Consider the following 57,671-nt stretch of genomic DNA (forward strand, 5'->3'; position numbering starts at 1 on the left):
TAATGGATTTTCATTTGTATCATCACTAACAGTAATCATTACTGGAAGACTGTCTTTTGTATAGTTTCCATTTTTAGCTGTAACTTTAACTGATAATTCATCTAATGCAACTAAGGCGTCAGTTGCAATTGTAAAGTCACCGTTACTATCAACCACAGCTGTTTTTATTGTTCCATCAGGCATTGTTACTGATGCTTCAAACGTTGTACCATCTGGAATTGGTGTTTCCAAATCAACATGACCACTTACACTTGTATCGCCTGATTTAGCAAGATTTACGCTAGGGGTAGCCACATTATAATTCTCTAATGGATCTTCTTGATCCATCGGGAAATTCAATGTAACTGCTGATCCTTCACTATTTATCGCAGCCAGAATATCCGCCGAAATAAGTGCATTACTAATTGCAGCTGCTCTTATTGTTTGTTGTGCCACACCTGGATGGCTAACAGTTACATTCAACGTACCTGTCATTGATCCCAATAAGTTAGCATTTAAGGCACTATTCAGCACATCAGATGTTCCCGCTGCAATTCCATCTATAACAACGAACAGAGCTTCACTGGCGCCTTTAACAGTATCTAATGCTGGCTTAATAAGTGGATTACTTGAATCAAGCGCAGCTATAGCATCTCTTAATGCATGGAATAAAGATGCATAAGCTTGATGAACATAATTACCAAATCCTTGCGTGAAATCTACCGAAATATATTTGCCATCAGGTGAGACAGTTCCTTGAACAGTTTGTGTATATTGTCCAAGATCTTGTAGCTCATTTAATTGGTTAAATGCGGCTAATACAGAAGGTATTGGTAATACAGCATTTAATCCCGTAAGTGCCGTTCCTAAAGTTGAAAAAAGGGCGCTAACTCCTGGAAGTTGTCCGGGAGTTATTGGCAATAAGTCAGCTTGAATATCAACACTCGCGCCACCTACCACTTTACCTTGTAGTTCAGCTGGCAGTGCATAGACTAAGACTTTATCATCAGCTAATCCCACCGTTGCTAATCCTTTACCTTGGAATTGCAATGACAAATCAAAATTTCCATCCCCATTAGGCATCAAATCAGTTCCAGTATTTGATACCAAACTGGTATTTTCTAAAATTGATATATCCGCTAAACCTATTGATGATACTTGAGCTGAACTAGCTTGTTGTGCATGTAATGTAGCAGCAGTCACAACGCCAGTTCCACTGCTTAACAGCAGTAGCGCTCCATTAGCTAGATATAAAGTTTTTACCAACATTTTCTTACTCATAGTAGTGCTCCTTTCTTGTTTATATTTTCACAATAGCATGCTCAGAATGTTTTTGGAAATTAAACACTTATCAATATTATAAGTATTTAATATTTAAAGTAAGTTAATTAAATACAAAAAGAGAAATTCTATCGCAAATAATGTAGAATTGGCATTAATAAAACAAAGGATTTTTCTTATGAATAAATTAAAATTTAATTCCATTTTCACTTTTTATAGTATTTGTCTTGGTCTTTTTGTTGGTGCCATAGCATCTTTATTTTTGGCATTAGTTAATTTTTTTACTCATTTTATCTGGGAAACTATATCTTCTCATATGAATTTTTCTGGATATCCAATTTTAATTGGAATTACCGGTGGTCTATTAATAGGTATCACACAAATGAAATTTGGTAATTATCCCAAGACAATGCACGAAACTTTACGCGAATATAAGCAAAAGGGCTCTGTTGAATATAGAGGCGAAGTGATAAAAAACTTCATTCCCGCCATCATTGTTCTATCTTTCGGTGCAAGTCTTGGTCCTGAAGCAGCATTAATCTCCATTCTAGGTGGACTAATCACTTGGATAGGCGATTCATTTATGGTCAATTTAAAAAATAAAGAAGAACTTCTCGACTTAGGAATCGGTGCCATGTTGGCAACCATTTTCCACGCGCCTTTCATCAGTCTTGGCGAAGCCGTAGAAGAAGGTGTTAGAGATAGAACTTTTAAAAATAAGTCTGTTAAAACACTTCTATACGTTCTAACAACATTCTTCGGTATTGTTGGTTTTAAATTTATTAATAACCTCTTTCCAAAAGAAGCTGTTTTTTCACTTAGAATGCCCAAAATACAATGGTCACTTAATGTCATTCCAGTTTTAATTATTGCTTTTTTAATTGGTATAATTTTCAGTATATTATTCACTTATTCCGAAAAATTAACTGATTTAGTCGCAAAAAAAATCAATAACCCTTTAGTATTAGCTATAGCCGCTGGATTAGCTATTGGTATTATGGGTATGTTTTCTTCTTACTTCTTATTTTCCGGTGAACACGAGATCTTACATTTATCAAAACATGCAACCCAACTATCAGTTGTTTTCTTATTAATATTGGGAATTGGAAAAATAATTTTGACAAATATTTGTTTTTCTTTTGGATGGCGCGGAGGTAAAATTTTCCCAATCATCTTTGCTAGTTCATCAATTGGATTTGCAATCACTAACATCTTCCCATATACTCCCGGACTAGTTGTCGGTGTTGTTGTAGCCACAAGTTGTACGATGATTTTAAAACAACCTTTTGTTATTTTTGGACTACTAATATTCTTATTTCCATTACAGTTTGCACCAATTATTCTTATTACTTGTCTATTAGCTGATGTTGTTAATAAACAAGTGGAAAATAAAAAAAGCTAGCCATTTGGCTAGCTTTTTATTTGTCCGTTAAAACCGATTTATTATTTTCAATCAAATCGTTAAAAAATGCTGATTCCGATGCCATTATGTATGGTGTTAACCAAAGATTACCTATTCCCATAGTTAGGCATGCCAGTAACATCCATCCAATAAATGTTAATTGAAGATAGAATAAACGTCCTTTATATCCGTCCATTATATTTCTACTTTGAGTAATATAATCAATAGCTTTATATTGATTATCATTTCCTTCATCAACTGCTAGTTTATAAAGATTAAAAGCTTGCGAATAACTGAAGGATTTTATTATTCCAGGAATAACAAACAATAATGACCATAAAAATATAAATAAAAATTGCCACAGAGAAATTTTAATAATCATCCAAATGTTATATTTAAAAATATTAAATACTGACATTGGAGCTGAAAATTCTAATTCTGGATTCTTAGTCCAATCAATAAATTTAAATCTAACTCCCATAAATAATAAGCTTAATAGCATTATTAAAATAATATATGCTACGTAAATACTGACAAAACTAAAAGCGAAGCCAATATTTTGAGATTTTGTAATCATTGTTATTATAAATCCAATAATAAATGCAACAATTACAGTAATAAAAATTGCTGAAATTAAATACACTGTTGGTAATAAGCACATAACAATTGCTTTTCCCCAATTATCTTTAAATGTTTCACGTACCTGCGCGCGTAATTCACGTGCTTTTTTCATAAATAGTCCCCCCTAAAATTAATACTTTAATATCTTATCACAACAATTAATTATTAAAATTGACCGCGTTAACTATTCCAACAAAAAAAGCTAACCATCCGGTTAGCTTTTTAATATCTTATAAGAATGCTGTTGTTGAAGCACCAACGACAATCATGATAAGACCTACAATAATGATCGCCCATTCTTTTGCAGTTTTATGTGTTTTCATAACTAAAATTCCTGATACTGTTGCACCAACAATTGATACTTGTGATAGAACGAATCCTGTAGCTAAACCAAGCATAGCTGGTTGAGCTGAAACTAAGTAACCAAGAGCAGCGATAGCAAAGAAGAATCCTGAGAAGATTTGCTTGTATGTAATACTTTGAGCAAATACATTATTATGATTTTTAATTACTTCAACAATTGCCAAAATCAAACCAAATGCGGCCATACCAATAGCTTGTGGTAAGAACATGTGCATTCCATCTGTATGATGTGTATATTGTGGAAGAATTCCGTATAGTGAGTAACCTACTTGAGCAATTAACAAGACACCAATAGCTTTTAGTAATAATTCTTTATTACCAGCTGTAGCTTTTTCTTGATATGTTGTTAAGTATGCACCGATTAAAATAACGATAACGGCAACAGCACCGATTAATCGAGCTGTTGTTGAGCCCCAGTTACCAAGCATAATAACGCCCCAAAGAACGTTTGCTGTAATTTGAAAAGCTGTTGAAATTGGCATAGCTTTAGCTGATCCCAAAGCATTACCGTCTTTATCTTTCATACCAAAAGCAGCAATAGTTAAAACATTTCCGAAGGCCCATGCAGCACCAGAAAATGCTGCCAACCAAAAGTTCATTCCTGTTGGAATGCTTAGGTGTTGAACAAGAACAAGTACAATAGCTACAATTAATGTTCCCCATGTAGCACCGAAAATAGCTTGAACTGGTTTACCACCAAATTTTGAAACTAATGTTGGATAAGCACTCCAACCAATAATTGCTAGTAAAGCAAAAAATAATCCTACAGTATTCATTATGAATCTCCTTAATAATATGTCTGGATATAAATTCAACCAATAGGATAAAAGACCCTACCAATGAATTAAAAAAAACCAACCTAAGTAGTTTATACTAAAACATATCATTAGTAAACGATTTCAAATAAAAAAATTAAAGTTTAGAAGTTAATTCAACATCTGGATATTTATCTTGGAACCATCTTTCTGCAAACTTATTCTCAAACAAGAACAAAGGCTTGTCTTCAATGTCTTTCACCAAGATATTTCTAGAAGATGACATCGAAGGATCTAGTTGATCTGGATTTATCCAGCGTGCTGTTCTTGAGCCAATTGGAGTCATTTCAACTTCACTATTATATTCGTTTTCCATACGGAACTTAAATACTTCAAATTGAAGTTGTCCAACAGCTCCCAAAATATAATCATTCGTTGAATACTTCTTATATAATTGTACGGCTCCTTCTTGAACTAATTGAGTCATCCCTTTATGGAAAGATTTTTGCTTCATGACGTTTTTAGCAGTCACTTCCATGAACATTTCAGGAGTAAATTGTGGTAGATCTTCATAAGCAATCTCGTTTTTACCTGTATAAATAGTATCTCCAATTTGGAAATTACCCGTATCATACAATCCAACAATATCGCCAGCAACAGCACTACTTACTTGTTCACGTTGGTCTGACATAAATTCAGTAGCATTATTAAGTCTCAAATTCTTCTTAGTTCTTTGAAGAGTAACATCTATTCCTTTAGTAAACTCACCAGAACAAACACGAATAAAAGCAATTCTATCACGATGTGCGGGGTTCATATTAGCTTGAATCTTGAATACAAATCCTGAGAATTCCTCGCTATCTGGACTAACTAATGTATCTTCTTTTGTCTTATGTGCAGCTGGTTGAGGTGCTAAATTAACAAATGCATCTAAGAAAGTTTGTACTCCGAAGTTAGTTAACGCCGATCCAAAGAATACAGGTGTCTGTTCTCCAGATAACACCTTGTCCATATCAAAAGCATTCCCTGCTTCACTGATAAGTGCCACTTCATCTTTTGCTTGTTCAAAGTCGTTTTCAGCTTGTAGTGGATTTGTTTGATCATTAAGATCCCCATTATCGTCAAGACTTACGAATCTTTCTTCATTGTCCTTACGGTACAATTCCACTCGACTATTATGAATATCGTATAAACCTTTGAGACCTTTACCCATTCCGATTGGCCAGTTCATTGCACAACCTTCAATATTCAAAAGGTCTTCTAATTCAGCAATCAAGTCTAATGGATCACGTCCATCACGATCAAGTTTGTTCATGAATGTGAAGATGGGGATTCCTCTTTGTTTAACAACTTTAAATAATTTTTTAGTTTGTGGTTCAATACCTTTAGCTGAGTCAATTACCATGACTGCGGCATCAACCGCCATTAATGTACGGTATGTATCTTCAGAAAAATCTTCGTGTCCAGGAGTATCCAAAATGTTAATTCGCTTATCTTGATAATCGAATTGCATTACGGAACTTGTAACTGAGATTCCACGTTTTTTTTCAATTTCCATCCAGTCACTAGTTGCAAACTGTCCAGACTTCTTACCTTTAACAGTTCCTGCCGAGCGAATGACACCACCAAATAACAACAATTGTTCAGTAATTGTTGTTTTACCAGCATCAGGATGAGAGATAATTGCAAACGTTCTACGTTTTGCTACTTGTTCTTTTAGTGTTTCTGGCATTATTGGACTCCTTTTCTAACTAAAATAGTATACCAAGTTTTTACATATTAAAAAAGACGAGATATCTATGTATCTCGTCTTTTGTTTATTTTTTTCATAATTACTTTTGCTTTGTCGAGTGGTAGTTCAACCAAAATATCTTGAACTCGTGAATTCTTAACTTCACCTGAGATAAGTTTAACACCATCTTCTAATAAGCAAGCAACGTGAGCATTATTTGCTGGAATTTCTCCGATTTCTGTTATCAAATAACCAGCAATTGTATCAATATCGTCTTTTTTTAAATTCTCATCGAAAATACGATTGAAATCATCTAAATTAAGTCTGCCTTCTACTTTATAAGTATTAGCATTAATTTTTTGATATAGTTTTGTACTTTCATCATACTCATCATCTATTTCACCGACGATTTCTTCAAGTAAATCTTCAATCGTAGCAATCCCAACAACCCCACCATATTCATCTTGAATAATAGCTAACTGTTGATGGGTATTTTTCATTTTAAATAATAAGTCATTAACATTCGTGGTTTCTGTAACAAAAATTGGCTCTACCATGATGTCAGAAATCGAAATACCTTTGAAACTAGCCTTACGTGCTTTTTTAAGAATATCTTTGATGTGAATCACACCAATAACCTTATCTTTATCTCCGCCATAAACCGGAACGCGTGAGAATGGATGGTCCAAAATGTCATCGATATTTTTATCTTGGTCATCGTTAATATCAATCATGAAAGTATCAGTTCTTGGAACCATAACTTCTCTAACCATCTTGTCATTGAAGCTAATAATTCCTTCTAACATCTCATATTCTTCATCATCGATACTTCCGGTAGTTTTAGATTTCTCTAAAACCGACAACACTTCATTACGTGATACAGTATCGTCTTTTTGAGTAATATCAATTCGTGACAATTTTAATAATAGTTTGGTTGATACTGATAACAAAGCCACTAATGGTTTAAAAATAAAACCAACTACTCGAATAACTGGTGCAGTAAGGTTAACTACTCGTTCTGGGCGTTGCAAAGCAATTTGTTTAGGATAGAGTTCTCCTAACACCAACGTGAAATATGAAAGTACTAAAGTAATAATCAAAATCGACAATTCTTGACTCCAACTATAGTCACCAATAAAATCAGATAGTCGTTTAGATAATGTAACAGCTGCACTAGCCGAAGATAAGAAACCAGCAAATGTAATCGCAACTTGCACTGTTGCTAAATAATTAGTTGAATCATCCAAAATAGCAATGAATCTTTGTGCTTTTTTATCGCCATCTTTAGCGCTAGATTCCAGCTTATTCCTATTTAAAGAAATAATTGCTGTTTCTCCAGCTGCAAAAAAAGCATTAACTATAGTTAGAACAACTATTAATATTATTTGGCTTATCAGGACCGAGTTCCCCGGGTCTTCCATGATTTTGATACACTCTCTTTCAAATTTATTATAATTAATTATATCATTTTTTAACTTTTTATATAGATAGTTAGATAAACACTTACAACTCAACTTATTTGGCTTATTATTAATAAATATAGGTGGTATTTATGACAAAAAGAAAAATTATTACAATCTATTTATTTATGTTCCTAATTCCATACATAATTTGTTTGGCGTTAGTTGGAACATCATTTAATTCATTAGTTATACATTCGAATAGTATTTGGCGCACAATCGTAGGTAGTATTATTGGTGCTTTATTTCTTATGGCAACTAAAGTGATTATCCAAAGATCTATTCAAGTTATTCAATCTAAAACAACACACAAATTTGCTAAAAGTTTGGTTGGCATTTTTGATATCAGTAAAAGTCCTTTTAATCTGTATTTTAACTTCATCTCTGATTTTGCATTAAGTGGTGTTAGCACGTACTTAATCCGTAAGTTATTCACGCCTGAAGTCTATATGGGAAGCTTAATTGGTTATCTAGTAGCTATTCTTGTTATTTCTTTATTAATAGGTTCTAATGTCGGCTTTGAAATTTTACAAAATCGAGAATAAATAAAAAAAGAGAATGACTAAGTCATTCTCTTTTTTTTCTGATTACCATAGCAATCTATTTAGTTAAACATGATTTGATAGCTCGCGGTAACGTTGCATCCAAGTATCTACATAGGCTTGTGAAAATGGTCCTTTACCTTCATTAATCCATTCGATTAAAGTATCAACATTTTTACGCAAAATCTTATCTATTTCCGGTGGATAATTCCAACGGTTACTGTGAAGAGCATATTCATCAACATCTAGAAGTCTTTTCTCTCCGTCAGGAAAAACTTTGATATCCAAATCGTAATCAATATACTTCAAAGCTTCATTATCTAAGACATACGGTGTGGCAAAGTTACAATAATAAGATACTCCGCTTTCTCTAATCATCGTAACTATATTAAACCAATAATGTTTATGAAAATAAACTAAGGCTGGTTCTCTGGTTACCCATTTTCGACCATCTGATTCCGTCACTAGTGTATGGTCATTACAACCAATTATTTCATTTTCACTAGTTTTTAAAACCATTGTTTCTTTCCAAGTTCTATGTAAATGACCGTCATGTTTATAACTTTGGACTGCTATGTAGTCTCCTTCTTTAGGAACTTCCATAACTTTTCCAGCTTTCTAATTCACTATACGAAAAAAATTATACCAAAGGTTACGTTAGTTGACTACCTATTATAATAATATTAAGTGTAATTACTTGACGGAAAATCATTATCATATTAATATTTAAACAATATTTTAAAGGAGACGACTATGCAAAATATACCTAACTTCATAATTCTTAGCGCGTGTTGTTGCTTAGTAACTCTAGATTACTAAGCCTTGTTTCGCATGTCTAATCCAAACTCAAATGAAATAATTCTAGAATTTCAAAAGAGCTGGCCAATTAGTCAGCTCTTTTTTTCTGGAAATTAAAAGGAGAATCTCGATGAGAAAAAAAATATTTCTAGCATTATCTGCATTAATCATGGTAACTATGGTTATCACTGGATGCTCAAGTAATACAAATAATCTAACCAAAGAAAAAGGAACACTTACAATTGGCTTAGAAGGGACTTATGCACCTTACTCTTACCGTGAAGGTTCTAAGCTTAAAGGATTTGAAGTTGACTATGGTAAAGCTGTAGCCAAAAAACTTAATATGAAAGTGAAGTTTGTTCCAACTAAGTGGGATTCACTAATTGCTGGACTTAATACGAATACATTTGACACAGTAATTAATAACGTTTCAATTAATAAAAATAGAGAATCTCATTACCTATTCTCAACACCTTATATCTATTCCAAATCAGTAATTATTGTCCCAGCTGATAGTACTATCAAATCAGCTACCGATCTTAAAGGGGTTAAAGTTGCTGAAGGTACTGGGACTGACAATTATGACAAAGCTGAGAAATTCCAAGCTGATATTATATCTTCTCCTGACTTTTCTTCAACCATGTCAATGTTAGATAACGGACGTATCAAAGCTACTATCAATTCAAAAGAAGCTTTCTTAACTTGGAAAAAATCAAATCCCGAAACGACTTTAAAGTATATCGAAATTCCAGACAGCCAATTAAAAAGCTCAAAAATTGCACCAATGTTTAACAAAAAATCAGCTAAGTTAAGCTCTAAAGTAACCGAGGCTACTAAAGAATTATACAAAGATGGTACAATGAAGAAACTATCTATCAAGTACTTTGGTGAAGATATTACTAAAAAATAAGAAGGACTAAATTTTTATGTGGAATATTATTACTACCTCATTACCACCAATGATTTTGGCAATGATGAAATTTACCATTCCTTTAGCATTAATATCATTTGTCTTAGGAATGATTCTAGCAATTATTACTGCCCTCATTAACTTCTTAAAACCTGAAGGTAATCGTATCTCACGGATCATCTTTGGTATTCTTAGATTCATTTCTAAATTTTATATTTGGTTGTTCCGTTCAACTCCATTGTTAGTCCAATTATTCATCATTTTCTTCGGACTTCCTAGTGTAGGAATTCAATTAGACCCATTTATAGCTGCCGTAATTGGCTTTTCACTCAACACAGGAGCTTATGCATCTGAAATTGTTCGTTCAGCTTTGATGTCAGTCCCACAAGATCAATGGGATGCTGCATATACTTTGGGATTTTCTACTAAAAAAACGCTGCACAAAATTGTGCTACCACAAGCTTTAAGAATAGCTCTTCCACCTCTATCTAATTCATTCATTGGTTTAGTGAAAGACACCTCACTTGCTAGCTCAATTACAATTCTTGAAATGTTTCAAGTTAGTCAACAAATCACGGCTAAGAACTTTGAACCGTTACTAATGTATTCACTTGCTGCTGCGCTATATGCCATCATTTGTACATTACTAACCTTACTTCAACGTCATCTTGAAAAACGTTCATCTCGTTATCTTAAAGGAGGTGCTCAATAATGATTACATTAACTAACTTAAACAAATCATACGGCGAAAAAAAGATTCTTGATAATATCTCACTTACCTTTAATGATCATCAAACAACTGTTATCTTAGGACCTTCTGGCTCTGGGAAATCCACATTATTAAAGTCATTAGATTTACTAGTTAAGCCTGAATCAGGAACAATTACTATTGACGATGTAACTCTTGATTACAGCAAGCCCATAACTAAAGAAGATAGTGTTAACTTGCGCCACAAAACAAGTATGGTATTCCAAAACTGGAATCTATTTCCTAATTTGACTGTTTTAGATAACATCACTATTGCACCAATCGAAAATCTTAAAGTATCAAAAGCTGAAGCGAAAAATCGTGCTTTAGACTTGCTTGAAAAAGTTAATTTGAGTGACTACAAAGATTATTATCCTAGTCAACTCTCCGGTGGACAACAACAACGTATTTCTATCTGCCGCGCCTTAGCAATGCAACCTAGCTTTATTCTTCTCGATGAACCCACAAGTGCGCTGGACCCAGAATTAGAAAATCAGGTCCTAGGACAATTACAGAACTTGAAAGAACTTCAACAATCTATGATATTAGTAACTCATAATATGGAGTTTGCTAAACTGGCTGCTGATAAAATTATTTTTATTGAAGATGGAAAAATTTTATTTGATGGTAGAACTGAAGACTTCTTCAACAAACCAACACCAAGAATTAAGAAATTCTTATCACAAATGAGTCTCACAAAAACAGACTAGCCAATGGCTAGTCTGTTTTTATATTTCGTTTAACTTACTACTAATATCAGCACTATTAAATCCTTTACGCATTAATGCTTGATATATTTTATTTTTGTAATTATCTTTACCACTATAGTGCTTTTTCGCTTTTTCAAACTCTCGTTGTAAATTTTCTTGTTCTTGTTCATCATCTATTTCTAGATCAAGTTTAGAGATTACTTCTTCAATAATCTCTGTGGTATAGCCTTTTTGCATTAAGCCAGTTTTTATTTTTACTACAGCACTTTTAAAGGCCTGACGTTGTGATCTTTTTTCTATTTTGACGGCAGCTTTTTTTGCGTTAATCAACCAATCCTCATACTTAACTTCAAGAATCTTGTCATTAGCTAACTGCTTATTGATACCTTTTTTGAATAGCTTATTTTGAATAACCATTGGTCCATCTAAACTTGTAATTAACTGTGTATTAATGAAACTCTTTGTATATAACTCATCATTTAAATAATTGTCATCTTCGAGTTTCTTAATTATCTCAACAATTATTTCGGAATCAGCTTCTTTATCACGTAAGAAATCATTTATTTCTTTTTTTGTGCGAATCTGATGACTAATATAATCTAAAGCTCGCACATAATATTTGTCGATATTTTCTTTGTCTTTAATTTCTTCTATTTGTTTAGCTGTAAGTTCAGTATCTTTATATAAATGAAAATTTAACAAGATATTTTCACTCACCGCAAAAGCGTACTTATTATCTAGAAAAATATTATATCGACCTTTACGTTTTTGTGCCTGGATTTTTGTTATTTTTGCCAAAGATTTTTCCTCGCGTGATATACTTCAATTACTACATATAATAAATTACTCCAAAGCAAAGGTAAACTATGGAAAAAGAAGAAATAGAATTAAAAATTGGTGATCGTTTCCCATTGACCATCAAAAAAATTGGAATTAACGGTGAGGGTGTTGGATATTTCAAACGTAAAACAACTTTCGTTGCAGGTGCAATTACTGGCGAGGAAATTGTCTGCGAAGTCAAAGATATTCACGATAAATACATTGTGGGGAAACTTCACAAAATCCGTAAGAAAAGCCCTAACAGAAATGACGAATTCAAAGAGCTCGCTGATAAAGTTGGTGGACTTGAACTAGCACATATTAAATATTCTGAACAATTAAAAGTTAAAAAGAATATTCTTGAACAAGCGCTAGAAAGATTCACGCCTGCCGGATGGCATCGTTATATTATTAAAGATACTATCGGTATGCAAACCCCACTTCACTATCGTAATAAAGCTCAATTTCAAGTACGAAAAATTAATGACAAAGTAATTGCCGGTCTTTACCAACATGGTACACATGATGTTGTAGATTTGCCAGAAATGCCAACCCAATCATCAATGACTTTAGTAATAATTAACAAGTTGAAAAGTATTATCGAAGATCTTGATATTCCTATTTATAATCCTGACGAAAAATCAGGAATCATTAAAACACTAGTTGTACGTGAATCAATGAGCTTCAAAAATGCACAATTGACGATTATAACTAATAGTCAAAAATTACCTCGCAAGCGCGAATTAATTGAACGTATTAACCAAGAAATTCCTGAAATTATTTCAATCTCTCAAAACGTTAACAAAGGTGAGACTACTCTTGTATGGGGTGAAGATACCACACTACTCTGGGGTGAAAAATATCTTCAAGAAACTATCAATGGTTTAACTTTTAACCTTTCGCCTCGAGCTTTCTTACAATTAAATATCGAACAAACTAAAAAAATGTATAATATCGCCCTTGATTACTTAGATGCTGACAAAAACAGTGTTTTATACGACGCTTATGCTGGTGTTGGTACTATCGGTTTATCATTGGCTAAAAACGTCAAGATGGTATATGGTTCTGAAATCATTCCAGAAGCTATTGCCGATGCTAAAATCAATGCAGAACAAAATAATATTACCAATGCTGACTATCGAGTTGATACAGCCGTACATATTTATGATGATTTAATTGACGAAGGAGTAGACATCAACACTCTAATAGTTGATCCTCCACGAACTGGTCTAGAAGACGATCTTCTTGATGCAATTGTGGACATGGCACCAGAAAAATTTGTTTATATTTCATGTAATCCTTCGACACTTGCCAAAGACTTACGCGAACTATCAAAAACATATATTGTCGAAGATCTTCAACCAATCGATATGTTCCCACAAACACCACATGTTGAGACCGTTGTTAAATTAAAAAGAAAGTAGGAATTCATCATGAAAATATATTTTGCTAATGGATTATTCTCACAAGCTGATTTTAATTACAATGCGCAACTAGCAGCAACTATTCGTAAAGAAATTCCCAATATAAAAATATATGTACCTCAAGAGAATTTAGGTATTAATGACAAAAATGCCTATGCTGATTCAAAAATGATTGCTCAAGCTGACACCGAAGAACTATTATCTAGTGATTTAGTCATCGCAGTTCTTGATGGAATTACGATTGATGCCGGTGTTGCTTCTGAAATTGGAGTGGCATATGCAAAAGACATCCCTATAATTGGTATGTACACCGATTCTCGTCAACAAGGTGCAAGTAATGATAAGAAATTATCCGCACTATCAGAAATCGCTGAAAATCAATTCCATTATTTAAATCTTTATACTACCGGATTGATAAAACTTAACGGTAATATCGTTAATAATGAAACGGACTTGATTTCAAACATTAAAAAATATGGCAAATAAAAAGACCACTCTTATGAGTGGCCTTTTTTGATGCCGGAAAGGTGATTTTAAATAAACGGATTGGTACTCTGTTTTATCTTAATATGTAACACCTCAAGCCTTGTTCTATATACTGGAGCTTATGCGAAAATAATTGTACTTTTTTGTTTCATAATTTAAAAGGATCTTCAACTACGTTACCTTTGTTGCTATCACCTTTCCTCATCTATAAGATATCATCAAATGCGATAATTCTCAATTTAAATGCTCTTATATATTCTTTCATTTTCCTTAATTTGTTCTAAGAAGAATTTATCGTCAGTTTGATTGCCTACAAAATAATTACCGTCTTTAATTTCCAATTCTTTTTTGAACTCTGTTTCGTATTCATCGACTGTAAGTTGTCGACGATTGTTTAAAGTATCTAGATGTTTTTTCTTTTGTAACTTTTCTTTAAATCCTGGTTGTACCTTACCAGTAAATATTTCTCCCATTGATCCTGAACCATAACTAAATAGCATAACTTTATCATCAGCTTCTACTTGGTCGGAATTTTCCAGATATGAGATAAGTGAGATATAAAGTGAACCAGTATAAAGATTCCCAATGTTTTTTGACAAGATAGTGCTGCTCTCATAACGTTTCATGAAGTCTGCATATTTGTCAGCAGGAATTAATTCTTCAACTGCTTGCAAGGCTTTCTTGCCCATCTTTGTATAAGGGATATGAAATAGAAGTGCTGAAATATCCTCAATACCATTGTTATTTTTTTCAAAATATTGCTTATATAGTTCAGTAAAGAATCTAATATAAACTTCATTTGAATATTTCCCACGAGCAAATGCATATTGTGAGTAGGTAGGACGCCAGAAATCTCCAACATTCTCACTCATAAACACAGAATCATTTTCTAATTTTAAGATACTTGGATTTTTTTTGATTAACATCGCTACTGACCCAGCACCTTGAGTTACCTCACCTGGAGTATCTAATCCATATCGAGCTATATCAGAACTTATTATCAAAGCAGATTTTTCAGGATTTTGTGCCACGAAATTATAAGCCATTTGTAAACCGGCTGTAGTTCCGTAACAAGCTTCTTTAATTTCAAATGCTCTAACAGAGCTTGGTAATCCTAATAAATCACGTACATATAGTGCAGACGCTTTGGATTCATCAACACCACTTTCAGTACCAATAATTAATAACTCAATATCTTTCTTATCAATATCGTTAAGAATTTTGTCTGCAGCCATGGCAGCCATTGTAACTGCATCTTGACTAAGCAATGGCAAAGCCATCTTTTCTTGTCCAATTCCAATCGTAAACTTGTCTGGTTCAATATTTCTTCTTTGAGCTAAGTCAACCAAATCAACATATTGGTTGGGTGAATAATAATCAATCTTATCGATACCTATATTCATTAATTCTTACCTCGTATTTCATTTAACATATTTTTAGCAGTAGCTAAATCGTACTTTTTCAATTTATTTAGTTTTTTTGCAATTAGTTCAATTTCATCGTTTTGAGCTCCTGCAGATATTGCTAAGCTTTTACTTTGTAGATTCATATGTCCAGATTGAATTCCAGAAGTAACTAATGCTCGCATTGCTGATAAATTATTGGCTAGTCCAATACTAGCAACAACTTGAGCTAATTCTTTAGCCGATTCTACATTCAATAATTTTAATGCTACTTGTGAAGAATCTAGACTCGAAATAGCTCCTCCTACTGTCCCTATTGGCATAGGTATTTCTAATTCTCCAACTAGTTGATTGTTTTCAATGTGCCATTTACTCAAAGAAGCATTGTTAAATGATGTAACTGCAGCACTGACCGCACGAGTATCGTTACCAGTAGCTATTAAAGCTGCAAAAACACCATTGAGAATACCTTTATTATTAGTCGAGTCTCGAAATAGTGATTGTTGCGTAAAGTCGCTTAAAGCCGCTATTTTTTTAGCCACAGTTTCACCCTGAATATTCTTAGTAGCTAAATCTTCTAATTTTATCTTAGTAGTTACATTAACGATTTGTTCTGACCCATCATTTGAAAGTACGGCAATTAAATGTGTCATGTTTATTTTTTGATCTAATTTATTAGCTACATATTCACAAATTGAATTAACAATATTAGCACCCATAGCATCCACGGTATCAATATATATCAACAATTCTACAAATCGATCGTACGTATTAATCTGAAAGGCATCCAATCCTCCACCGCGATTAATTAAGCTAGGACGAGCTTCCTGTACAAAATCAGCCAATTCATCTGTGTACATTAAAAGTTCACGTTCTAATTTTTCAACGTCATTAACTTCCCAAACAATTTGGCCCACTACTAATTTTTCAGTTATTGAAGCGACAAAACCTCCGTTTTTATTAGCGCGTTGTGCTCCATTACTTGCGGCAGCGACAACTGAAGGTTCTTCCGTAGCCATAGGTACAACATATTTTTTCCCATTAACTATAATTGGATATACAACTGACATTGGTAAACTTGTTATACCAATTGTATTCTCTGATAAGGCTTTGATTTTATCTACATCCTGATGTTGTAATAACTCTTTATCAGTTGAATCTAAGTAATCTAGTTTTACTAATTCATCAATTCTTTGATTATCTGATAATTCATAGAATTTCTTAGTCATTGAGGCTCCTTATTACGGTAATTTAATACTCAAAGCTATACCCATTCCACCACCAATACATAGGCTGGCAATACCGCGTTTTTTATTTTCATCTTTCAGATTATTAATTAATGTAGTTACAATTCTTGCACCTGAAGCTCCCAATGGGTGTCCTAAAGCTAAGGCTCCACCTTTAATATTTACTTTATCATTACTAATTCCTAAGTTCTCAACTACAGCAACGGATTGCGATGCAAAAGCTTCATTAATTTCAAATAGATCATAATCATTAATATTAGAATCGCTGCGATTAATTAATCCAGAAATAGCATCATAAGGCGCATATCCCATATAATTAGGATCAACTCCACATTCAAAATACTCATCTATTTCTGCTAAATATTCTAATCCATGTTCATCAGCATATTTCTTAGTTGTCAAAATCAAAGCTGAAGCCCCATCATTTAATGGAGAAGAATTACCTGCAGTTACTGTTCCATCTTCTTTAAAAGTAGTCTTTAATGTTGCTAACTTATCAATTGTAGTTCCTGGACGAATGGATTCATCTTCAGTTAACCCATCAATAGGGATTATCTCATTTGAAAAATCAGCTTTACTGGCTTTTTGATGTGAACTATAAGCGAACTGATCTTGTGCTTGTCGACTAATTTGATATTTACTAGCTACGTTTTCTGCAGTGATACCCATCGCCGAATGACTAAAAGCGTCATTTAAACCGTCAGTGAATAAAGAATCTTCATTACTATCATCATGTTCTAATTTACCAGTACGGCGATTGAAATACGGTGCATTACTCATGCTCTCAGTTCCGCCTACAATCACAACTTTAGCATCACCTGCTTGTAATGCAAATTGACCTAAACGGATTGCTTTTAATCCTGATCCACAAACTTGATTAATAGTCATAGCTGTAGAAGATTGATTAAGTCCTGAATTCAACGCAACCTGACGGGCAATGTTCTGCCCATTTCCTGTAGGTAAGACATTACCCATAATAACTTGATTAATATCATTTTTATTAATTTTGTTAGTTTCTAACATTTTTGTTACTAATTTTGTGGCTAAATCCACACTTGAATATTTACTCAAACTACCAAAAAATTTTCCAATTGGAGTTCTTTTTGCATCAACAATTACAATCGAGTCCATTCAGTTCACCTATGCTTTTTTTGATATAATTATCTAATAAGGATACATAATTTTGACACTGGTTACAAGCGATAAGGACGGTATAAGATGCGAGTATTAGACCTATTAGAAATGCTTAGAGATATTTCAAAAAATGAAACCGTTTGGGGATATTTAGATCATAAAATTTATGCATTAGTAAATATTGAAGTTTTTAACGATCAGTTATTTATTGTGCTCGGCGAAAAAAATAATTCTCTTAAGAATTGGGAGTTATTATTTATGCTTAATAAAAAAGAGCGATTCAACTTACCTATTTTTATGAAATTAGACAAAAAAAATCATCAAGTCTTTGGATTAAGACTTGATGATAAAAGAATTATTCTACATTAATTTTCTTTTTCTAATTTTTTACCTAAATCAATAATATATTGTTTCAAACTATCCTTAACTTGAGGATGAGTTAATCCATATTGAATAGTTGTTTCTAAGTAGCCAAACTTATTCCCAACGTCATAACGTTTACCTTTGAATTCATGCGCATAGACGTCTTGTGTTTGATTCAATCGATCAATGGCATCTGTTAGTTGAATCTCATTACCAGCACCACGTTCTTGAGTTTCTAACAATCCAAAAATTTCTGGTGTTAATAGATATCTACCAATGATTGCCAAGTTACTTGGTGCATCTTCTTTAGCTGGTTTTTCAACAAAGCTCTTAACATTGTATAAACCGTCTTTTACTTGACCATCTGGATCAATGACACCGTATGCAGAAACTTCGTCTTCTGGAACTTGCATAACTGCAAGCGTTGAAGCATTTGTTTCTTCATAATCGTTGATTAATTGTTTTGTTAACGGAACTTCGTCTTCCATTAAATCATCACCAAGCATAACTACGAATGGTTCATTACCAACAAAGGTTTTAGCCATACGAACAGCATCACCTAATCCATTAGGATGAACTTGACGTGCATAATAAATATTAACCCCGATATCAGTAGTTTCTTGTACTAATTTCAAAAGTTCGTCTTTATGTTTTGAAGCCAAGTTTTGTTCCAATTCAGGGACAGAATCAAAATGATCTTCAATTGATCGTTTATTCTTACCTGTAATAATTAATATATCTTCAATTCCAGACTTTTTAGCCTCTTCAACGATAAATTGAATAGTTGGCTTATCAACTATTGGTAACATTTCTTTAGCTAAAGCCTTAGTGGCAGGTAAGAATCTAGTACCTAAACCTGCTGCTGGAATTACTGCTTTTTTAACCCTCATTATTTACTCCTTTGGAAACTGTTAAAGTTTCTTTTGCTTACAATAAATTTTCCTTCTAAGCATTCTGAAAACGCTGCATTAATGACCGCACCAAACATAAAAACAACAGCGGTCATATTCATCCATAATAAAAATACTATAAAAGCACCTATTGGTCCATAACTATTCCATGATACCCCAAAATACCGCATGTATAAAGAAAAGAATTGAGTTAATAAAGACAAGCCAACCGTCGATAAAACTGTTCCCAACAGTATCGTTTTAAATTTCACTTGTACATTGGGTAAAAAGTAATATAGGAATCCTAAAACTACAAATAATACAATTAATGCAACTGGCCATTTCCAAGTTAAAAATTCATTTAAGAATTGTTGGTGCAATCCAAAGGTTTTAATCAACCATTCTATAAATATTTGTCCAAAAATCAGAATAATTGCTAATGCAGCAAACATTACAAACGAAAAAAGTGTTATCATCACCGAAACTGTTCGGCGAATACCCCAGTCTAGCCATGTTCGCTGCGTGTATATTGGCTCTCTTCGAATACCATAGATATCATTAATACTCATTTTTAAAGAATTGATCCCACGTGAGCTAGCCCAGATGGTTATAACAACACCAAAAGAAATAAGACTACCACTAGATTGTGATAATAATTGTTTGATTGTTGGTGCTAATAACTCTGCAATCTGTAATGGAAAGATCATATTAATATATTCCATCACCTCACTCACATTTAGGTGTAGAAAAGGCAACATACTCCCCAATAAAATAATCATAGGAAACAATGATAGTAAGATATAATATACAATTACTTTTGCATTATTTATGATGTTCCCTTGGTTTAAAAATTCGATAGTTTTTTCAACAAAAGCACTTATTTTCTTTTTTAATGGCAAATCACTCAAAAAAACTGGTGTTTCACTTGTTTGATTACTCATATTTTTTACCGTATTTTATAAATACTTCTTATCATATTCTGGATCTTCAGATGTCAGTATCTTAGGGCCGTCTTCTGTAATAGCAATAGTGTGCTCAAACTGTGCAGAATTAGTCCCATCAGCTGAAACAAAATATTCCCAATTATTTTCGTCAAATTTAGAATCAATTTCCCATGTTCCTAAATTAACCATCGGTTCAATTGTAATTGTCATACCGGCTTTTAATCTTAATCCTCTGCCAGCTTTACCATAATGTGGTACGTTTGGTTCTTCGTGCATAGTTGGTTGAATTCCATGACCGATTAAATCACGAACACACCCCATGCCATTTTCCACTTCAACAAATTGTTGAATAGCATAACCAATATCACCAATTCTATTACCTATAACGGCTTGTTCAATACCTAAGTATAGAGCTTTTTTAGTAACATCCATTAAGCGTTGATTTTCTTCACTGATAGTGCCAACTGCATAAGTCCAACAAGAATCAGATTCATACCCATTCAAATTAACGACCATATCAACCTTAACAATATCGCCGTCTTGCAGAATAAGCCCTTCTCTAGGTGTCCCATGAGCTACTTCATCATTCACACAAACACACGTTGCATATTTATAACCTTCAAAACCTTTTTCAGATGGAGTTGCTCCATGATCAGTAATGTATTTGTCAGCAAATCTTTCAATATCCATGGTGTTAAGACCTGGTTTGATCATTTTCTTTATTTCTTTTTGTGTATTAGCCAGTAATGCACCAGATTCTCTCATACCTTGAATTTCACGTTCAGATTTTAATGTTATCAATTATTGATATCTCCTAAAAATATAATCAGTACTACCATTATAAATCAATTATGTAATTATTTGTTATATTTGCTATACTTATTTAAGCTTTTAAAGACTTTTTGGGAGACACACAAATGACTAAAGTAAAAATTGTTTATTGTAGTATTACGGGAAATGATGAAGAAATTGCTGATATTCTTGAAGAAAAATTTCAAGAATTAGGCTGTGATGTTGATGTTTCTGAAATGGGACAAACAGATACTTCAGATTTCTTAGACAGTGATATTTGTGTTATTGCAACTTATACATACGAAGATGGCATTGTTCCAGAAGAAGCACTAGATTTTTATGAAGATTTGAAAGAAGAAGACTTATCCGGCAAAGTATATGGTACTTGCGGTTCTGGAGATCATTACTACGATGATTTCTGTCGTGCAATTTATGAATTTGCTAAGATCTTCGATCAAATAGGTGCAGTCAGCGGTGCCAAACCTGTCGAAGTCGAACTATCTCCTGAAATAGACGATATTAATAATTTAGACAAATTTGCCGAAGAACTTATGGCAAAAACTCAATCTTAAATAACGGCAATTATATGAAATCACTATTTAATAAGTATCGAAATTTCTTTATTTATGCAATCTTCGGCTTTCTTGCCTCTTTGATAAATGTTTTGTTTTTTAATTTTTATCATGTTAATTTAAACAAAACTATCGTCGTATCTAATACTCTGGCATGGTTTATTGCAAATCTGTTCTCCTTTTTTTGCAATAAACACATTGTCTTTAAAAATGGAACTTATAATTACTCTAGCTATTTTCGCGAGTTAAGTTCATTTTTCTCTACTCGTTTATTTTCTTGGGTAGCCGATATGGCAATTATGTACATTGGTATTTGGCTAGTACCTAGTCATCCTGTTATCGTAAAAATCATTGATCAAGTATTAATTGGTATTTTTAATTATGTAATAACACGAATTATTTTTATTCACGATAATAGCCCACTTCTTAAACGTAAAAAATCAAAAAAAAATAAAAAATAATTATATAATTTCCATTTGGGTAAATTCCAATTATTAATGTAAGCGTTTTAATTCGTTTATGAGCTATAATTTTATTTCGTAAAATTGTATAATTAATTCTGTTGAATGAAAACGCCATTTTATATGGTAAATACTCAGGAGGATTTCTCATGGTTTTAACAAACGGTAACGAAATGTTTAAAGCTGCACGTGATGGTCAATATGCTATTGGTGCCTTTAACACAAACAATCTAGAATGGACACGTGCTATCTTGGCTGCTGGTCAAGCAACAAACACACCTATCCTTATCCAAACATCAATGGGTGCTGGTAAATATATGGGTGGTTACAAACTAGTTCAAAACTTAGTTGCTAACACAATTGAATCAATGAACATTACAGTTCCAGTTGTAATGCATTTGGATCATGGTAACTACGAAGCTGCTAAAGAAGCTATCGAAGCTGGCTACAACTCAGTTATGTTTGATGGTCACGATTTACCATTCGAAGAAAACTTAGAAAAAACAAAAGAAATCGTTAAACTTGCTCATGCTAAAGGCATTTCTGTCGAAGGTGAAGTTGGTTCAATCGGTGGTGAAGAAGACGGTATCGTTGGTGCTGGTGAATTGGCTGATGTTGAAGAAGCTAAACAATTAGCAGCTACAGGTGTTGATTACCTTGCTGTTGGTATCGGTAATATTCACGGTGTTTACCCTGAAAACTGGACTGGTCTTAACTTTGATCGTCTAAAAGAATTAGCTGATGCTATTGATACACCACTTGTTCTTCATGGTGGCTCAGGAATTCCTAAGGAACAAATCGTTAAAGCAATCTCAATGGGTATTGCAAAAGTTAACGTTAACACTGAACAACAAATTGCTTGGTCAGATGCAGTTAAAGAATACTACAACGCTGGTAACGACAAGAAAGAAAAAGGATTTGATCCTCGTAAAGTTCTTGCACCAGGTACAAAAGCTATTCAAGATACTGTTGAATCACGTATCGACTGGTTCGGTACACCTTCAATCTAATTTGAATAAAACAAAAAGCATCCTAACGGATGCTTTTTTTATTTGTATAAAATATGATGCTATCAAATTCATCTGGTATCTCTCCTAATTATTATTTTTACTCCTTTGCTATAATTGAAATATCTTTATTTATAGAAAGGAAAAAGTATATTTATGAATAAAATAAAAGTTTATGTTATTCGTCCAATAGATCCAAAAGATGATTATAAACCAAATCACTTTCAGTACCTTGAATCTTTATTAAAGAAATGGATTCTTGACTTATCAGATAAGGAAAATTCCTTTGAGTTTAAAGGACTAGTAAGTGAATCATCTGGGGTCACCGACATTAATCACTCAATCGTTAAAAATATTTTTGATGCTGATATCGTTATTGCAATTACAAGTGGATTAAATTCAAACGTGATGTTTGAATTAGGTCTCAGTCTTAGTCAACCGAAACCAACAATAATAATTTCAGACGACAAAACATCAATTCCTTTTGATTTAAATTCTTTTTATACCATTTCGTATCCAAAAAATCTTGCTCAAGATGAAATGGATATTTTCCAATCTGAATTTAAAAATAAATTAATAGGAACTTGGGACAATTTTACAGAACATGGAGCAAAAAACACCTACATTAATCAATACCAAGACGCAACTATAATTAATACAAATATTAACGAAGTAGATTTAAACGAAGCTGTTCAAAACCTTGCATATATGATTGATGTAATGAAGAAAAAATACGTTGCAATTGACGACACTGATATTTGGGATGATTTCAACTTTGATCATGATGTAGCCGTGACAAGAAAATAAATATTCTCAATTAAAAGAGGACTAATTTCTAACAAAAATTAGTCCTCTTTTGTGCTTAATTTGTGTACCGAATGATAAATGTGTACCGTTTGTGTACCGATTTTTAAAAATGTTTGATACATGTTGAAAATAAGAAACGCTGATTTATCAATACTTTTATCATTGACGTACATGTTTAGTATATGTTCGAAACATGTATAAATGATCGCTCCCGGAGTCGAACCGGGGACCTACTGCTTAGGAGGCAGTTGCTCTATCCATCTGAGCCAAGCGACCATAAAAAATAGCTTATCGCTATTTTGTTTTACGTTTACCTTTGTTTTTTTGATCTCTTAAACGCTTCTTTTTCTTTGGTTCATCTTTTTTAGCAATTGCAGCTCTAGTAATTTTATTTGATTTAACAAATTCACCTTCGCCATTAATCACAACATTTTTAACATCAAAATCTTTTGCCAAGATATTCTTGAAATTACGGTAATCGTGATCATTACCAAATGTAATACTAGCACCGTTACGTCCCATTCTTCCAGTTCGTCCACTACGATGAATGTATTCTTCAGAACTTCTTGGAATCATGTAGTTAATTATTGTATTAGTTTGTGGAATATCAATTCCACGTGCTGCAACATCACTAGTAAGTAATAAATTAACTTTTTTAGTAGTAAATTTAGTTAATGCATCTTTTCGTTGTTGCGATGATGATTTGCTATCCAGCATCACATAATTAGTCTTCTTATAATTCAAATCACTAGCAGTTTTATGTAACTGTCTCGAGCTATTAAAAAAGACAATACCTTGAAACTTTTTATCATGAGCAAGTTTTCTAATCAATTCATTTCGATTATTAGTAGCATTAATAAAATAATGCTTAATACCTCTACGATATTCTTGATTTTCACGGTCATCAATCACTTCAAAATCGCGACCAAACCATTTATGTAATTCATCAAAAATAGGACTAGCAGTAGCTGAAAACATAGCTATATGAACATCATCTTTCATACGACTTGTAATAGCTCTAATAGACTCTAATTTCTCATTAGACAATAATTCATCAGCTTCATCAATTACTAATGTATTGGCCTTAATTAGTTTCACACGGCCAATATCAACCATTTCATTCAAACGGCCAATTGTCGCTACAATTACTTCTGGTTTTTCTTTTTTTAACTTATCTACTTGTCTCTTTGTATTAGCTCCACCAGTCAAAGCCATTACTTTGGCATCTTTTAACTTCAATAAAGGTTGTAACACATCCCTAACTTGAACAGCTAATTCTTGAGATGGTTCTAATATTATTACTTGAAGTCCCATTCTTGATTCAATATTTTCTACTAATGGCAAACTAAAAGCCAAAGTTTTCCCTGACCCTGTTGGTGCCATTGCGAGTAAATCTTTCTTATTTAGAAATGATTCATATGTTAAATCTTGAATAGCCGTTAGATTTTTAAAATTTCTTTTTGCAAAATAGTCTTCATATAATTCTGGTATTTTCAATTTCACACCTAGTCTGCAGCGAATATGATTCCTGCATCTTCTCTTAATTTATTGAGAACTTCATTAACTTCTTTGGCATAACCAAATAATTCTTTAAACTTATCACGATCATTGTTTTCCATAATGTCATAGAAAGCTTTTGCCTCTTCAACCATTGGGTTATCTTGAACATTTATATCTACAGGAATAACTTTATCGTCTTCATATCTTGTAACTTCTTCAATTGTTCCGGCATTATCAAACTGTAAAGTATTCTTGCCAAAATATATTTCTGACTTAATATATGAATTTTTTGTTTTGCCAAAAATGATGTTCACATCAAACTTCTCATATTTCAATGTGGCAACTCCACTACCGTCAGCTCCCGTAGCGATAATCTCAGGTTGGTAGTGAACTTCTTCAGGTGTTCCAAACCATACAATTGCATCATAGATAGTATAAACACCAAGATCATAAAGAGCCCCTGCTGAAAACTTCAATGAGAAAATATTAGGCTCTTGACCATCAAGAACTAAATCATAGCGACTTGAATACTTCATATAATCCAAGCTTGCACCTGAAAGTTCTTGTCTATGTTGATCAATATATTCCTTAATCTTGTTGAAGCTATCTTCATGGATATGACGAGCAGCTTCAAAGAAGTAAACATCGCTGTCTTGTAACATTTTTTCAATTTCAGCAAACTCTTTTCGATTAGAGAATGATGGTTTTTCGACAATTATATTCTTACCATGTTGTATAGCTTTTTTAGTATATTCAAAATGTAAGCTATTAGGTGATGCAATATAGACCGTGTCAAAATCATCACTTGAGAAAAATTCCTCAACATCAGTACTGATGTTAGCAACAGTACCTGCTTCTTTAGCAAATTCGTTTGCTTTTTCTTCAGTTCTTGAATATACATGTGTTAATTTGAAAGTTTCACTCTCTTTTGCTGCAGCGACGAATTGTTGTGTTATCCAATTGGTACCAATAATTCCTAAATTTCTCATCATAAGTCCTCCCAAATAACTATTAATTTTATTATAACTAAATATTTACGGTGTTTGAATCAATTCATTTAGCGTATTATTATTTCCGTTTAGCACTGATAAATGATACTTATTAGAGCTAGCATATCCTGGTATTTGTGCATCCGTTGAATATTGCCAGATTGTCCAGCTTGCCTCTGGTTGTTTTTTTGACATATACCAAATACGATTGAAATTCTTAGTCAAAAATTCAGATGAAGAGTCTACTTGAATAATACAATCATCTCCATACCGACTTTTTATATCATTACTTAGTGCTTGTACTATCTTAGTAGCTTTTTTCTTTGGAATTCCTGAATCTGCATATTCACCATAGGCTGAAACTTTCAACACAAACGGTAATGTCCCTCTATTTTCACCAACCGCATCAACAATATTTTCAAATTGATTCTCAGCAGATGAATCGAAGCTAACTGTATGAGAAAATCCAAAAGGTATCTCAGATCCTTTGATTCTAGAATAGTTACTCTCTAAATTATCGTCAGTATAGCTCGATCCTTCGGTTGTCTTGAAGTATATGAACTTAATATCATGTATTTTAAGTGACGCAAAATCTTGATATCCATCATTTTGATCAATAGACATACCTAGAATTGGAAATTCGTTAACAGAAGGACGTCCAGCATTTTGAATTTTTTGTACTATTGCCCAACTACCCACCAACAATAAAACAACCGTAACAGCGATTGTTATTAAAATATTTTGATGTTTTCTGACCCTACGATCAGAATAGATTGGTTTTACTTTTTCACTCATAGTTAGCCTCAAATTATATTAATTATGTTTAAGAGTTAATCTAGTTACACTTTCAATATGATTTGTCATTGGAAACATATCAACTGGGGTAATTGAACCAATTTCGTAATCAGTTACTAAACTAGCTAAATCACGCACTAACGTTGCTGGATTACAGCTAATGTATACCATCTTCTTAGGTTGAATTTGTTTAATTGTATCCATTAATGATTTGTCCAACCCTTTTCTTGGTGGATCTACCATTAATACGTCAACTTTTTTACCATCACTAGCCCATTGTTTAAGGACTGTTTCTACTTTTCCCACTTGGAAAGTTGCATTTCCAATGTGATTAACAGTAGCATTTCGATTGGCATCTTTAACAGCTGCTTCTACAATTTCAATTCCGTCAACATGCTTGGCTCTTTTTGCCATTGATAGTCCGATTGTTCCAATTCCAGAATAAGCATCAACAACAGTTTCTTTCCCTGTTAATTCAGCTTTATCAATCGCTATTTGGTAGAGTTTTTGTGTTTGTAATGAATTAACTTGATAGAAAGAATTAGGTGAAATACGGTATTTATTACCTAATATTTCATCTTCTATATATGGAAAACCGCGTAATGTTTTGTTCTTTTTACCAAGTAAAACATTTGTTTTATTGGGATTAATATTTTGAACAACACTTACAACATTTGGCAGATCTTGAATTTCATCAGCAATAGCATTTAAAGGAGAAATCTTTTCTCTTGTAGTCACTAAGACAACCATAAATTGGTTTGTATAGTGGCCTTTTCTAATCATGATGTTTCTAATTTGTCCTGAATTATTGTTTTCATTATATGCACTAACTTCATATCTACGAAGAATATCACGAACTTGTATAATCAGTTCATCAATACCATCTTCTTGAATTAAGAAATCTTCCATTGGAACTAGTTCATGGCTATGGCGGCGATAAAATCCGGTCGTCAATTCGCCATTAATATTACGTACTGGAATTTGCGCTTTATTACGATATGCAAATGGATTGTCCATACCGACAGTATCCTTAACATTAATGTCATCCATGTGTTGTTTAGCTAACAAATTAATAATTTGTTGTTTTTTGAATTCTAACTGTTTCTCATATTTTAAGAATAACAATGGTGCTATCCCTGTTTGAATATATCGACTGTCAGAAACTTCTTGTCGATCTTGACTAGGAGTTATTATTTCAATAGTTTTAGCAAAACCGTAGTCTTTACCAACCTTTAGTATTTGAATTTTCACTTCTTCTCCAGGAAGAGCGTTTTCTACAAATAAAGGATAACCATCCACTTTGGCTATCCCGTTTCCTTCGTAGGTCAAATCTAAAATCGTTGTTATTATTTGATCATTTTTCTTCATTATTCACCTTTGTTTGTGCTTTATTATTTTCAAGCAGCGCATCTTTACTAATTGAGTTTTTTAACTCATCAGTATTAGCAAAAATATCTATATGTCGTTGAAGATTAGTGAATGTGATAGGAGCATCACCACCATATTCTCCATCTAAATTGATCATGAGTTTTTCGTCTTCTTCAGGGATAACTTTTACATTTCGAGTATCTGTATAAATAATCTTATCGTTATCTATGTGCTTGCCACCATTAAGAGCTTGTGCAATAAGATGTAAGATATCTTTTAAATTGCTTGTCTTTATTACAATTAATGTAAACAATCCATCACTGAATTGTTTATCTGGAACTAATTGTTCCATTCCACCAACTGAGTTTGTCATGGCAATAAAGAACATTGATGCTTCACCTTCATAAAATCCATCATCATATTCAATACGCATTTTTGTTGCTTTCATACGAGGTAGCATTTCAGCTCCCTTAACTAAATATGCTAAGTAGCCAAGTATTGACTTCAATGCTGATGGTACTTCATAAGTTAATTCAGTCATAGATCCACCAGCAGCAATATTCATAAAGTAACCATCATTAGCTTTACCAATATCCATTGGTAAAAATGTTTTATTAAGGACAACCTTTGCAGCCTCAATAGGATCTTCACGAGGAATTTTCAAAGCACGAGCATAATCATTGGTTGTTCCAGCAGGAATAATCGCTAATTGCGGGCGTTTATCTAAACCAGCAATACCATTGATTACTTCATTAATTGTCCCATCGCCTCCAGCAGCAACTATTAATTCAAAGCCAGCTTTTGCAGCTCTTTTTGCTTCATTCTTGGCTGAGCTTTCATCCGGCGTTGTACTAAAAGCACTAGCTTCATAACCGGCTTCTTCTAATACATTTAAAATTCCACCAACATTATTTGGCATCGTTTCATGACCAGATGTTGGATTATAAATTAATCTTGCGCGCATAGATTATTCCTCGCTAAATTATCTCTTTTTTATTTCAGTCATTAAAATACTATTCACAACTTTTGGATTAGCTTGTCCGTGAGTTTCCTTCATGATTTGTCCAACTAAGAATCCAATAGCTCTATCTTTACCATTCTTGAAATCTTCAATAGATTGTTCGTTATTATCTAAGATATTAGAAATGATAGGTGTTAAAACAGCTGGATCTGACTCTTGTACTAAGCCTTTTTCTCTTACCCAAGCTTCTGGTTCAGTTCCATTTTCAATAGTTTCTTGGAATACTTTCTTCGCAATTTTCGAAGAAATAGTTCCATCTGAAATTAATTTTATCATTGTTGCTAAATTTTGTGGTGTAAGTTTTGTCTCTAGTAAATCAAGTTGATTTGCATTCATATAAGCGTTAACTTCACCCATTAACCAGTTAGATATCAACTTAGGATTAGCATCCATATTAACTGCTTCTTCAAAGAAATCTGACATTTCTTTTGTAGCTGTTAATACTCCTGCATCGTACTCAGGAATATCTAATTCATTAACATATCTAGTTCTTCTCTTATTTGGCATTTCTGGAAGTTGAGATTTGATCTCGTCAATCCAAGATTGAGCAATTTCATAATTTGGTAAGTCTGGTTCTGGGAAGTAACGATAATCATCTTTTCCTTCTTTAACACGCATTAGATATGTTTCGCCAGTTGCTTCATCAAAACGACGAGTTTCTGGTAATATCTTGCCGCCCATCATTAAGATTTTAGCTTGACGTTTCTCTTCATATGCTAGACCAAGACGCACGTGATTAAACGAGTTCAGATTCTTCAACTCAATTTTTTGACCGTATTCACTTGACCCAATTGGTCTAATTGAAATATTACAGTCAACACGCATTGATCCTTCTTCCATCTTAACATCTGAAGCACCTGTAAACTGAATAGTTTGTTTCAAAGTTTCAAGATATGCGTAAGCTTCTTCTGGAGTTGTCATATCTGGTTTTGACACGATTTCGATCAATCCAGTTCCTTGTCGATTTAAATCAACATAAGAATAACCGTCTTCACCATGAGTATTCTTACCAGCATCTTCTTCAACGTGCATTTCTTCAATACCGATTTTTTTAGTCTTACCATCTATTTCAACTTCTATCCAACCATTAGTTGCTAGCGGTTTTTCGTATTGAGTTATTTGATAAGCTTTTGGATTATCTGGATAGAAATAGTTCTTTCGATCAAAATGAGTATGTTTTTCAACTTCAGCATTCAAAGCTAAAGCTGTCATAATTCCCAAACGATATCCCTCTTTATTTACAGATGGTAAAGTTCCTGGAAATCCAAAATCGATAACATTAGTATTTGTATTAGGATCAGCACCAAAATTAGCAGGAGATGAACTAAACATTTTTGATTTTGTTTTTAGTTCAACATGGACTTCAAGACCAATTGTAGTTTCAAAATTCATATTAGTTATCTCCTTTCATGCTAGGTTTATTTTCATAAAATTTATTTGCTTGTTCATATGCATATGAAGCATCTAGAACTGATTGATCATTAAATCTTTGTCCGATAATTTGTAGGCCAACTGGCATACCATCTACTGTGCCCGCTGGAATTGAAGCAGCTGGGACACCTGCCATGTTGGCTGGTATTGTCAACATATCATTCATGTACATAGTTACTGGATCATCAATTTTTGCACCAATGTTGAAAGCAGTTGTTGGTGTTGTTGGTCCCATAATGTAATCATATTTTTCAAATACGTTAGCTATTTCTTGATTGATTAGTGTTCTAACTTGAGCAGCTTTTTTAAAGTAAGCGTCATAGTATCCTGCTGATAGAGCAAATGTTCCTAACATTAAGCGACGTTTAACTTCTTCGCCGAATCCTTCAGATCTTGTCTTAACAAAAACATCTTCCAAATTCTTAACATCACTAGCACGGAATCCGTAACGAATACCATCAAATCTTTGTAGATTTGATGAAGCTTCACTTGATGCCAAAATAAAGTAAGTTGGTACAGCATTTTTGATATCAGGTAATGAAACAGTTTCTATTGTTGCACCCATTTTTTCAAATTCATTTAGAGCATTCTTAATGACTTCTTTGATATCTTCATTAATACCTTCGCCCATAAATTCGCTTGGTACAGCAATCTTCTTACCTGTCATATCTGATGATAATTCTTTAACAAAGTTAGGGACTTCAACTTGTGCAGATGTATAGTCTTTATCATCTTCTCCACTAATTGAAGTTAATACTGCTGCTGCATCTTTAACACGTTTTGATAAAATACCAACTTGATCAAGACTTGATGAAAAAGCAATAACTCCCCATCTTGAAACACGACCATAACTTGGCTTAAATCCGTAAACACCATTAAAAGCAGCCGGTTGACGAACAGAACCACCTGTATCAGTACCTAAAGTAGCAATAACTTCACCCGCAGCAACAGCAGCGGCAGATCCACCTGATGAACCACCAGGAACTTTATTCAAATCCCATGGATTATGAACATTACCATAATGTGAAGTTTCACTTGATGAACCCATAGCGAACTCATCCATATTTAACTTACCAACATTAATGGCACCATCATTATGAAGTTTTTCCATAACTGTGGCGTCATATACTGGAACAAAGTTTTCAAGCATTTTACTTCCAGCTGTTGTCTTTAATTCTTTAGTAAGAATATTATCTTTAATGGCAACTGGGATACCACTTAATAAGTTGTCTTCATCAATACCTTTTTCATCAAGTTCTTTAGCAGCTTTAGTTGCAGCTTCTTTATTTAATGTGATAAAAGCATTGATCTTCTTATCAGTGTTCTCAATATTATCAAAAGTTGTAGTAACTAATTGTTCTACAGTAATATCTTTATTTACAAGCATTGTATGTAATTCTTCAATTGAATGTGTAAAGTAATCCACTAGTTATCACCTTCTGTATCTAAAATTGATGGAACTTTAATCAAACCGTCTTTTTCTTCAGGAACATTTTTCATTAATAGTTCACGACTTTGTTCTTTTTGTGCAACGTCTTCACGAAAAGTAGTAGTACGTGTACTTAAATTAGTAGTTGGTTCCACACCCTTAGTATCAATGTGTGTCAACATGTCTTCCATTTTGATGGTTTCTTGAAATTTCTCAGCAAATTCATCAAACTCTTCATCAGAAAATTCTAGTTTCGCTAAACTTGCTACGTGTTTTATTTGTTCTTTATCTATCATTTTTCCACCTCGTTAGTAGTCATTAAAGACATGGGAATAAAAATTCTTTTGTCCTAAATCTCTCGCAACAAAAGACTGCATTCCATTTACAGATTCTATTTTAATTTCGATTGGTACTCCTGACGGTAAGTAAGTTGAAGCAGCATCTTCGACATATTGTGTGAAACTTCTTACTTCAGATACGCCAAAGAACTGCGTATTAATTGTGATACTCATTTGCTTCAAGTTACCATCTTTATAATGAACTTTACCTACTACTCCCGATAATTTAGGGAAGTAATTTTGAATATGAGATTTAAAAGAAGTAAAACTATCTAAATCTGCACTATTAATAGCTTTTGAATTACCTACTAAAGGCAATACTTGACTGTTATTACTTACATCTTTCCAATCACCAATTGATTTATTACCGTTCTTGCTAACTCCATACATAAAGTAATTACCACCAACAAGACTATCAACTGGCTCTGCACTGTATAACGCTACTGTAATTGGCAAATCTTTTGATTTTTTATAACCACGTAATCTACTAACAATCTCATTTGCCATTTTTTTACCTTGTTCTATACGGTCGGCATCAGAAATCTTAGTACTAAAAGTAGCTCCATATTGAACCTTAGTATAATAATCTATCTGATTCATAGAAAGACCTATTGAAATTCCAGCTAATGAATAACCATTTCCTGACTCTTTATAGAAATCATTTTCTAATATTTGTGATAGATATAATGGATTTCGTTTTTTAGGATCAGTATTCCCGTTATCTTCTGGATTTAATCCATCAGGATTATCTTTAGATTTACGCTGTAACCATTTTTGAACGTCTGCAGCTTTTAATATTTGTCCTTCTTGAAGAGTGTAATCTTTAGTTGGGAAAGTAATATTTGAAATATCTAACAATCCTGATTCAAAACTTTGCAAATTAAACTGATTATTATTAGACCCACTTGAAAGTCCTGAAATTGCACTTGTTTGATACTGTTTACCTTGAAGCAATGTATTGTAAGAACTACCGTCACTAGAGTTCGTAGTTTGTACAGTCTTACCTTTTTTAGAATCATCTGTTCCACCAGTTGATAGACTAGAGTTCTGTAAGTTGCCACATCCAGCAATAATAACTGTTAATAAACCTAATATTACTGTTCCCAAAAATTTCTTTTTCAAAATGATCCTCCTAGTCGATACTTTGAGTATCTGACAAATAACCGTCTAACATTTTTTCATTTATTATAGCAACATCTAGACTCTTAGCCTTGTCTAATTTGCTTCCGGCTTTTTCTCCCGCAATTAATAAATCCGTATTCTTAGTAACTGAACCCGTAATTTTTGCTCCCAACTCTTCTAATTGTTCTGCAAGCTCTTTACGTTTGTAATTAGCTAAGGTTCCCGTAATGACAATTGTCTTGCCACTAAAATGCTCATTATTACTATTAATTGTTGTTGATCCAGTATAAGACATGTTTACATTAACATCTTTTAGCTCAGTAATTAAAGTCTGTACTTCAATATTACTAAAATATGCATGTAGACTATCAGCAATAGTTTCACCTATGGTATTGATATCTGCCACTTCTTTTTTTGAGGCATTCATCAGTGTATCAATATCTTTAAATCTCTCGGCAAGTAATTTGGCAGCTTTTGCTCCAACATGTCTAATACCTAATCCATATAATAACTTCTCTAATGAGTTGTTCTTAGTATTGTTAATTGCTGTCAATAAATTATTAATGGATTTTTCTTTGAAACCTTCTAATTGTGACAGGTCATCAAAGGTTAACTTATATAAATCCGAAACATCTTTAATCATTTCTTTTTGAAATAATTGTTCAACAATTCTTGGACCTAAGCCATCTATATTCATAGCATTACGTGAAGCAAAATGAGCAAGTCCTTCTTTAATCTGAGCCGGACATTTAGGATTAATACATCTTAAAGCAACTTCATCTTCTAGATGCACTAATTCAGAATCACAGTAAGGACAATTAGTTGGTATTGGTGCTTCTTCTAATCCCTCTGGCCTTTTAGCAATCACTACTTTAGATACTTCAGGAATAATATCACCTGCTTTGTGTAATAAAACAGTGTCACCTATTCGAATATCTTTGTCTTTAATCATTTCTTCATTATGTAATGTTGCTCGTGAAACCGTTGTTCCAGCTAATTGTACTGGATCCATGACAGCAGTTGGTGTTAGAACACCAGTCCTACCAATTGTCCATTCAATGTCTTTAATAATTGTCTCAGAACGTTCAGGTGGAAACTTATAGGCAATTTCCCAACGAGGAACTTTAACCGTATTCCCTAATTCTTGTTGTAGAGCTAAATCATTAATTTTAAGAACAATACCATCAATGCCGTATTCTAAGCTATCACGTTTTTCTTGATATAATTCAATATAATTCTCGATTTCAGCTATATCATTAATAGTTTTTGAACTCGGATTAGTATGAAATCCAAGTTTCTTCATGAACTCAATTGCTTCTTCTTGAGTTGATACTTCAAAATCATCAGCATTAACTAACGTATAAATAAATGTACTTAAGTTACGTTTTTTAGTAACTGCTGGATCTAATTGTCGTAAACTTCCTGCAGCTGCATTACGAGGATTAGCAAATGTTGCTAATCCTTCGTTTTCTCTTTCATCATTTAATTTTCCAAATGATGTTTTAGGCATATAGCATTCACCGCGGACTTCAAGTGTCAATGGCTCAGATAATTCCTTAGGAATATCTGTAATTGTCATGATGTTTGCAGTTACATCTTCACCAATTACTCCATCACCACGTGTTGAACCTTGAACTAATTTACCATTTTCATAAACCAGTGATAATGCCAATCCATCAATTTTTAATTCAACATTATAGTCAGTCTTATTGCCGATATTTTTTTGCATTCGTTGGTCGAATTCTTCTAATTCTTCTAATGAAAAAACATCCCCCATTGAAAGCATGGGAACATCATGAGTAACTTTTGAAAAATCTGATAATACTTCCCCACCGACTTTTTGTGTTGGTGAGTCATTTGTAACAAGTTCAGGATGTTCAGCTTCTAATTCTTCAAGTTCGCGATATAACTGATCATACTCACTATCTTCAACTAAAGGAGCATCTTTTGTATAGTAAGCATTACTTAACTCAGTAATACGCGCTTTTAATTTTGTTAATCGAGTTTGTACGTCTTCTATATTCATAGCTACTCCTTTAATTTTTTAAGCTTTAGTAATTGGGGCAAATTCTGCTAACAAGCGTTTAATTCCTTGCTGATCAAATGCTATATCTAACTCTGCATCTTTACCGGCACCTTGTACCTTAACCACTGTACCAACTCCCCACTTCTTATGTTCAACCTTATCACCAATATTCCAGTTTTGACTAGCTGCTGCACTCTTATTGTTTGCTACCGTTGGCGCAACATAAGTTCCACCAAAAGTCTTAGCACTTCTACCTTTTGCAAAAGGATAGTTATCATCTTTTTTGATGGCTATATTTCCGGCTTTTGGATTTTCTTGGTCTAAATATTTATCATCAATTTCTACGATAAATCTGGAAGGTGCATTAGATTGAACTCGACCATATAGCATTCGACTATGCGCATTAGTAATGAATAGTTTCTTCTCAGCTCGAGTGATTCCTACATAAGCCAAGCGACGCTCTTCTTCCAATTCACTATTGTCAGCAGCCGCTCTTCCTAGTGGGAAAATCCCTTCTTCCATTCCTACTAAGAATACTACCGGGAATTCAAGTCCTTTGGCCGCATGTAAAGTCATAAGGGTTACTTCTTTTACATCTTCTTCTATATCATCTTGATCACTGACTAACGATAGTTCTGTCAAAAAGTTCTCAAGTCGTAACTCACTATCATCTTCATAACGATCATCAAACTGTTTAGTAACAGTCAATAATTCTTCAATATTTTCAATACGAGATTTTGCTTCTAATGTATCTTGAGCTCTTAAATCATCAATATATCCGGTCTTATCAATTGTTTCTTCCAAAATTTCAGTAATAGTAGCTGTCGTTACTTTAGTCTGCAATTCTTTAATATTATGAGCAAATGTACCAAGAGTTGTTCTTGTTCTCGCTGGTATATTAGATAATTCAACATTATTTGCAGCTTCTAATAATGACCAGTTGTGTTCTCTTGCAAAATCGTCTAGCTTATCTAAACTAGTTGGTCCAACACCACGCTTTGGTGAATTAACTATTCGACGAAAACTCATCGAATCAGCTGCATTACCTATCAAACGTAAGTAAGCCATAATATCCTTGATTTCTTTTCGATCATAGAACTTATGTCCACCAACAATCTTGTAAGGAATATTTGCAGAAAGTAATTTTTCTTCAAATACACGTGACTGTGAATTAGTTCGATATAAAATAGCAAAATCGCTATAATTCATACCTTTTTCTTCAATGATTTTTTTGGTGTTTTCAATTACAAACAAAGCTTCATCTGATTCACTTTGACCACGATAATATGTTATTTTGTCGCCATCATTGTTCTCTGTCCATAATTCTTTGGGCTTGCGATTGTCATTGAAGTTAATTACATCGTTAGCCGCACCCAAGATATTTTTAGTAGAACGATAGTTTTGTTCCAACATTATTGTCTGAGCATTTTGATAATCATTTTCAAAATCCAAAATATTATTCATGTTGGCACCACGCCAACCATAAATACTTTGATCTGCATCACCAACTACACAAACATTCTTATTAAGTTTACCAAGAAGATTAACCAATCTATATTGAGCTTCATTAGTATCTTGATATTCATCAACATGAATATATAAGAATTGTTCTTGGTACTTCTTCAAAATATCAACGTGTTCTTCAAACAATTGAATGGTCTTCATGATTAAATCATCAAAATCCATTGACTGATTATTTTCTAATTCTGATTGATATTCTTTATAACATCCCGCAACAACCTCTTCAAAAGGTCCTCGAGCCTTTAGTTCATATTCTTTAGGCGTTAGTAATTCATTTTTTGCATTACTTATCATCGAAAGAATTGTCCTAGGATCATAATGCTTAGGATCTAAATTACGATTCTTTAATATTTGTTTTATTAGTGTTTTTTGTTCAGCTGGATCTGCTATTGAAAACGAACGAGAGAATCCAATATTTTCAGCATCACGTCGTAAAATTCTTACGCACAACGCATGAAAAGTTGAAACCCAAATTCCATCAGCTTGTTCATCTAGCAAGTTAATAATTCGATCGTTCATTTCACGAGCAGCTTTGTTCGTAAAAGTAATAGCCAGAATTCGCCAAGGTTTAACGTCATTATCTTTAATTAGGTGCGCTATTCTATGTGTTAACACACGGGTTTTTCCACTACCGGCACCCGCCATAATTAATAGTGGTCCTTCAGTTGCCAATACCGCTTCTTTTTGCTCTTTATTTAATCCATTTAACAACTGATTCTCCACCAATATTACGACCTCTTTTATTATAAATAGTTACCGTTAAATTATACCAAATTTAGAGCTTCGATACTATTTAACTGGGTTCTTTTTTCAACAAAAAAAGAACAGTTTTCACTGTTCTTTTCAAACTACAATCCAACACGTTCGAAAATTTCATCAACATGTTTCAAATGCCACTTGTAATCGAATGCATCATCTAATTCTGATTTACTTAGATTATCTGTTATTTCTTGATCACTTCTTACCAATTCTTGGAAATTCAATTTCTCATCCCAAGCAGTTTTTGTCTTAGGTTGAACTAAGTCATAAGCAGCTTCTCTTGTGTATCCTTTTTCAATTAATTTCAACATAACGCGTTGTGAATAAATCAATCCATTAGTTAGATTAATATCTTCTTCCATTTTGTCTGGGAACACGGTCAAATTCTTAATTATTTTAGTAAATCTAACTAAAATATAATCCAATAATTCTGTTGTATCAGGAATAATGACACGTTCAGCCGAACTATGAGAAATATCACGTTCATGCCATAAAGGAACATCTTCTAAAGCTGTAAATGCATGTCCTTTAATGACACGAGCTAATCCAGTAACGTTTTCTGAACCGATAGGATTACGTTTGTGAGGCATAGCTGAAGAACCTTTTTGTCCAGCCGCGAAATATTCTTCTGCTTCTCTTACTTCGGTTCTTTGCAAATGGCGCACTTCTAAAGCAAAGCGTTCAATTGAACTAGCAATAAGAGCCATTGTTTGAATATATTCAGCATGCAAATCTCGAGGCAAGACTTGAGTTGATATTTCTTGAGCACGAATTCCCAATTTTTCACATACAAAAGCTTCTACTGCTGGAGGAGTATTAGCAAATGTACCAACGGCACCACTAATCTTACCAGCTTGCACACCATCTGCAGCATGTTCAAATCTTTCAATATTACGTTTCATTTCTGAGAACCAAGTTGCTAACACCAAACCAAAAGTTGTTGGCTCAGCATGAACACCATGAGTACGTCCCATCATTGCGGTGTACTTATATTCGTTAGCCTTATTCTTAATTACTTCTAATAGCTCTTCTAAATCTTTTTTCAAAATATCATTAGCTTGCTTCATCAAGTAACCATAGGCTGTATCTACAACATCAGTTGAAGTAAGGCCAAAATGAATCCACTTACGTTCTTCACCTAATGATTCTGAAACCGCACGTGTAAATGCAACAACGTCATGTTTTGTTTCTTGTTCAATTTCTAAAATACGATCAACTTTAAAACTAGCTTTTTCTTGAATTTTCTTCAAATCATCACTAGGAACTTCTCCTAGTTTGCTCCAAGCTTGTGTGGCTGCTATTTCAACATCTAACCAAGCTTGGTATTTATTTTCATCAGTCCAAATATTACCCATTTCATTGCGAACGTATCTACTTAACATTGAAGTCTCCTAGTCTTAATCTATTTTCCAACTTTTTGTGTTATTAATATTATTTCTCAAAAAATCTTCCTCAGAAGATGACAACAAAATATAGCCTACTTCATCTTCATAAGTAAAACTATCGTCAGCATTATGGAACATGAATTTCCACTGCGATTTTTCTTGCAATAATTCTAGAGCTTCTTCTTTTTGTTCTTTCATTATCCTTAAAATACTAGTGTTAGTTAGCGGAAATACCTCAGGTATTGGCCAATTAGCAATAGCTCTTAAGTGTAATTCGAATTGAGAACGACCAGTTGCTAATTCATAAACATTAGCGGAATAAGCCAATCCTGGAACTATTTGTTTAACATACAAATTCTTGTTGTCAGAGATAATAAATTGTATTCCAAACACTCCGATGTAGTTAATTGATTGAGCCACTTTAGCAACTACACGTTGAACTTCTTCTTCTACACGTGGATCATTTTTAATGAAAACTGATGCACTTTTTAAAATTCCATTTTGATATTGGTCATTAATCATTGGGAAGACATGAATTTTTCCATTTGCGCGTTTTGCTGCCATAATGGTGAACTCTTGTTTTACATCCACACTAGCTTCCAAAATATAGGCACCTTGACCAATAATTACTTTTGCTTCAGCAATATCACCTTCACTATTAAGCACTACTTGTCGATCAATACCTTTTTGAATTGGTCGTAACACACACGGATAGCCAATATTTTTAATCCCAATTTGTAAGTCATCTTCTGAAACAACCATCTGAAATGGAACTATATTAATATTAATTCCATCTAGAAAGGTGCGTTCTAAATATCTATCTTGTGCCATACTAACTAATTCAGTTCCTTGAATAACCGGAAATTCATTAGCAATTCTTACTAAATCATCATTATCTAGCTCCAAAGTTTCAAACATTAATATATCTGATATTTCGGCTACTTTTTTGATATTCTCATAGTTAAAATTATCAACTACAACATATTCATCTGCCGCCAAAATTGCTTCGTCATTTTGATCAACAACGGCTAGTCGTGTCTTAAATCCCATCTTATGCGCTTGAGTTAGTAGTAAATACGATTCATATCCACCACCAATTAGCCCAATAATTGAACCTGGTTCTAAATATTTTCTCATCTTAATCCTCTTCAAATACTACTTGACCATCTTTGAATTCTTTAATTCTTGCTAATGATAGAACTTTAATTCCCATTTCATCAACTAATGAACGTCCTTTTTGAAAAGACTTTTCAATTACTATACCAGCACCAACAATATTGGCTCCAGCATCTTTAGCAATATCTGCCAAACCTTTAACAGCTTGCCCATTAGCTAAGAAATCATCAATAATCAATACATTATCAGAGCTATCTAAGAAGTTCTTTGAAACGCTGATTTTGTTACTAGTTTGCTTAGTAAACGAATATACATCAGCTGTGTACAAATCATCCTTCAAAGTTAATGATTTGTGTTTTCTAGCAAAAACAACTGGTTTATTAAAACTCAAACCAGCCATAACTGCTGGAGCAATTCCTGAAGATTCTACCGTGATAATTTTGGTAACATTTTGATTCTTAAATTCATTATAAAATTCTTCACCCATTTTTTTCATAAGTACTGGGTCAATTTGATGGTTTAAAAAACTATCAACTTTTAAAATATCAGCACCTAAAACGCGGCCATCTTTTTTGATCTTTTCTTCAAGTTCTTTCACGGCAATTACCTCATTTTATATTGATATAGTTAATAATATCACTGCTTTATAAATAAATCATGAAATAAAAAAGAACCAGAATATTTTATTCTGGTTCTTTTAAATTAAGCATACAAATAAATAGCATCATGAAGCATTTGAGTCGCTTTTTTATCGACAGCAAAATTGTAATAGTCAGCAAACCTTTCGTCTGCTAAATACATATCTGCCAAGCCTTTGTGCGCATCTGTTGAATAACTTGCCCACGTGAAGTTCAACCATTTTTTATGCAATTCATAAACTCTTTTTCCTATTGCATTCTCAACATTGCCTAATTTAGTTAGTTCTTTTAAGTTTGTGAATAGTTCTTCTTCCACTTCTTTCATTTCATGCATATCGGTTTCAGTAAGTGATTCGTATTTCTTATTTGAAGCCTCCACTACTTCATTTCCATAGTTAGTTCTTAATTCTTGACCATATTGTTCTTCATTTTTTTGAATTTGTTGCTTTTTAAAACTTTCAAACTTTTGTTCATTTGTCATCTCTTGTTCTCCTTTGTAATACTCCAATGTTTGTTCAATTGTTGTTAGGAGATGATCAATATGCTCACGTTCTTGCAGAAGTTTTTGATAATGTTGGTTGAGCGCTGTAATATTAGAAAAGTTTTCTTCAGACAAAATGTTTTTAATCTTGTTTAAATCAAACCCAAGATACTTATAAAACAACACTTGCTGTAAGTAATCAATTTCACCTTGACCATAAATACGATAACCAGATGAACTAAGTCGTGCCGGCTTAAGTAAACCTATTTCATCATAGTATCGTAATGTACGTGTGCTTACACCCGATATTTGTGCAACTTGTTTAATCGTATAATCCATTAATCTTCTCCTAACGAAAACCAATATAAACTATGACGTAACGTTAAGGTCAATATTATTTATCATATTTATCTAAATCATACTGTTTAATCACTTTTAGTATTTTTTTGGTATAGCCAGGATCAGTAGCATATCCATCTGTTTGTAAAGCAAACGCAGCATCCACATAATCGGTAGCGGCCAAAACATGTTGATACTGCTTTGAGTCCCAAGAAGTTCCAGTAACAAATAACTTAGCATGGTCTTCCATAGATTCCTTGTAATTAGCATAAACGCGGAATCTACCATTAACAGTAATCCATTGTCCATCAACAAATTCCTTAGTCTGTAATACTTTTGTGTTTGCTGGATTATCTCCTTTAACCCCAAAATAATTATTATACTTACTTGCTAAAGAACTTTTCCCCCAGTCACTTTCAACGATGGCTTGCGCAATTGTTATACTAGGTAAAATCCCATATTGTTTTTTCAATTCAACAGCGTATGGCGCTATAGTACTAATAAATTCATTTCGCTCTTGTTCAACAACTTCTTCTTGAGTTGGTATAGAATCTAGATGGTTTTTGTATTGTACAATTCCTAAAAAAATTGCTGTTAAGGCCACTACAAATAACATTACTCCTAGAGAAATGGTTGAATATGACTGTTTTTTAAACTTTCTACGTTTCTTTTTGACCAAATAAAAATACCTTCTTTTTTCGTTAAATAAATTAAAACAAAAAAGCCTAACATTAGCTAGGCTTTTTCAAATTATATCAAAAGAAATTATGCTTTATTTACGTTTACGGCTTGTGGTCCGCGATCGCTTTCTTCGATATCAAATGTTACGGCTTGTCCTTCTTCCAAGGTTTTGTATCCTTCACCTTGAATTGCTGAGTAATGTACGAATACATCACTACCATCTTCACGAGTTACAAAACCGTAACCTTTTTCTGAGTTAAACCATTTAACTGTTCCATGTTCCATGTTAGAACGTCCTCCTGAGGGAAATATAAGTGTTTGTAATTTGTTCCATGATTTTTGATGGGGGAAAGCGATCTGACAAACCATTCACCACTAATCATCGCAGATTACAACAATATATTAGCACTATAAAAAAAAATAAACAATATAAATGTAACCGTTTTTCACACTGGTGTGTAGCTATTCTCATTTATAAAATTGAAAATAAGATTTCATAAAAATATTTATTTAATTAAATAAAAAAAGATATTAATCTTTTTATAGATTGATATCTTTTTCGTAAGGGATTGATGTTTGTGCACCTGATTTTTGAACAGCAAGTGATGATGCTTTGTTAGCAAAACGCATTGCATCTTCAATGTTTGATAAGTCAGGTTTAATTTGGCTACTGAAAGCACCGATAAATGTATCACCAGCAGCAGTTGTATCTTTAGCTTCAACTTTGAAGGCATTTACGAAGCCAGATTTTTCACCAGTGTTATAGTATGAACCTTCTGAACCAACAGTAATTAGAACTGTGCTTACGCCCATTTCCATTAATTTAGCAGCAGCAGCGTCCATTGAAGCACGGTCTGTAACTTCAACACCAGTAATGATTTGTGCTTCTGTTTCGTTAGGAATAATGATGTCTGTTAATTTAATTAACTCTGCAGGAATGCTTTCACGACCAGGAGCAGGGTTAAGGATTGTCTTAACACCGTTTGCAGTAGCAATTTCAAAAGCTTTGATAATTGCAGGGATTGGAACTTCAAATTGAGCAATCAAGATATCTGCATCTTTGATTGTATCTTCAGCAGCTAAAATATCTTTTTCGCCAACTTCAGCATTTGCACCAGCATAAATTAAGATACTGTTTTGTCCAGCTTCTTCAACAAGGATGTATGCTTGACCAGTTCCGGCAGTTGTTGATGTTGTAATGTGATCAACGTGCATACCGTCTTCTTTAAAAGTATCCAACATGAATTCAGCAGCACCTTCTGAACCAACACGACTAATGAAGCTTGTGTCAGCTCCAAGTCTGGCAGCTGCTAAAGCTTGGTTAGCACCTTTACCACCGCCAGCTGTTGCGCGGTCATTCATAGCCATTGTTTCTCCGGGTAGTGGGAATCTTGAAACATTTAAAATTGTGTCAACGTTAGTTGAACCTAGAACTACTACTTTTGTCATTAACTATTTACCTTTCGTTGATTAAAATACAACGCCACTTTCTAAAATAATATTTGAATATGGTGTTTCTTCACCTGTTCTAACAAATGCACGAGACTTGCTTAAATCTTTTTTCATTTGTTCATGTGCAATGAATTCAATTGGAGTATCTCCAACTAAATCCTTAACTCTTTGTAGTTGATCAGGGTTAGCTGTTTTCATCTCTTCAGCTAAGTAAATTTTTTGAACTTCAAGTTCGCTCAAAACATTTTCCAATACTGGCATGAATCCTGGTAATCCTGCTTCTACAGCGATATCAATTTTTTCAGTATCATTAGGAACTGGCATACCTGCATCACCAATAGCTAATGTGTCAAAATGACCCATATCTGAAATGGCTTTTGAAATATTACTATTTATTACTCTAGTTTTTCTCATTATTGTTCCTCCGACATCTAGTCGATGTAATAATCGTACCCTACCAATTTAACACGATACTTAACCACTATCAACAAAAGTTCGTACCAATTTTTGAGTTTTTTATCACTTTTCAAGCATAGAAATAGAATTCTTAAATGTCTTATTAGAAATACACTATAATTTTATAAAAAAAATGATTTTTCAACTCTAAAATTGGTTAACTTTCACTTGATTTCAATAAATAACTATAAACCAATTTTTCATTTTATAAAACAAAAAAAGCACAAACTTTGTTTGTGTTTTAAAGTATTATCCAACAAAAACTACCCTTCCTGTCACTCAATTTGATCTAGCATGAAATTATCAACAAGGAGCCAACATATTCTCAGACATTTGAGTATTATATGTTAATAATTGACACCTTAATTTTTTACTCCTAAAAACATTTCTACATCTGTCATTTCTTGTGCATGATTTTTAATCCAATTAATATCTTTATCAAACCATTTATCTTGTATTAACTTTTCACGTTGTTCTTCTGTGAAACGATATCTAATCAGTTTTGCTGGCGTTCCACCAACTATTGCATAATCAGGTACATCTTTAATTACAGTAGCTCCTGCAGCAATTACTGCACCATGACCAACGGTCACGCCATTTAAGATTTTTACATCAGCGCCTATCCAAACATCACTACCTACTTCTACGCAATATTTAGAATCTGAAACGTATTTAATGTCATTAAATAATTGCTCATCTGTATATGTGAATCCCGCTTGCTTTCTCAGTGAATAAAAAGCTGGATGTGTTGAAACGAATTGATTTGTGGGATGATTTCCAATAATTATCTTTAGGTCACTACCAATCGAAGTAAAGCGACCAATTGTTGTATTAACAATGTAATTATTATTTCCTGTAAACGTTCCGTATCCTAGTTTTGAGTTACTTATAATTGTATTCTTGGCAAGGAAATTTCCACCTTCGAATTTTGTACTTTTAGCAACCATAACGTGTTCTTGAAATTGAATCTTACGTTGATAATACAGCTGCCACTTATAGATGAATCTATAAATATTCCTAATAAAAATACTCATATTATTTCCCTCAAAAAAAGCAACAGTTGTTAGCTGTTGCATCTCAAATTATTTTCTTACTTATCCTTTATTAGGTCCAAAGTTCTTCCATTCCAATGCATATGCTGCAATTTCTGAATGGTCTTGTCCGTAAACTCCTGTTACACCGTAACCTGAGTAGGAATTAAAGTTTAAGCTGTTATCAGTTAAATATTTATCTCCAAAGGCATTAGCATTTGCCATAGAATCAAATAACAAATATCCTTTATGCCAGTTATTCCCATATTCATCTGTCCAATCATCTTGACCATTGTTATAGTTTTTCAAAATATCTGAGCCTTTAACACCATTATATGTGCCATTTACATCTAATAATCCCGGAGTTCCTACGGGAGCTCCAACAAGTTGTTCAGATTTAGTATAAGTAAATGTAACAACGTTTTCGCCAGCCACTAATTTACCTGATTTTTGATAAGAGTCAGCTTGCAAGCCATATACATATTTTGCAATTTCACTATATGAATCGCCAGCTTTACCTTTTGTTGTAGTTTCTGGGAAGTCAGGCAATTCATTACCACTTGTATCTACATGCTTAACAATTAATGTAGCTTCTTGTGATGGCACATCATTCTTAACATAAGTAAACACAATCTTGTTACCAGTTGCTTGTAATGTTAGTGATTGACTAGCATCACCTTTGATTGTGTATCCATCAATTGCAGGCGCGTCTTCTTTAACCGTTGTTCCAACTACTTGGTCATTTACAGTTTTATCATCTTGAAGTTTATTACCTGCTTCATCTTGATATGAAACTGTGTAAGATGTTTTTTCTACAGGAGCTTCTTCTTTAACAAATTTAAAAGTAATAGTATTACCGTCTTTTGCTAAAGTGATTTTCTTAGTAGCATCATCATTCAATTTGTAACCATCGATTGTTGGTGCACTTGCAGTGTATTCATCACCAACATTCAAGTTATCAACTGTATCTGTTTTGATTGTTTTACCATTTTCATCAACAGAGTTGATTGTTACTGATGTTTTCTCAACTGGAGTTGAATCTTTAATGTACTTGAATGTAATTGTGTTGTTATCTTTTGCAAGAGTAATTGTTTTTGCTGAATCATCATTCAACTTGTAGCCGTCAATTGTTGGAGCTTGTGCAGTATAATCATCACCAACATTTAGGTTATCAATTGTGTCAGTCTTGATTGTTTTACTATCTTCATCAACTGCGTTAATTGTTACTGAAGTCTTTTCGATTGGTGCTGTTGTATCTTCGCTATATTCAACCTCAATAACGTTCTTTGTTGCATCTTTATCTAACTTAATTGAATATTCAGTTTTTGATGGGTCGGATAATGTATATTTCTTACCATCAACAATAATTTCATTTTTAGCTGTGAATTCAACTGTTGAACCAACTTCATCTTCACCAGTTGTTGATTGTATTTCTTTACCTGTTTCTTTGTTTTTAAATACTATTGAGTATTTAACTTTTTCTGTGGTTGGATCAGTTGGGTTAGTTGGTGTTTCACCACTACCGTTATCACTTCCTGAACCATTATTGTTTCCGTTATTATCGCTACCATTATTTGAACCGTTATTATTGTTGCCAGAGTTATTGTTATTAGCATTTCCATTATTATGGCTACCATTTGATGAACCAGAATTTGAACCACCGTTATTGTTTAGTGGCTTGTTTGGGTCTAAGTTATACGTATGACTGTTACCATCTTTATCAGTCACAGTAACTGTTCCGTTACTTCCTTGACCGCTGAACCATAATTTATTTCCAGCATAAATCAAGTTTATATTAGAAATCTTATTGATTTCAGCTAGACGTTGAACTGAAGTTTCAATACCGTTCTTGTTGGCAGCTTCAGTAATTGTTGAAAGTGTATCACCCCACTTAATTGTATAAGGTGTAGTTCCACTAGTTTTCAATGCCGTTTGAATTGATTCAACAGAGTTTGCTGTCCATGTTGCAGCATCTACCTTGTTTGAACCAATAGCTGTTAATCCAAGCCCCATTCCAAGCGCCAAAGCACTTGTAGTAACAGCTTTTTTAGCAACGTTATTTCTTCTTTGAATATTAGCTAATTTTCTTAATTCTTTTCGTGTTTTGTACACTATAAAATCCTCCCAAGATTCCATTAAAAGTTTGTTTTTACATGACGATTAAACGAACGTTTTTTACAACGGGAATTTGGGTACAAAAAAAGTGCTAAACAGTTTTTATGAACTGCTTAACACCAGACGTTTTACTAATTATTATTTTTTTATTTATTGAACTGTAAAAAACGTTCGTTTAATACATCTATTATTAATACAAATTAATTTTACCATGATAAGTTTTATATACAAGATTTTTTTATTTACCGCCTGGTGCACCCATGTTTCTTAGCCAATTTATAAATAAAACTAGTACTCACTCCTTCTTTTTCAGCTATATCTTTTACCATTAAATTAGAATTTTGATACTCATCAAGTATTTTTTGTGTTTTCTTTTCTTTAATTGCTGGTCTTCCTAGTTTTTTATCAGTTACTGCAAGTGCTTCTTTAGTCCGTTGACTAATTAATTCTGCTTCTAATTGACTCATCGCGCTCATAATAGTAAATAGAAATCGACCATTAGCCGTTGATGTATCAATACCATCACTTATTGAAACTAAATGAACTCCTTCATCATTTAATTCAGCCATTAAATTTACTAGCTGCTTTGTACTTCTAGATAGTCTATCTAGTTTATAGATTAATAACGTATCCCCTTTTTCCAAAACAGACAATGCTTTAATCAGTTCTTCGCGTTCTTCTTTTCTACCGCTTACCTGTTCTTTGAATATTATTTGAGGATTATAATTTTCCATTGCTTTAATCTGTACATCTAATCCTAAATCCTGTCGGTTTGTTGAAGTTCTACAATACGATACTGTCTTCATGATAATCATTCTCCTTTGTTTATACGCTATATAATTATCTATGATTTATGTCAGTTCATGTATATGGCAAACAAAATGGCAAACAAAAAAGTACAAACCTTATTAAATCAAGGTTTGTACTTTTATTTTTATCTATATGCGGGTAAGAAGATTCGAACTTCCACGGAGAAAATTCTCCACAAGATCCTTAGTCTTGCGCGTCTGCCAGTTCCGCCATACCCGCATTGTATGCTAGAAAAATTCTAGCATACCGATACTGCTTTATTCAATGCTTTCTTTTATAAACACCAATCTTCCGCGGCACTTTCCACAAACAAAACGCCAAGTATTGATTTTTTTAATGCGCTTGTATTCTAAACCACATTTTTTACATTGATAAATTTTATACGTCTTACGTTTCTTTGGTGTTAATTCCGGAGCATAGCGTGATCCGCCCACTTGTTTTAACAAAGCTTTAAAAGCTGGCGAACTGTGATAATGCTTGCCTCCAGAGTAATACAAATGATAATGAACTAATTCATGTTTGATAATACCTTCTAAAGTTTTCTCATCATATCTTTCAAGAACTTTAGGATTGATATCAATATGTCCATCTTTTAAATGAAATCTACCACCAGTAGAACGTAATCGATTATTGAATTTAGCTATATTATTAAATTCTTTCCCAAAAGAATTTTTTGAAATTCTTTGAACTAGTTGTGTTAACTCGTTATCTGTCATTTTATCCTTGGAATATTTTTGTAATATACTTCGAGATTTTATCAGTAGCTTCTTCTTGTTTCTTTTCAGCTATTGTAAAAGCCTCAATATCAACATCCCTATTATCCTTCATACTATCAACCATGTCTTGACATGATTGTGCGTATTCATCATAAACATTTGCCAAGTTATGATGTGTTCCCATTAAACGAGCTGGGGCTTTTGCTTCATGCATAACTTTTGCAATCTTCTTGTATTCATCTGTTCCTTGCTGAAAATCACCTTGGATTTCTAAATATTTTGAAGATAGCATATCTTTAAGAGTATTTTCATCAATTGCTTTTTTGATTACTTCAAATTGTGGGTGCATTTTTTCTTGCACTTCTTGTGTATTTTGAACTGCATCATTTACTGTATTAGCGTATTGAATAGCTTTTTTTTGTGCTGGATTCATTATTAAGCTCTCTTTCTTTGAATTAGTTTAACTAGTTCAACGATAAGAATCATAAGCATTCCACCTGCAAGAACTGTTAACCATTGAGTATAGTTTAATGCAGTTACGTGGAAAATACCATTCAATCCTGGAACCATTATTGTAACAGCTAAAGAAATCACTGATATTACAATTGCCCAGTTAAATGCACGATTAGTAAATGGATTACTACTAAATAATGAATTGTGAATTGATTTAACATTAAATGCTTGGAATAGTTGGATTAATCCTAATGTAGCATAAGCCATTGTCAAAGCATCAGCGTGAATCATAGCATATCCAGAATGAACTGGCATTGAAATACCAATGAAGTATACACCTAAAGTTATGATTCCTTCTAGAACACCTTGATACATAATGGAACTACCTACACCATTTGAGAAGAAGTTTGAATTTCGACCACGTGGTTTTTCATTCATTATTCCCTTTTCAACTGGTTCTACTCCCAAAGCAATAGCTGGTAAAGTATCAGTTACTAAGTTGATCCATAGTAATTGAACTGGTTTTAATATATCCCAACTTAAAAGTGTCATCATGAATAATGTAAGTACTTCACCTAAGTTAGCTGATAGAAGATACTGAATAGATTTTTGGATATTACTAAAGACCTTACGACCTTCTTTAACCGCATGTACAATCGTTGCAAAGTTGTCATCAGCCAATACCATATCACTGGCACCTTTAGAAACTTCAGTACCAGTTATTCCCATTCCAATTCCAATATCTGCCGATTTCAATGCTGGCGCATCATTTACCCCATCACCAGTCATGGCAACAACTTTGTTCTTCTTCTGCCAAGCTTTTACAATTCGTACTTTATGCTCTGGCGCTACACGTGCATAGACTGAATACTTGTCGACATTATTATCAAAAGTATCTTCATCCATTTGATCAAGTTCTTCACCAGTTAACACAGCATCTGTCGAACTACTATCAATAATATTCAAACGTTGTGAAATAGCTGTTGCCGTAATCGGATGATCACCTGTAATCATGATTGGACGAATTCCCGCAGACTTAGCTTCTTTAACAGCAGCTTTTGCTTCTGGTCTTTCGGGATCTATCATTCCTACTAATCCAACAAATATCAAATCATTTTCAACATTTTCACTATTTACATCTTTGAAAGTGTCTGGTGTTTCTTGATATGCAAATGCCAAAACTCGCATAGCTTGTTCAGCTAATTTTGTGTTTTGTTCTAAGATATTTTTTCTATCTTGATCAGTGAATTCTCTAATTGCACCGTTTTCTTGAATCTTAGTAACTCTCTTCAAGAGTTGATCAGGGGCACCCTTTACCGCAATCATATACTTATCGGAAACTTTATTGATAGTACTCATTAATTTACGTTCAGAGTCAAACGGAACTTCTTGAACACGTTGATGTTCTGTTAAGAATTTTTGTACATCAATCCCTTTATCCAATGCGAATTGTATTAAGGCTGTTTCTGTTGGATCACCTAATAATTCACCATTAGATTCTTTGGTATCATTAGCCATCATCATGATTTGCAATAACTTATTATCTGTATCCACTGTTACATCTTTATTTGATAGTTGAAGATTGTCATAGAACTTTTCAACTGTCATTTGATTAAGTGTTAATGTCCCGGTCTTATCAGAAGCAATAATATCAGTACTTCCAAGTGTTTCAACAGCTGGAAGTTTTCTAATCAAGGCCTTATGTTTCGCCATTTTTTGCGTTCCAATTGCCAAGATAACAGTAACAATCGCTGGTAATCCTTCCGGAATAGCAGCTACGGCTAATGAAATTGCTGTTAACAACATTTCACTAACTCGTTGCATGATAGGTAAGTTATCTGGATTATTTAATAGCCCAACTACAAAAATTATCGCTGCAATTATTAAAATCAAAACAGTAATAATTTTACCTAGTGACTTCAAGTTATCTTGTAAAGGTGTACTTGTTTCAGTTGATTGATTCAACATCCCTGCAATTTGACCAACTTCAGTATCCATTCCAGTAGCAATTACCACTCCGCTACCACGACCGTATGTAACATTAGTATTCATAAACGCCATGTTAGTGCGATCACCTAAAGAAATCTCACCTTCTAATACATCATCAAATTTTTCAACAGGAACAGATTCACCTGTTAAACTTGATTCTTCTATTTTAAGTGACTGACTGTTAAATAAGCGTAAGTCAGCAGGTACAACATCCCCAGCCTCAAGAGCGACAATATCTCCCACAACTAATTGTGTACTAGGTACTCTGACATTCTTACCATCACGAATAACAGTGGCTTGTGGTGAAGACATCTCTTGTAAGGCGTTAATTGCATCCTCAGCTTTTGACTCCTGCACAATCCCCATTACCGCATTTAAAATAACAACCATGAAAATAATTACCGCATCTGTCCATTCACCTAATAAGGCACCCGAAACAAAAGCTGCGACAATCAAAATAAGAATCATAAAATCTTTAAATTGATTAATGAATTTTTCAATTAATGTTGTTTTCTTTTTTTCTTGTAGTTCATTATGTCCATATTTTTCTAAACGTTCGCTAGCTTCTTTAGGCGTTAAACCTTGAATATCAGTTTTCACCTGATCAAAAGCTTCCGTCTCCGTTAAATTATAATAATTCTTTTTCATTTATTCCCTCCATTTTGCTGAATCCTTCATAAAAAAAGAGACTTACACACCAAACAAAGTGTGTAAGTCTCACAATTTAATACAAACCCAGATTCATTCTTGTTGACGAGTTTGTAGCAACTAAGGCCTGTTACTCCCTTACAAAATAATTATATCATATATTATCAAACACTGTATAAGGAAGACTTCTTTTATGCTCTGTTTTTTTGAACCAATTCTCAATTACTTCAGCAGACTTATCTGATATTGTTCTACCTTCTAAATAATCATCAATTTCATCATAAGTTACACCTAGAGCAACTTCATCAGGAAGAGAAGGTCGATTCTCTTCTAAGTCAGCAGTTGGTGTCTTTTCATATAAGTGAGTTGGTGCATCTAACTGACGTAACATTTGACGTCCTTGTCGTTTGTTCAATCTAAATAGCGGTGTGATATCAGCAGCTCCATCACCATATTTAGTATAGAAACCAGTAATATTTTCAGCTGAATGATCAGTGCCAACTACAATTCCTTGATTATCACCAGCAATACCGAATTGGACAGTCATTCTTATTCGAGCTTTAATATTACCTTTATTAAAATCAGTGATTTTTTGATCATTAACTTCAATTGCCTGTACCAATTCATCAACAGAATTTTGAATATTAACTTTTAAAATCTTATCGGCTTTCATCCAGTTAATTGCTTCCATAGCATCTGTCTCGTCAGCTTGCTTCCCATATGGAAGACGCACCGCAATAAAACAATACTCATCATTTCCTGTTTCTTCACGAAGTTCATCAATCGCCATTTGAGAGAGCTTCCCTGCTAATGTTGAATCTTGGCCACCTGAAATACCGAGTACTAATGTTTTTAGAAACGGACGGTTCTTTAAATATTTTTTTATGAAGTCTATTGAACGTCTAATTTCTGCTTGTGGATCGATTTCAGGCAAGGTGTGTTCAAATTCAATAATCTGCTTTTGTAACTCACGCATAATTAATCTCCGTAATGTAAATTCTCAACATATTTGCGTACTTGTTCAATATAGTTCATCTTGTGATCATATAATTCTTGAGATAAATCTACCGGATATATTTGAGGGTTAAGGTTTCTCTTATATTCTTCCCATAACGAATCTAAATTTTGATCAGCATTTTTTTTGATATCTTGAGCGCTTGGTAAATCATAAACTAATTCACCTTTGACAAAGATATCCTTTAATAATGGTGTTGCCGTAAAATTCTTCACAGTTTTGTTTATATATGTGTACTTAGGATGGAACATGTAAAGCTCATCAATTTTTGTTGGATCATCATCTGCTAGTGTCACATAGTCACCTTCAGACTTACCATTTTTGTCATCATTAGTTATACGCCAAACTTGTTTCTTGCCAGGTGTAGTAACTTTTTCAGCATTGCTAGAAAGTTTAATGGTGTCTTCCATTTGACCATTGTCATTTTCAATTGAAACCAACTTATAAACAGCTCCTAAAGCTGGTTGATCGTATGCCGTAATTACCTTAGTACCAATGCCCCAGACATCAATTTTTGCACCTTGCATTTTTAAGTTTTGGATTGTTTTTTCATCTAAATCATTTGATGCATAGATTTTTGCTTCAGTGAAACCAGCCTCATCTAATTGTTTGCGCACTCGTTTTGAAATATAAGCCATATCTCCAGAATCAATTCTTACACCTAAGAAATTGATTTTATCGCCCATTTCTTTAGCGACACGAATAGCTGATGGCACACCACTTTTAAGCGTGTCATAAGTATCAACTAAGAAAACAACATTCTTATGTGTTTGTGCATAAGCAGTAAATGCATCGTAGTCATTCTTGTATGTTTGAACTAAAGAGTGTGCATGAGTTCCACTAATTGGAATTCCAAACAAACGTCCTGCGCGTACATTAGCTGTCGCATCAAAACCACCAATATAAGCCGCACGAGCTCCCCACAATGCCGCATCAAATTCTTGTGCTCTACGAGTTCCGAATTCAAGTATAGGATCATCACCACAGACATTGCGCACACGAGCTGCTTTTGTTGCTATTAATGTTTGAAAATTAATAATATTCAAAATCGCGGTTTCGACCAATTGAGCTTCAGCTAAACTACTCTCAATTTGAAGAATTGGCTCTTCATTAAATACCAAATCACCTTCATAAGCTGATCTAAGAGTTCCATTGAATTTAAAGTTTTTAAGCCAATTTAAAAAACCATCGTCGAATTCTCCATATTCACGAAGATACTCAATATCTTCATTTGTGAATTCAACATTTTTTAAATAATCAACAATATGCTCAAGACCTGCAAAAACAGCATAGCCATTTTCAAATGGGATTGTTCTAAAAAATGCTTCGAAAACAGCCCTTTTATTATGAATACCTTTTTTCCAGTAAGTATACATCATATTGATTTGATAATAGTCAGTATGTAGTGCGTAAAAATCGTTACCAAAAGCCTGTCTTGTCTGATCAGCTTTCATTGTTATCTTTTCCCCTTTAGTTATGTCAATATAAAAATTATATCACAACAAAAAAGGGTTGGCGTCTTAGAAAAAGCGCCAGCCCCATTTGTTAAAATATTGTCCCATTGATTTCATAAATATTTTAAATCCACGAAAACTTCTATGTGACTCTTTACCATAAAAATGCGTTACTACAGCATCGGGAATATACATGATAGTATTTCCATTATGATTTATTTTGTCACACAAATCATTGTCTTCAAAATACATGAAGAATCGTTCATCAAAGCCTTTAATTTGTTTGATAACATCTGTTCTAGTGAACATGAAAGCACCAGATCCATATTTAATTATCTGACGGCTATCATCTAAGTCACGGCATTCATATGCAGCAAGTCGTTTACTAAACATCTTTTTTACAAATCCAAAAGGTATGAATCTTAACATATAATCAAAAATATCTAACTTCTTACGAATTAAATATTGAACTTCACCATTAGGTCCAACAATTTTTGGCGTAAGCATAGCCACATTTTCATCTGACTCACCAAGATAGTTATACATTTTTTCAAAAGCATTTCGCGAAATAATAATATCTGGATTGCAAATTAAAAAGTAATCAGTATCAACATCAGCCAAAGTTTGATTATGTCCATGACCAAATCCTAGATTTTCTGTAGATTCAACTACTTGAATGGCTTCAGACTTGTATTCATTAAGACGTTGTAAGTATTTTTCATCTGATCCGTTATCATGCACTATAATTTTCACTGGAAAATTATCTATAACATCAGAAATAAAACTATCTAAAGTCTTAAAAATATATTTACTATTAAAAGTGACGATACTTACTGTTACTGTAGGCTGTGTCATATATCCACCTTTTAAATATTTTTAACAAATTCGTGTAAAGCTTCTTGCCATGTAGGAATCTCAAAACCAGTTGCTTCAGCTTTACTTAAATCCATAACTGAATGCTTAGGACGATAAGCTTTTTGTGGGTATTCATCTGAAGTTACTGGAGAAACGGTTGTTTTAGTGTCTTTTAGAATTTCAGAAGCAAATTCATACCAAGAACATTGTCCTTCATTAGATAGATTATACAATCCATATTCAATATCATTTTGAATAGCATATAAAATGAATTCAGCAAGAGTTTTTGTCCAAGTTGGGCGTCCTACTTGATCATCCACTACAGTTAATTTGTCATGAGTCTTTGAAAGATTTAGCATTGTGTAAACAAAATTCTTACCATACTCACCAAATACCCATGAAGTTCTCATAATATAGTATTTGCTCATAATACTTGCAACTGCTTCTTCACCAGCAGCCTTAGCAATACCATATTCGTTTTTAGGATTAGTAATTGCATCTTCTTTATACATATCCAGATTAGTTCCATCAAAAACATAATCTGTACTTACATAAACTAAAGTTGCACCAATTTTTTCTGCCGCTTCAGCAATGTTTTTTGTTCCATCAACATTAACTTTATGATTAATCGTCTTGCCCGGTTCTTCTTCTGCAGCGTCAACAGCTGTATATGCTGCACAATGAAGTACTAATTCAGGTTTATTCAAAGAAAAATAACTGTCTACTGATGAAGCATCAGTGATATCTAATTCTTTAGCATCAGTTCCTGTATATTCCATATTATTTTGGTCCAATAAATATCTTAACTCTGTTCCAAGTTGCCCATTTGCACCAGTAATTAGTATCTTCATTATTTATCTCCTATTTACTTTTATTTTAATAAAATGATTTTTCTAAAATATTGTTAAATTTATACTTAATTTTTTTTCTTATCGGAGGAATAATCATCAATAGTTTTGAAATTAATCTTTGTAACCTAAATTGATTATATATCACTATAGCATCTTTGGGGGAGATATCATTTCTTTGCTCTAGCAAGTCAACCATTATTACTTTCTTAAAATCGCTCTTAATAGTTGCAATTGACCATTTCGGATATTTTCTCTTAATGATACTTCTAACTAAAACTTCATAATATATCATTTTAGGAATATCACTCATTGTGTTTTCACCAGTAACATATACTTGACATCCAATTTCAGAACTTATTTGCCAAGTTGAGTTTTCCTCAAATAAATCCACCCAAAACAACCAATCTTCGTCATAATCTAATTGTTCGTCAAATCGAATCTTAGTTTTTCTAAATACAAAAGTGTTTATTGGAAATATATTATGAGTTAATAATTCGTTCGAATATGTTAATTTAGGAACTACTACCTTTTGACTATTATTCTTGACGTATGCAACTGCCATTCCGTAAGCTTGCATTGTTGGATAAGATTTCAAAGCTATCACTGAATATTCAATCTTATTTTTTTCTAAAGTATCATCTGCATCTAAAAATTGTATGTATTTTCCATTTGCTTGATCCATTCCAGCATTTCGTGCTAAGCTACGGCCTTTTTTATTGAGCGATATTAATTTAATTCGAGAATCCTTTTTAGCCATTTCTTTTACAAGCTCATTAGTATTATCAGTCGATAAGTTATCCACTACAATTATCTCAATATTTTTAAAAGTTTGATTCTGACACGAGTCAATTGCTCTAGCAATAGTTTTTTCACTATTGTAAACAGGTATTATTATTGATACATCTGTCATTATCTTACCTCCAAAATTTTATTTTTTTAAATATTCATACTGGTTATGCCCGGTTATTCCATCTATGTAGTATTTAAAGAACCTACTACCATTCTTTTTTGTTAAAAGCGATTTAAAACAGAAGGCAACGAAATACAAATTAAAAATAACATTATTAACAATTGTGCCATTATTTTTTATAAAAATAACTAAGTTGCGATACATAAAATACTCTGATAATCCAGATATTTTATTGATTGTATGTGAGCCTTTGTGCCACACAGTTGAATTACCAACACTAACAATTCGAAACCCATTTTTTTTAGCCTTTTGACACCATTCGTTTTC

Annotated in this window: 55 protein-coding genes, 2 tRNA genes and 1 pseudogene (1 of these 58 cut by a window edge); 12 read left to right on the plus strand and 46 right to left on the minus strand. The window is 33.2% G+C overall.

Annotated elements, in window-relative coordinates:
• Nucleotides 1-1,260 (minus strand): adhesive domain-containing protein (locus tag RD055328_RS05315; RefSeq protein WP_375708065.1); only part of this gene is annotated, 1,260 nt, incomplete at its 3' end.
• 178 nt (nt 1,261-1,438) lie between these two features.
• Between RD055328_RS05315 and RD055328_RS05320 the strand changes: the two genes are divergently transcribed.
• A complete protein-coding gene (locus RD055328_RS05320) occupies nt 1,439-2,662 on the plus strand; it encodes a chloride channel protein (protein WP_244087762.1) in 1,224 nt (407 codons plus the stop codon).
• 16 nt (nt 2,663-2,678) lie between these two features.
• Here RD055328_RS05320 and RD055328_RS05325 read toward each other — a convergent pair whose 3' ends face one another.
• The 4 genes from RD055328_RS05325 to RD055328_RS05340 all read right to left on the minus strand — a co-directional run bounded on the left by RD055328_RS05325 (nt 2,679) and on the right by RD055328_RS05340 (nt 7,554).
• Nucleotides 2,679-3,395 carry a DUF975 family protein gene (locus tag RD055328_RS05325; protein WP_244087763.1) on the minus strand — a complete coding sequence of 239 codons (717 nt, stop codon included), beginning with the start codon at nt 3,393-3,395 and terminating at the stop codon, nt 2,679-2,681.
• Between the two features lie 118 nt (nt 3,396-3,513).
• Nucleotides 3,514-4,422, minus strand: coding sequence for a GRP family sugar transporter (locus RD055328_RS05330; RefSeq protein WP_244087764.1), 909 nt, complete (start codon nt 4,420-4,422; stop codon nt 3,514-3,516).
• A 136-nt stretch (nt 4,423-4,558) separates the two neighbouring features.
• The gene (locus tag RD055328_RS05335; RefSeq protein ID WP_244087765.1) at nt 4,559-6,133 is read right to left on the minus strand and encodes a peptide chain release factor 3; all 1,575 of its coding nucleotides are present in this window, start codon (nt 6,131-6,133) and stop codon (nt 4,559-4,561) included.
• A 65-nt stretch (nt 6,134-6,198) separates the two neighbouring features.
• Entirely contained in the window at nt 6,199-7,554 is a 1,356-nt protein-coding gene (locus tag RD055328_RS05340) for a hemolysin family protein (protein WP_244087766.1), read from the minus strand.
• Between the two features lie 131 nt (nt 7,555-7,685).
• Here RD055328_RS05340 and RD055328_RS05345 point away from each other — a divergent pair, with 131 nt between their 5' ends.
• On the plus strand, nt 7,686-8,138 hold the full coding sequence (locus RD055328_RS05345) for a hypothetical protein (RefSeq protein WP_244087767.1): 453 nt from the start codon (nt 7,686-7,688) through the stop codon (nt 8,136-8,138).
• 63 nt (nt 8,139-8,201) lie between these two features.
• Here the strand turns inward: RD055328_RS05345 and RD055328_RS05350 are convergent, their stop codons facing one another.
• Nucleotides 8,202-8,738: a DUF402 domain-containing protein gene (locus RD055328_RS05350; RefSeq protein ID WP_244087768.1), complete on the minus strand. Its 537-nt coding sequence runs from the start codon at nt 8,736-8,738 to the stop codon at nt 8,202-8,204.
• Nucleotides 8,739-9,063: 325 nt separating this feature from the next.
• Here RD055328_RS05350 and RD055328_RS05355 point away from each other — a divergent pair, with 325 nt between their 5' ends.
• The 3 genes from RD055328_RS05355 to RD055328_RS05365 are packed head-to-tail and all read left to right on the plus strand — an operon-like array spanning nt 9,064 to nt 11,301.
• The gene (locus RD055328_RS05355; protein ID WP_244087769.1) at nt 9,064-9,843 is read left to right on the plus strand and encodes a transporter substrate-binding domain-containing protein; all 780 of its coding nucleotides are present in this window, start codon (nt 9,064-9,066) and stop codon (nt 9,841-9,843) included.
• Between the two features lie 16 nt (nt 9,844-9,859).
• Nucleotides 9,860-10,555: an amino acid ABC transporter permease gene (locus RD055328_RS05360; RefSeq protein WP_244087770.1), complete on the plus strand. Its 696-nt coding sequence runs from the start codon at nt 9,860-9,862 to the stop codon at nt 10,553-10,555.
• Nucleotides 10,555-11,301, plus strand: coding sequence for an amino acid ABC transporter ATP-binding protein (locus tag RD055328_RS05365; protein ID WP_244087771.1), 747 nt, complete (start codon nt 10,555-10,557; stop codon nt 11,299-11,301). Before RD055328_RS05360 ends, RD055328_RS05365 begins: the two co-directional genes overlap by 1 nt.
• An 18-nt stretch (nt 11,302-11,319) precedes the next feature.
• On the opposite strand, the gene recX is transcribed toward RD055328_RS05365, so the two are convergent.
• Entirely contained in the window at nt 11,320-12,099 is a 780-nt protein-coding gene (recX, locus tag RD055328_RS05370) for a recombination regulator RecX (protein ID WP_244087772.1), read from the minus strand.
• Nucleotides 12,100-12,167: 68 nt separating this feature from the next.
• On the opposite strand from recX, the gene rlmD (RD055328_RS05375) reads away from it, so the two are divergent.
• A complete protein-coding gene (gene rlmD, locus RD055328_RS05375) occupies nt 12,168-13,544 on the plus strand; it encodes a 23S rRNA (uracil(1939)-C(5))-methyltransferase RlmD (RefSeq protein ID WP_244087773.1) in 1,377 nt (458 codons plus the stop codon).
• A 9-nt stretch (nt 13,545-13,553) separates the two neighbouring features.
• Entirely contained in the window at nt 13,554-14,030 is a 477-nt protein-coding gene (locus RD055328_RS05380) for a nucleoside 2-deoxyribosyltransferase (RefSeq protein WP_244087774.1), read from the plus strand.
• Nucleotides 14,031-14,269: 239 nt separating this feature from the next.
• On the opposite strand, the gene RD055328_RS05385 is transcribed toward RD055328_RS05380, so the two are convergent.
• The 3 genes from RD055328_RS05385 to RD055328_RS05395 are packed head-to-tail and all read right to left on the minus strand — an operon-like array spanning nt 14,270 to nt 17,811.
• On the minus strand, nt 14,270-15,433 hold the full coding sequence (locus RD055328_RS05385) for a hydroxymethylglutaryl-CoA synthase (RefSeq protein ID WP_244087775.1): 1,164 nt from the start codon (nt 15,431-15,433) through the stop codon (nt 14,270-14,272).
• Entirely contained in the window at nt 15,433-16,662 is a 1,230-nt protein-coding gene (locus RD055328_RS05390; RefSeq protein ID WP_244087776.1) for a hydroxymethylglutaryl-CoA reductase, degradative, read from the minus strand. Before RD055328_RS05390 ends, RD055328_RS05385 begins: the two co-directional genes overlap by 1 nt.
• Nucleotides 16,663-16,674: 12 nt before the next feature.
• The gene (locus RD055328_RS05395; RefSeq protein WP_244087777.1) at nt 16,675-17,811 is read right to left on the minus strand and encodes a thiolase family protein; all 1,137 of its coding nucleotides are present in this window, start codon (nt 17,809-17,811) and stop codon (nt 16,675-16,677) included.
• A gap of 87 nt (nt 17,812-17,898) precedes the next feature.
• Here RD055328_RS05395 and RD055328_RS05400 point away from each other — a divergent pair, with 87 nt between their 5' ends.
• Nucleotides 17,899-18,183 (plus strand): hypothetical protein, encoded by a 285-nt coding sequence (locus tag RD055328_RS05400; protein WP_244087778.1) that lies wholly within the window; start codon nt 17,899-17,901, stop codon nt 18,181-18,183.
• On the opposite strand, the gene galU is transcribed toward RD055328_RS05400, so the two are convergent.
• The 3 genes from galU to map are packed head-to-tail and all read right to left on the minus strand — an operon-like array spanning nt 18,180 to nt 20,812.
• Complete coding sequence (galU, locus tag RD055328_RS05405; protein ID WP_244087779.1) at nt 18,180-19,067, minus strand: UTP--glucose-1-phosphate uridylyltransferase GalU; 888 nt, start codon at nt 19,065-19,067, stop codon at nt 18,180-18,182. The two genes, RD055328_RS05400 and galU, sit on opposite strands and share 4 nt — an antisense overlap.
• Complete coding sequence (locus RD055328_RS05410) at nt 19,067-20,008, minus strand: YihY/virulence factor BrkB family protein (RefSeq protein ID WP_244087780.1); 942 nt, start codon at nt 20,006-20,008, stop codon at nt 19,067-19,069. Before RD055328_RS05410 ends, galU begins: the two co-directional genes overlap by 1 nt.
• 15 nt (nt 20,009-20,023) lie before the next feature.
• A complete protein-coding gene (gene map, locus RD055328_RS05415; protein WP_244087781.1) occupies nt 20,024-20,812 on the minus strand; it encodes a type I methionyl aminopeptidase in 789 nt (262 codons plus the stop codon).
• A 116-nt stretch (nt 20,813-20,928) separates the two neighbouring features.
• Between map and RD055328_RS05420 the strand changes: the two genes are divergently transcribed.
• The 4 genes from RD055328_RS05420 (at nt 20,929) to RD055328_RS05435 (ending at nt 23,650) form a co-directional block, all read left to right on the plus strand.
• Entirely contained in the window at nt 20,929-21,375 is a 447-nt protein-coding gene (locus RD055328_RS05420; RefSeq protein ID WP_244087782.1) for a flavodoxin, read from the plus strand.
• Between the two features lie 14 nt (nt 21,376-21,389).
• On the plus strand, nt 21,390-21,836 hold the full coding sequence (locus RD055328_RS05425) for a GtrA family protein (protein WP_244087783.1): 447 nt from the start codon (nt 21,390-21,392) through the stop codon (nt 21,834-21,836).
• A gap of 149 nt (nt 21,837-21,985) precedes the next feature.
• The gene (gene fba, locus RD055328_RS05430) at nt 21,986-22,846 is read left to right on the plus strand and encodes a class II fructose-1,6-bisphosphate aldolase (RefSeq protein ID WP_244087784.1); all 861 of its coding nucleotides are present in this window, start codon (nt 21,986-21,988) and stop codon (nt 22,844-22,846) included.
• Nucleotides 22,847-22,999: 153 nt separating this feature from the next.
• A complete protein-coding gene (locus RD055328_RS05435; RefSeq protein ID WP_244087785.1) occupies nt 23,000-23,650 on the plus strand; it encodes a hypothetical protein in 651 nt (216 codons plus the stop codon).
• A gap of 202 nt (nt 23,651-23,852) precedes the next feature.
• Here the strand turns inward: RD055328_RS05435 and RD055328_RS05440 are convergent.
• From RD055328_RS05440 to RD055328_RS05600, 33 genes and pseudogenes are all read right to left on the minus strand, one after another.
• Nucleotides 23,853-23,926: transfer RNA gene (locus RD055328_RS05440), tRNA-Arg, on the minus strand.
• Nucleotides 23,927-23,944: 18 nt separating this feature from the next.
• Nucleotides 23,945-25,153, minus strand: coding sequence for a DEAD/DEAH box helicase (locus RD055328_RS05445; RefSeq protein WP_244087786.1), 1,209 nt, complete (start codon nt 25,151-25,153; stop codon nt 23,945-23,947).
• A gap of 2 nt (nt 25,154-25,155) precedes the next feature.
• Nucleotides 25,156-26,139, minus strand: a complete 984-nt coding sequence (locus RD055328_RS05450) for a Gfo/Idh/MocA family protein (protein ID WP_244088149.1) — start codon at nt 26,137-26,139, stop codon at nt 25,156-25,158.
• 45 nt (nt 26,140-26,184) lie between these two features.
• Nucleotides 26,185-26,934 (minus strand): GH25 family lysozyme, encoded by a 750-nt coding sequence (locus tag RD055328_RS05455; protein ID WP_244087787.1) that lies wholly within the window; start codon nt 26,932-26,934, stop codon nt 26,185-26,187.
• An 18-nt stretch (nt 26,935-26,952) separates the two neighbouring features.
• Nucleotides 26,953-28,302 (minus strand): 23S rRNA (uracil(1939)-C(5))-methyltransferase RlmD, encoded by a 1,350-nt coding sequence (gene rlmD / locus RD055328_RS05460; RefSeq protein ID WP_244087788.1) that lies wholly within the window; start codon nt 28,300-28,302, stop codon nt 26,953-26,955.
• A complete protein-coding gene (locus RD055328_RS05465) occupies nt 28,289-29,266 on the minus strand; it encodes a diacylglycerol kinase (RefSeq protein WP_244087789.1) in 978 nt (325 codons plus the stop codon). The genes rlmD (RD055328_RS05460) and RD055328_RS05465 overlap by 14 nt, the downstream gene beginning before the upstream one ends.
• A gap of 18 nt (nt 29,267-29,284) precedes the next feature.
• Entirely contained in the window at nt 29,285-30,715 is a 1,431-nt protein-coding gene (gene gatB, locus RD055328_RS05470; protein ID WP_244087790.1) for an Asp-tRNA(Asn)/Glu-tRNA(Gln) amidotransferase subunit GatB, read from the minus strand.
• Nucleotide 30,716: 1 nt separating this feature from the next.
• The gene (gatA, locus tag RD055328_RS05475; RefSeq protein ID WP_244087791.1) at nt 30,717-32,180 is read right to left on the minus strand and encodes an Asp-tRNA(Asn)/Glu-tRNA(Gln) amidotransferase subunit GatA; all 1,464 of its coding nucleotides are present in this window, start codon (nt 32,178-32,180) and stop codon (nt 30,717-30,719) included.
• Nucleotides 32,180-32,479, minus strand: coding sequence for an Asp-tRNA(Asn)/Glu-tRNA(Gln) amidotransferase subunit GatC (gene gatC, locus RD055328_RS05480; protein WP_244087792.1), 300 nt, complete (start codon nt 32,477-32,479; stop codon nt 32,180-32,182). The genes gatA and gatC overlap by 1 nt, the downstream gene beginning before the upstream one ends.
• A 12-nt stretch (nt 32,480-32,491) precedes the next feature.
• Complete coding sequence (locus RD055328_RS05485; RefSeq protein WP_244087793.1) at nt 32,492-33,643, minus strand: CamS family sex pheromone protein; 1,152 nt, start codon at nt 33,641-33,643, stop codon at nt 32,492-32,494.
• A 10-nt stretch (nt 33,644-33,653) separates the two neighbouring features.
• Nucleotides 33,654-35,669 (minus strand): NAD-dependent DNA ligase LigA, encoded by a 2,016-nt coding sequence (gene ligA / locus RD055328_RS05490; RefSeq protein WP_244087794.1) that lies wholly within the window; start codon nt 35,667-35,669, stop codon nt 33,654-33,656.
• An 18-nt stretch (nt 35,670-35,687) separates the two neighbouring features.
• Complete coding sequence (gene pcrA, locus RD055328_RS05495) at nt 35,688-37,916, minus strand: DNA helicase PcrA (protein ID WP_244087795.1); 2,229 nt, start codon at nt 37,914-37,916, stop codon at nt 35,688-35,690.
• 122 nt (nt 37,917-38,038) lie between these two features.
• On the minus strand, nt 38,039-39,331 hold the full coding sequence (purB, locus tag RD055328_RS05500; protein ID WP_244087796.1) for an adenylosuccinate lyase: 1,293 nt from the start codon (nt 39,329-39,331) through the stop codon (nt 38,039-38,041).
• 15 nt (nt 39,332-39,346) lie between these two features.
• A complete protein-coding gene (locus RD055328_RS05505) occupies nt 39,347-40,471 on the minus strand; it encodes an ATP-grasp domain-containing protein (RefSeq protein ID WP_244087797.1) in 1,125 nt (374 codons plus the stop codon).
• Nucleotide 40,472: 1 nt separating this feature from the next.
• Nucleotides 40,473-41,048 (minus strand): xanthine phosphoribosyltransferase, encoded by a 576-nt coding sequence (locus RD055328_RS05510; protein WP_244087798.1) that lies wholly within the window; start codon nt 41,046-41,048, stop codon nt 40,473-40,475.
• Between the two features lie 104 nt (nt 41,049-41,152).
• Complete coding sequence (locus RD055328_RS05515) at nt 41,153-41,908, minus strand: MerR family transcriptional regulator (protein WP_244087799.1); 756 nt, start codon at nt 41,906-41,908, stop codon at nt 41,153-41,155.
• Between the two features lie 55 nt (nt 41,909-41,963).
• A complete protein-coding gene (locus RD055328_RS05520; protein ID WP_244087800.1) occupies nt 41,964-42,587 on the minus strand; it encodes a glycoside hydrolase family 73 protein in 624 nt (207 codons plus the stop codon).
• A gap of 86 nt (nt 42,588-42,673) precedes the next feature.
• On the minus strand, nt 42,674-42,874 hold the full coding sequence (locus RD055328_RS05525; protein ID WP_244087801.1) for a cold-shock protein: 201 nt from the start codon (nt 42,872-42,874) through the stop codon (nt 42,674-42,676).
• 255 nt (nt 42,875-43,129) lie between these two features.
• Nucleotides 43,130-44,038, minus strand: coding sequence for a ribokinase (gene rbsK, locus RD055328_RS05530; RefSeq protein WP_244087802.1), 909 nt, complete (start codon nt 44,036-44,038; stop codon nt 43,130-43,132).
• A gap of 21 nt (nt 44,039-44,059) precedes the next feature.
• The gene (gene rbsD / locus RD055328_RS05535) at nt 44,060-44,455 is read right to left on the minus strand and encodes a D-ribose pyranase (protein WP_244087803.1); all 396 of its coding nucleotides are present in this window, start codon (nt 44,453-44,455) and stop codon (nt 44,060-44,062) included.
• 523 nt (nt 44,456-44,978) lie between these two features.
• Nucleotides 44,979-45,141, minus strand: a pseudogene (locus RD055328_RS07300) (antibiotic acetyltransferase); the annotation flags it as partial.
• Nucleotides 45,142-45,591: 450 nt separating this feature from the next.
• On the minus strand, nt 45,592-47,640 hold the full coding sequence (locus RD055328_RS05545) for a MucBP domain-containing protein (RefSeq protein WP_244087805.1): 2,049 nt from the start codon (nt 47,638-47,640) through the stop codon (nt 45,592-45,594).
• A 245-nt stretch (nt 47,641-47,885) separates the two neighbouring features.
• Entirely contained in the window at nt 47,886-48,449 is a 564-nt protein-coding gene (locus RD055328_RS05550; RefSeq protein WP_375708066.1) for a recombinase family protein, read from the minus strand.
• 137 nt (nt 48,450-48,586) lie between these two features.
• Nucleotides 48,587-48,672, minus strand: a tRNA-Leu gene (locus RD055328_RS05555).
• Between the two features lie 38 nt (nt 48,673-48,710).
• Nucleotides 48,711-49,169 carry a SprT family protein gene (locus RD055328_RS05560; RefSeq protein WP_244087806.1) on the minus strand — a complete coding sequence of 153 codons (459 nt, stop codon included), beginning with the start codon at nt 49,167-49,169 and terminating at the stop codon, nt 48,711-48,713.
• A 1-nt stretch (nt 49,170) separates the two neighbouring features.
• A complete protein-coding gene (locus tag RD055328_RS05565) occupies nt 49,171-49,602 on the minus strand; it encodes a hypothetical protein (RefSeq protein WP_244087807.1) in 432 nt (143 codons plus the stop codon).
• Nucleotides 49,603-49,604: 2 nt separating this feature from the next.
• On the minus strand, nt 49,605-52,259 hold the full coding sequence (locus tag RD055328_RS05570; protein WP_244087808.1) for a calcium-translocating P-type ATPase, PMCA-type: 2,655 nt from the start codon (nt 52,257-52,259) through the stop codon (nt 49,605-49,607).
• Nucleotides 52,260-52,413: 154 nt separating this feature from the next.
• The gene (gene nadE / locus RD055328_RS05575) at nt 52,414-53,235 is read right to left on the minus strand and encodes an ammonia-dependent NAD(+) synthetase (protein ID WP_244087809.1); all 822 of its coding nucleotides are present in this window, start codon (nt 53,233-53,235) and stop codon (nt 52,414-52,416) included.
• Nucleotides 53,236-53,237: 2 nt separating this feature from the next.
• Nucleotides 53,238-54,728: a nicotinate phosphoribosyltransferase gene (locus tag RD055328_RS05580; RefSeq protein WP_244087810.1), complete on the minus strand. Its 1,491-nt coding sequence runs from the start codon at nt 54,726-54,728 to the stop codon at nt 53,238-53,240.
• A 66-nt stretch (nt 54,729-54,794) separates the two neighbouring features.
• Nucleotides 54,795-55,583: a glycosyltransferase family 2 protein gene (locus tag RD055328_RS05585; protein ID WP_244087811.1), complete on the minus strand. Its 789-nt coding sequence runs from the start codon at nt 55,581-55,583 to the stop codon at nt 54,795-54,797.
• An 11-nt stretch (nt 55,584-55,594) separates the two neighbouring features.
• Nucleotides 55,595-56,434 (minus strand): dTDP-4-dehydrorhamnose reductase, encoded by an 840-nt coding sequence (gene rfbD, locus RD055328_RS05590; RefSeq protein WP_244087812.1) that lies wholly within the window; start codon nt 56,432-56,434, stop codon nt 55,595-55,597.
• 25 nt (nt 56,435-56,459) lie between these two features.
• Nucleotides 56,460-57,344 carry a glycosyltransferase family A protein gene (locus tag RD055328_RS05595; protein WP_244087813.1) on the minus strand — a complete coding sequence of 295 codons (885 nt, stop codon included), beginning with the start codon at nt 57,342-57,344 and terminating at the stop codon, nt 56,460-56,462.
• 18 nt (nt 57,345-57,362) lie between these two features.
• Nucleotides 57,363-57,671, minus strand: partial view of a glycosyltransferase family 2 protein gene (locus RD055328_RS05600; RefSeq protein ID WP_244087814.1) — the end only. It continues 582 nt past the right edge of the window; the window shows 309 of its 891 coding nt (coding positions 583-891); its start codon lies beyond the right edge, outside the window; it ends in the stop codon at nt 57,363-57,365.

The sequence above is a fragment of the Companilactobacillus sp. RD055328 genome (assembly GCF_022835675.1).
Lineage (GTDB): Bacteria > Bacillota > Bacilli > Lactobacillales > Lactobacillaceae > BQUT01.

Bases quoted from the DNA above. Each gene is read 5' to 3' on its own strand.
- RD055328_RS05320 (WP_244087762.1), top strand. From the start codon at position 1,439: ATGAATAAATTAAAATTTAATTCCATTTTCACTTTTTATAGTATTTGT.
- RD055328_RS05325 (WP_244087763.1), bottom strand. From the start codon at position 3,395: ATGAAAAAAGCACGTGAATTACGCGCGCAGGTACGTGAAACATTTAAA.
- RD055328_RS05330 (WP_244087764.1), bottom strand. From the start codon at position 4,422: ATGAATACTGTAGGATTATTTTTTGCTTTACTAGCAATTATTGGTTGG.
- RD055328_RS05335 (WP_244087765.1), bottom strand. From the start codon at position 6,133: ATGCCAGAAACACTAAAAGAACAAGTAGCAAAACGTAGAACGTTTGCA.
- RD055328_RS05340 (WP_244087766.1), bottom strand. From the start codon at position 7,554: ATGGAAGACCCGGGGAACTCGGTCCTGATAAGCCAAATAATATTAATA.
- RD055328_RS05345 (WP_244087767.1), top strand. From the start codon at position 7,686: ATGACAAAAAGAAAAATTATTACAATCTATTTATTTATGTTCCTAATT.
- RD055328_RS05350 (WP_244087768.1), bottom strand. From the start codon at position 8,738: ATGGAAGTTCCTAAAGAAGGAGACTACATAGCAGTCCAAAGTTATAAA.
- RD055328_RS05355 (WP_244087769.1), top strand. From the start codon at position 9,064: ATGAGAAAAAAAATATTTCTAGCATTATCTGCATTAATCATGGTAACT.
- RD055328_RS05360 (WP_244087770.1), top strand. From the start codon at position 9,860: ATGTGGAATATTATTACTACCTCATTACCACCAATGATTTTGGCAATG.
- RD055328_RS05365 (WP_244087771.1), top strand. From the start codon at position 10,555: ATGATTACATTAACTAACTTAAACAAATCATACGGCGAAAAAAAGATT.
- rlmD (WP_244087773.1), top strand. From the start codon at position 12,168: ATGGAAAAAGAAGAAATAGAATTAAAAATTGGTGATCGTTTCCCATTG.
- RD055328_RS05380 (WP_244087774.1), top strand. From the start codon at position 13,554: ATGAAAATATATTTTGCTAATGGATTATTCTCACAAGCTGATTTTAAT.
- RD055328_RS05385 (WP_244087775.1), bottom strand. From the start codon at position 15,433: ATGAATATAGGTATCGATAAGATTGATTATTATTCACCCAACCAATAT.
- RD055328_RS05390 (WP_244087776.1), bottom strand. From the start codon at position 16,662: ATGACTAAGAAATTCTATGAATTATCAGATAATCAAAGAATTGATGAA.
- RD055328_RS05395 (WP_244087777.1), bottom strand. From the start codon at position 17,811: ATGGACTCGATTGTAATTGTTGATGCAAAAAGAACTCCAATTGGAAAA.
- RD055328_RS05400 (WP_244087778.1), top strand. From the start codon at position 17,899: ATGCGAGTATTAGACCTATTAGAAATGCTTAGAGATATTTCAAAAAAT.
- galU (WP_244087779.1), bottom strand. From the start codon at position 19,067: ATGAGGGTTAAAAAAGCAGTAATTCCAGCAGCAGGTTTAGGTACTAGA.
- RD055328_RS05410 (WP_244087780.1), bottom strand. From the start codon at position 20,008: ATGAGTAATCAAACAAGTGAAACACCAGTTTTTTTGAGTGATTTGCCA.
- RD055328_RS05420 (WP_244087782.1), top strand. From the start codon at position 20,929: ATGACTAAAGTAAAAATTGTTTATTGTAGTATTACGGGAAATGATGAA.
- RD055328_RS05425 (WP_244087783.1), top strand. From the start codon at position 21,390: ATGAAATCACTATTTAATAAGTATCGAAATTTCTTTATTTATGCAATC.
- fba (WP_244087784.1), top strand. From the start codon at position 21,986: ATGGTTTTAACAAACGGTAACGAAATGTTTAAAGCTGCACGTGATGGT.
- RD055328_RS05435 (WP_244087785.1), top strand. From the start codon at position 23,000: ATGAATAAAATAAAAGTTTATGTTATTCGTCCAATAGATCCAAAAGAT.
- RD055328_RS05450 (WP_244088149.1), bottom strand. From the start codon at position 26,139: ATGAGAAATTTAGGAATTATTGGTACCAATTGGATAACACAACAATTC.
- RD055328_RS05455 (WP_244087787.1), bottom strand. From the start codon at position 26,934: ATGAGTGAAAAAGTAAAACCAATCTATTCTGATCGTAGGGTCAGAAAA.
- rlmD (WP_244087788.1), bottom strand. From the start codon at position 28,302: ATGAAGAAAAATGATCAAATAATAACAACGATTTTAGATTTGACCTAC.
- RD055328_RS05465 (WP_244087789.1), bottom strand. From the start codon at position 29,266: ATGCGCGCAAGATTAATTTATAATCCAACATCTGGTCATGAAACGATG.
- gatB (WP_244087790.1), bottom strand. From the start codon at position 30,715: ATGAATTTTGAAACTACAATTGGTCTTGAAGTCCATGTTGAACTAAAA.
- gatC (WP_244087792.1), bottom strand. From the start codon at position 32,479: ATGATAGATAAAGAACAAATAAAACACGTAGCAAGTTTAGCGAAACTA.
- ligA (WP_244087794.1), bottom strand. From the start codon at position 35,669: ATGAATATAGAAGACGTACAAACTCGATTAACAAAATTAAAAGCGCGT.
- purB (WP_244087796.1), bottom strand. From the start codon at position 39,331: ATGTTAAGTAGATACGTTCGCAATGAAATGGGTAATATTTGGACTGAT.
- RD055328_RS05505 (WP_244087797.1), bottom strand. From the start codon at position 40,471: ATGAGAAAATATTTAGAACCAGGTTCAATTATTGGGCTAATTGGTGGT.
- RD055328_RS05515 (WP_244087799.1), bottom strand. From the start codon at position 41,908: ATGGATTATACGATTAAACAAGTTGCACAAATATCGGGTGTAAGCACA.
- RD055328_RS05525 (WP_244087801.1), bottom strand. From the start codon at position 42,874: ATGGAACATGGAACAGTTAAATGGTTTAACTCAGAAAAAGGTTACGGT.
- rbsK (WP_244087802.1), bottom strand. From the start codon at position 44,038: ATGACAAAAGTAGTAGTTCTAGGTTCAACTAACGTTGACACAATTTTA.
- rbsD (WP_244087803.1), bottom strand. From the start codon at position 44,455: ATGAGAAAAACTAGAGTAATAAATAGTAATATTTCAAAAGCCATTTCA.
- RD055328_RS05550 (WP_375708066.1), bottom strand. From the start codon at position 48,449: ATGAAGACAGTATCGTATTGTAGAACTTCAACAAACCGACAGGATTTA.
- RD055328_RS05560 (WP_244087806.1), bottom strand. From the start codon at position 49,169: ATGACAGATAACGAGTTAACACAACTAGTTCAAAGAATTTCAAAAAAT.
- RD055328_RS05565 (WP_244087807.1), bottom strand. From the start codon at position 49,602: ATGAATCCAGCACAAAAAAAAGCTATTCAATACGCTAATACAGTAAAT.
- RD055328_RS05570 (WP_244087808.1), bottom strand. From the start codon at position 52,259: ATGAAAAAGAATTATTATAATTTAACGGAGACGGAAGCTTTTGATCAG.
- nadE (WP_244087809.1), bottom strand. From the start codon at position 53,235: ATGCGTGAGTTACAAAAGCAGATTATTGAATTTGAACACACCTTGCCT.
- RD055328_RS05580 (WP_244087810.1), bottom strand. From the start codon at position 54,728: ATGAAAGCTGATCAGACAAGACAGGCTTTTGGTAACGATTTTTACGCA.
- RD055328_RS05585 (WP_244087811.1), bottom strand. From the start codon at position 55,583: ATGACACAGCCTACAGTAACAGTAAGTATCGTCACTTTTAATAGTAAA.
- rfbD (WP_244087812.1), bottom strand. From the start codon at position 56,434: ATGAAGATACTAATTACTGGTGCAAATGGGCAACTTGGAACAGAGTTA.
- RD055328_RS05595 (WP_244087813.1), bottom strand. From the start codon at position 57,344: ATGACAGATGTATCAATAATAATACCTGTTTACAATAGTGAAAAAACT.